Source organism: Neisseria gonorrhoeae, assembly GCF_003315235.1.
Taxonomy (GTDB): Bacteria; Pseudomonadota; Gammaproteobacteria; order Burkholderiales; family Neisseriaceae; genus Neisseria; species Neisseria gonorrhoeae.
Genome location: NZ_QNRU01000001.1, coordinates 111,603 through 167,968 on the forward strand (window position 1 = coordinate 111,603; position 56,366 = coordinate 167,968).

Below are 56,366 nucleotides of genomic sequence, written 5' to 3' on the forward strand. Positions count from 1 at the left end.
GGCACCCGGGCGGGATGTCGGACAGGCCGTATGCCCCAGTCAGCGGCGTTTTGCGGCAGGCTTCCGCCATTTCGGCAACGGCGGGCAGCCATATTTCTTCAAAACCGTATTTTTTCAGCTTGTCGGCAATGAGGGTTTCCTGTTCGGCGGCTGCTTGTCCGAATTTGAAATCTTCAAGAATTTCGTGCAGGCACAGCCCCGCCTGCGTGCCTTTCGGAAAGTCGTGTATCGATATGCCGTCTGAAGCCGTCGGCGTTTCAGACGGCATCGCCGGCACCGAGGTTTCGGCGGCATCCAAGGACGGGCAGGCATCTTCTTCGCCGCCGTCGGGCGTTTGGGTATGGCGGCTTAAGGCGGTAAAGCTGGTGTGGCGGACAAATCGGAATCCGCGTTCGGGAATGCTGTTTGCGGCAAATTCGGCGGCTTGATCGGCGTTGCCGCGATAGGCGGCAGGGGGCGGCGCATCTTCTGTGAAGGCGAAATCCGTGCCGGCCGGGGCATTGTCCGCCACGCGCCGCCAGTTGCGTTTGAGCATCGTTATGCCGTCTTTTTCACACGCATAGGTACGGCGGACGGTTTCGCGGCTGTCTTGCGGCAAGCCTTCGATCAGGTAGGCGAGGGGGTTGTCGGCGGTATCGGAAGAATAGGCGGCGTAGATGTTGAGCTGTTCCTCGGCACGCGTCAGCGCGACATAAAGCAGGCGCAGGCGTTCCGCCATTTCTTCGTCGGCGTATTGCTTCTGTTCGCTTTCCGACAGTTGCGCCTTTGCCAAAAGTTCGGCCCGGTTTGCGCCTTGGTGGAGGATTTGCCAGTCGGACGGTCCGGTATCTTGCGCGTCCCACGCAAACGGGCAGTACACCAGCGGATACTGCAAACCTTTCGAGGCGTGCATGGTAACGATTTTGACCAAATCTTCGTCGCTTTCCAAACGGATGGCGCGGTTGTCGCCGCCGTTGTTGCCGGCCAGGCTGATTTGATCGCGCAGCCATTTGTGCAGTGCGGCGGGGTTGCGGTTTTGCGCGTCTTCGGCGGCAAGCAGTTCGAGCAGTTGGAAATAATTGGTCAGGCTGCGCCCGTTGTTCCGGCTTAAGAGGCGCGTTTCGATGCCGTGTGTTTGGGAAAACTGCTGCATAGCGGCGAAAATGCCGTATTTTTGCCATATGTCGAGCGCGGTTCGGGCAGATTCCGCCCAATGCAAAATCTCGCTTTCGTTTTGGTTGAAGTCGTGCAATTGCTGCGCGTCATAACCGAATATGCCGCTTGTCAGGACAAAGCGCAGCGTTCCGGCGCGGCGCGGTTCGAGCCAGAAGCCGATGAGCGCGGACAGGGCGGCGGCTTCGGGCGAGGCGAACACGGATTCGCGCGAAAGCAGGACGCTTTGCACCTGCCGTTTTTTCAGTGCGGCGGAAATCATCACCGCCTCGTTGTGCGTGCGTACCAGAACGGCAATATCGCCCGACTGCAACGGGCGGCCTTTGAAATTCAGACGGCCTCCGGAGGCTTCGTTGAGCGCGTGGGCGATTTCGTCGGCGCAATAGTCGGCGGCACGGCGGCGCAAAACGTCTTTGTTGGCTTTTTCATTGTCGTTTTCGTGCAGCCAACGGAGCTGTACGGCAGGACGTTTGGGCGACAACCTGCTTTCGGCACGCGCCGCACCGACTTCCGAATAGCCGATGTTTTCCAAAACGAACGGGCGTTCTTTGAGGCGGAACAGCGCGCCGATGCTGCCGATAAGCGCGGCGTGGCTGCGGTAGTTGGTGGCGAGCGTGTAGCGGTGCCGCGCGTCTTCCGCCGCCTGAAGGTAGGCGTAAATGTCCGCACCGCGAAAGCTGTAAATCGCCTGTTTGGGGTCGCCGACGAGGAACAGCGGGCGGTTTCGGGCGATGAAAATCTTTTGGAAGATTTCGTATTGCAGCGGGTCGGTGTCTTGGAACTCGTCGATCAGCGCGATTTCCCAGTTTTCGGCAACGGCGCGGGCGGGGGTTTCGGCGTGCGGATTGTCGGTCAGCGCGGTGTGGACATCGAGCAGCAGGTCGTCGAAACCGCGTTCGCGGCGCGATTTTTTCATTTCGGCAAGGCTGCTGTTGAGATATTCGATTAAATCCAGTTGCAGCCGGATCATTGTTGTTTCTTCCGCTTCTTCGAGTGCGTTCAAATCGCGCCCGAAGTCTGCCAGTTTCTGCAATTCGGCAAATACTGCCGCATCGGGCGTTTTGCCTTTTTTCAGTCCGGCTTCAAGTTTGTCGGATGAGAGTTTCAAGAGCCGTTCGTGCGTGTCTTTGTCCAGACAGGGCAGTTGTCCGGCGGCGGATTTTTGTGCCAGTTCTTTAAAAAGGTTGCCGAAGCTGTTTTTGCGGTAACTGTTGCCGTTGAGGTCGGGATGGATGCGCCAAAAGCCGGCTTCCAGCTCGGGCAGCAGGCGGCAGACGGTTTGCCATGAGGTTTCGGCGTCGCGCTGCGCCTGTTTCAAATCCGCCTGCGGACGGCGGAAATTCAGGTACGGGCGGGACAGGTAGGCGCGGATTTGGGCAAGGACGGTTTGCGGCACAGCTTTGCGTTTAAACGCCAATGCGGCAAGCACCGGGTCGCCGCTGACGCGTTCCCGCCAAAAATCTTGAGCCGGGACAAGCAGGCGGTCGCCGTCTTCTTCGGTCAGTTCGACATCGAACGGTGCTTGGCACAGGAAGGCGTAGTCGCGCAGGATGCGCTGGCAGAAGCCGTGGATGGTGTAGATGGCGGCGTTGTCGAATTGCCCGATGGCGGCCTTGAGGCGGACAATCAGACGCGTCCGGCTTTCTTTTTGCAAAGCCTGTTCCAAGAGTGCGGGCAGGAAGGTGTCGCCTTCGTGGTGTTCGGCGCAGTAGGCGGCAATGCCGTCTGAAAGCGTGTCGTCTCCAAGTTCGGCAATTTCTTTGCTTTCCAAAACCTGCAACACATCGTCCAAACGCGCGCGCAGGCGTGTTTTCAGCTCGGCAGTGGCGGCTTTGGTGAAGGTAACGACCAATACGCGCTCGACGCTTTTTTGTTCCAATACGATCAGGCGCGTAAACAGGGCGGCAATGCCGTAGGTTTTGCCGGTGCCGGCAGAGGCCTCAATCAGGTTGGTGCCGGAAATGGGGGCGGTCAGCGGGTCGAATGCTCGGATGGGTGCGGACATAGCGTGTATGAAAACGGTTGGACGGTAAAACGGGAAAATGCCGTCTGAAAAAGGGTTTCAGACGGCATCGTCCGGCTTAGAGGTTTTGCAGGCGTTCGACGGACGGCGCGTAGTAGTATCCGCCCGAAACGGCGGCGGAGAGGTGTCGGAGCAGCAGGTCGGTTTTGCCGTCCGTGTCGCCGAACATACTCAATAATTGCGCTTCGATATTATGCAGCGTGCGGCAGTATGCGGTAAACATCAAACCGTGTTCGCCGCTGATTTTGCCGAAGGGCAGGCTGCGGCGGACGATTTTCAGGCCGACTCCGTTTTCTTTCAGGTTGACGCGGCCGAGGTGCGAATCGGGCAGGCGGACATCGCGGCTGAATTCGTCGTCGGTTTCCTTGCTGCGTCCGACCGAGGCCTCCTGTTCGGCGACGGGGACGGCATCCCATTTTTTCAAATCGTGCAGGTATTTTTGCAGCAGGACATAGCTGCCGCCTGCATCGGGCAGCCCTTCGGGGATGATGGCGACTTCGCGGATTGTTTCATCGCCTTGCGGGTTTTCCGTGCCGTCGACGAAACCGTCCAGCCCGCGATCCTGATACAGGCGCAAACCGTGTTCTTCGGACGCGACGCATATGCTGTCGCCGAACGCGCCCAAAACGGATTGGGCAAGCGCGTAGGCTGCGTTTTGGCGGAAGGATTGGATGTGGATGGACATATCGTGCTGCGTGGACGGCGCAAGCCCGTTGCCCATTTCGGGGAAGGGTTTGATTTCACTGCCTTCATCCGTGTGTCCGAATGTTGCCCAAGCTTTGCTGCCGAAGGCGATGGTCAGACCCAAAATATCGTCCGGAAAGCGGGCTTTCAAGGCGGATAACGCGTCGAGCGAAGCGCGGCAGGCGGCTTTAATATCGTTGAGGCGGTTGGCGGCGAAGTCGGCTTCGATAAAGATGCCGGCTTGGGCGTGGTCGGGAATGATGGCGGATTGGGGCGTGTTCATGAGATGTTCCTTTTTGGTGTCATCTGTTTCGGGTGGATTATAGCACCGAATCGGCAGGCGGATTTTTGCCGGAACGGCGTGCGTGAATCCGCCGTTTGCATACCTGATGCCGCTTTTCGGTTTCGTGCCGCCCGCCGCCTTTCCCGCCCCCTTTATTTCCGCTTCCGGCGGCTTCGGCATATCTTTCCCATTCCGATTTGGAATAACCATATAAAAAAAGTATTCTTTGTGTTTGCCGCAATTTCACTTAGAATGCCGCACTTGCACACTTTTTACAGGAGGGAATGATGTTGAAAAAATTCGTACTCGGCGGCATTGCCGCATTGGTTTTGGCGGCCTGCGGCGGTTCGGAAAGCGGCAGCGGAGCATCTTCCGCGCCTGCACAATCGGCAATTTCCGGTTCTTTAATCGAGCGCATCAACAATAAAGGCACGGTTACCGTCGGCACGGAAGGCACTTACGCACCGTTTACCTACCACGACAAAGACGGCAAACTGACCGGTTACGACGTGGAAGTAACCCGCGCCGTGGCGGAAAAACTGGGCGTAAAAGTCGAGTTTAAAGAAACGCAATGGGATTCGATGATGGCGGGTTTGAAAGCCGGACGTTTCGACGTGGTGGCAAACCAAGTCGGCCTGACCAGCCCCGAACGCCAGGCGACATTTGACAAATCCGAACCTTACAGCTGGAGCGGTGCGGTTTTGGTTGCGCATAACGACAGCAACATTAAATCCATAGCCGACATCAAAGGCGTGAAAACCGCGCAATCCCTGACCAGCAACTACGGCGAAAAAGCCAAAGCCGCAGGTGCGGAACTCGTGCCGGTGGACGGTTTGGCGCAATCGCTGACCCTGATTGAACAAAAACGCGCCGATGCGACGTTGAACGATGAATTGGCGGTTTTGGACTATCTGAAGAAAAACCCGAATGCGGGGGTGAAAATCGTGTGGTCCGCGCCTGCCGATGAAAAAGTCGGTTCCGGTCTGATTGTCAACAAGGGCAATGACGAGGCCGTGGCGAAATTCAGCACGGCAATCAACGAGCTGAAAGCCGACGGCACGTTGAAAAAACTGGGCGAACAATTCTTCGGAAAAGACATCAGTGTTCAATAATTTCCTTGCCTCTCTGCCGTTTATGACGGAAACACGCGCTGATATGCTCATCAGCGCGTTTTGGCCCATGGTTAAAGCCGGCTTTACAGTGTCTTTGCCTTTGGCGATCGCTTCTTTCGTTATCGGCATGATTATTGCCGTAGCCGTTGCTTTGGTAAGAATCATGCCTTCCGGCGGTATTTTCCAAAAATGCTTGTTGAAGCTGGTGGAATTTTATATTTCCGTCGTTCGCGGTACGCCGCTGTTGGTTCAGCTTGTGATTGTGTTTTACGGGCTGCCGTCCGTCGGCATCTATATCAATCCGATTCCCGCCGCCATCATCGGCTTTTCGCTCAATGTCGGCGCATACGCTTCCGAAACCATACGCGCGGCGATTTTGTCCGTGCCGAAAGGGCAGTGGGAAGCAGGTTTCTCCATCGGTATGACCTATATGCAGACGTTCCGCCGCATCGTCGCACCGCAGGCATTCCGCGTCGCCGTTCCGCCGTTGAGCAACGAGTTTATCGGCTTGTTCAAAAACACCTCGCTTGCCGCCGTGGTAACGGTAACGGAGCTTTTCCGTGTCGCACAGGAAACGGCAAACCGCACTTATGACTTTTTGCCTGTCTATATCGAAGCTGCATTGGTTTATTGGTGTTTCTGTAAAGTGCTGTTTTTGATTCAGGCGCGTTTGGAAAAACGTTTCGACCGTTATGTCGCCAAATAAGGAGTTGTCATGATTAAAATCCGCAATATCCATAAGACCTTTGGCGAAAACACCATTTTGCGCGGCATCGATTTGGATGTGGGCAAAGGGCAGGTGGTCGTCATCCTCGGGCCTTCCGGCTCGGGTAAAACAACATTTCTGCGCTGCCTAAACGCGTTGGAAATGCCCGAAGACGGACAAATCGAGTTCGACAACGCGCGGCCGTTATGCATTGATTTTTCCAAAAAAACAAGCAAACACGATATTTTGGCACTGCGCCGCAAGTCCGGAATGGTATTCCAACAATACAACCTCTTCCCGCATAAAACCGTGTTGGAAAACGTGATGGAAGGGCCGGTTGCCGTACAGGGCAAGCCTGCCGCCCAAGCGCGCGAAGAGGCTTTGAAACTGCTGGAAAAAGTCGGCTTGGGCGATAAAGTGGATTTGTATCCCTACCAGCTTTCCGGCGGTCAGCAGCAGCGTGTCGGTATCGCCCGCGCACTGGCGATTCAGCCTGAATTGATGCTGTTTGACGAACCCACTTCCGCGCTGGACCCCGAGTTGGTGCAAGACGTGTTGGACGCCATGAAGGAATTGGCGCGGGAAGGTTGGACGATGGTCGTCGTTACCCACGAAATCAAGTTCACGCTGGAAGTTGCCACGAACGTCGTCGTGATGGACGGCGGCGTTATCGTAGAGCAGGGCAGCCCGAAAGAGTTGTTCGACCACCTCAAACACGAACGGACGCGGAGATTTTTAAGCCAAATCCAATCTGCCAAGATTTGATTGGCTACTTGTGAAAAATGCCGTCTGAAAGTTTCAGACGGCATTTTTTCTATTTTTACAGAGGCCAGATTAAATGCGGATTGCTTTCGATGACGGCTTTGAATCGGTTTTGAATGCGCTCGATGGCTGCTTGCGTATCCGCTTCAAAACGCAACACCAAAATCGGCGTGGTATTGGAAGCACGCATCAGACCGAAGCCGTCGGGAAATTCAACGCGCAGGCCGTCGATGGTGATGATTTCGGTTGCGCCTTCAAATTCGGCTTTGGCGGCGAGTTCTTCGATAACTTGATGCCCGTTGCTGCCTTCGGGCAGGGAGATGTTGAGTTCGGGCGTGGAAATGCTTTGCGGCAGGTTGTCCAACACTTCGGACGGATTGTCGGAGGCGGACAGGATTTCCAAGAGGCGTGCGCCGGCATACAGGCCGTCGTCGAAGCCGAACCAGCGTTCTTTAAAGAAAACGTGTCCGCTCATTTCGCCGGCAACCAGTGCACCGGTTTTTTTCATAGCGGATTTGATGAAGCTGTGGCCGGTTTTTTCCATTATGGCTTCTCCGCCGTGTTCTTTAATCCACGGGGCAAGCAGGCGTGTGGATTTGACATCGAAAATGACTTTCGCGCCGGGATTGCGGTTCAAAACGTCTTGGGCGAACAGCATCAGTTGGCGGTCGGGATAAATAATGTTGCCGTCTTTGGTAACCACGCCCAAGCGGTCGGCATCGCCGTCAAACGCCAAGCCGATTTCGGCATCGCCGTTTTTCAGCGCGGCAATCAAATCTTGCAGGTTTTCCGGTTTGGAAGGATCAGGGTGGTGATTAGGGAAATTGCCGTCCACTTCGCAGAAAAGTTCGGTCACTTCGTTGCCCAAACCTTTGTAGAGTTTGCCGGCAAACGCGCCGCCCACGCCGTTGCCCGCGTCGATGGCGATGTTTATCGGGCGTTTGAGTTTGACGTGTCCGACGATGTGGTCGTGGTATGCGCCGGAGATGTCTTTTTCGGTTACGCTGCCTTGTTTGTCGGCGGCAACAAAACCGTCTTTCTCAACAATAGCTAAAAGTTCTTGAATGGCTTCGCCTGCGAGCGTGTCGCCGCCGAGCATCATTTTGAAACCGTTGTAATCGGGCGGATTGTGGCTGCCGGTAATCATCACTCCGCTGCCGCCGCATTCGTTGACGGCTGCGAAGTAGAGCATAGGAGTGGCAACCATGCCGACATTGAGTACGCCGATACCGCTGTCGGTCAGGCCGCGTTGGATGTGCTCCATCAGTTCGGGGCCGCTCAAGCGTCCGTCGCGTCCGAGCGCGATGCGGGCGATACCTTTTTCGGCGGCTTTGGCGGCGATGGCCCTGCCGATGAAATAAGCGGCATCGTCGGTCAGGGTTTTGCCGACGATGCCACGGATGTCGTAGGCTTTGAAGATGTCGCGGGTGATGCTTGCCATAAGGTTTCCTTTGTGTCCGTTTAGGAAAAACGGGCGTATTTTAACATAGCGGTATGCCGTCTGAAGGCTTGCGTCCGGTTTTCAGACGGCATAGCCCGGTTACATCAAATAACATGCCGTCTGAAATAAAAGCAGCCTTTTATGCAGGCTGCTTTCGGATTGCCGGTTTATACTGCTTCGGCTTTAATGATGATGACAGGTTCGGTCGGCACATCGTCGTGGTAGCCGTGGCGTTTGGTGGATACGCTTTCGATGGCATCGACAACGTCAAAACCGTCAACGACTTTACCGAATACGGCATAGCCCCAGTCTTGGACGACGGTTTTGCCGTACAGCTCTTTAGAACGGAAGTTTAGGAAAGCGTTGTCGGCAGTGTTGATGAAGAATTGCGCGCCGGCGGAATGGGGGTCGGAAGTGCGCGCCATGGCGATGGTGTATTTATCGTTGGGCAGGCCGTTGGACGCTTCGTTTTGAATCGGATCGCGGGTTTCTTTTTCGTTCATGTTTTCATCCATGCCGCCGCCTTGAATCATGAAGCCTTTGATGACGCGGTGGAAGATTACGCCGTCGTAGAAGCCGTCTTTGACGTATTGCTCGAAGTTTTTGGCGGTAACAGGGGCTTTGTCGAAATCGAGTTCGATTTTGATGTCGCCTTTGTTGGTGTGCAGGATAATCATGGGTTTTCCTTTCGTTAGAATCCGGTTTTGAATTATTCGACAAATTGTGTCTGAACGACAAACTTCAAGGTCGTCTGAAAAATATTCTTTCAGACGGTCTTGTTGTTTAGGTCGATGGTTTACATCAGTACAGCATAAGCCCACAGAGCAACCAATACTACGCATAGGATGTTCAGCAGTATGCCGACATTCATCATTTCTCGTTGTTTGATTAAGCCCGTGCCGAACACAATCGCGTTAGGCGGCGTGGCAACCGGCAGCATGAAGGCGCAAGATGCGGCGATGCCGATGACGAATACCAAGACTTGTTCGGGCAGCCCCATCTGCATAGCGATGCCGGAGAAAATCGGTACAAGCAGGGCGGCGGAGGCGGTGTTGCTGGTGAACTCGGTCAGAAAAATAATGAAGGCGGCGACGATGAGTATCACCAAAAATGCGGGCGCGCCGGAAAAGGTGGCGGCAACCTGCTGTCCCAAGGCTTCGGACGCGCCGGATGTTTTCAACAGCGTGCTCAGGCTGATGCCGCCGCCGAAGAGCATCAACACGCCCCAGTCGGTATTGCGGGCGACTTCCTTCCATTGCGCCACGCCGAAGACGACGACGGCGACGGCGGCACTCAGGGCGATAACGGTGTCGGGATTGGAAATGCCGAAGGCGGTTTTGATTTTGGAGCCGAATATCCACGCGGCGGCTGTGGCAAGGAAAATCAACAGCGCGATGACGCGGTGCAGCGTCCAAGGGATGGATTCGGCTTTGATTTCCACGCGTTCGTTCAAATTAGGTTTGAGGATGACGTACAGGGAGAGCAGCATCAAGGGCAGAATCAACAGCATCATCGGCAGGCCGAGCTTCATCCAGCCGACGAAGTCCAGATTTAGGGCTTTGGCGGCAATCAGGTTGGGCGGCGAGCCGACGAGCGTGCCCAAGCCGCCGATGCTGGCGCAATAGGCGATGCCGAGCAGGAGGAAGACGTAGGTTTTGTGTTCTTTTTCCCGGTCGAGGTGGCTCAGCATACCCATTGCTAGAGGCAGCATCATCGCGGCGGTGGCGGTGTTGCTGATCCACATGGACAGAAAGGCAGTAACGAGGAACAACATCAAAACCGCCACTTTCATATTGCCGCGCGACAGGCGCAACAGGCTGACGGCGATTTTACGGTCCAGCCGCTGCATATGCAGGGCGGTGGCAAGCGCGAAGCCGCCGAAAAAAATGTAGATAATCGGGTTGGAAAAATCAGCCATCGCCTTTTTGATGTCCATGTCGGGGAAACCGAGTACGACGGCGAGAATCGGCACCATCAGTGCGGTTACGGTAATGTGGACGGCTTCGGTAAACCAAAGTGCGGCAACGAAAATCAGCAGCGCGATACCTTTATTGGCATCGGGGCTGTAAGGCAGGATGTGGTAAATGCCGAAACAGACGACGGCGGAAATAATGGTGGTCAGCAAACCCTTAAAGTCGGTAATCGGCTTCTGCGCACTGAGCAGCTCGACGTTTTCGGGATGCTGGGTTTTGTCCTTTGCATGCAGGTTCATGAATGCTCCTTTAAGGCAACAAAATCGGTTTTTCTTTTGTGTCGTGCAATCCGAAACGGTCTGCGAAACCGTCGGTTCTGCAACCGCTTCGAGTATATTTGTAATTCGGTGTAGTGTAAATATATTGTAAACGATTTGTCGGTTTTGTTTATGAGATGGGATTGATATGTAAGGGGAAAAACAGGATGCATCAGGGGGATTCATCCTGTTTGGGAGAAATAAACCGATTTAGTCCGGGCGGCAGGCAGAACGCGCGGCAAAGAGGGCAAGGGCTGCGCCCGTCAGGTCGGCAAGGACATCGCCCAAACTGCCGGTTCGCGTTGCAGTAAACCATGCCTGGGCGCATTCGCTGCCGACGGCAAAACAGAAGGCGAACGCAATCAGGCTGCGGTAGGGGATGGGAAGTTTTCCGGTTTTGAATGCTTTGGCCAGAAGCAAGATTTGTGCGAAAAACAGGGCAAGGTGTGCTGCTTTGTCGAAATGTGGAAACGGCGGCGGCGCGGTGTCGGCAGCTTTGAAGAGCAGCGAATAGATGCCGCCGGCAAACCACAATGCGGAAAGCAGGCTGAAGCGGTTGCGCGGCAGCTTCATGCCGCCTCCTCGTCCAGCCACGTTTGGCAGATTTTGGACAGGCGCAGGAATTTGCCGCCGCGTGCGGCAAGTATGTCGCGCCATTGTGCCACTTCTTCGGCGGACGGTGCGTCGTCGATGCTGCATTCGTACAGCAGGAAATCGAGGGTTTCTTCGATGACGGGGATGGATTCGGTTTGGATAAGCTGCTTGAGTTCGGTCATGACTGTTCGGATACGGAAATCGGGAAAATGCCGTCTGAAAGGGCTTCAGACGGCATTGGATTATTTGCTGTGCAGGAAGCGCGTTGCCTCTTCCCATTTGCCGGAAATGATGTCGGGTACGGCCTGCAGGGATTTGGCGACGGCATCGTCGATTTGCCGGCGGTGTTCCGCGCTCGGTTTGTTCAAGACGTAGCCGACGACGAGGTTGCGGTCGCCGGGGTGGCCGATGCCGAGGCGCAGGCGGTAATAGTCTGCCGTGCCGAGTTTTGCCTGAATGTCTTTCAAGCCGTTGTGTCCGCCGTTGCCGCCGCCGAGTTTGAATTTGATCCGTCCGCAAGGGATGTCGAGTTCGTCGTGGACGACGAGGATTTCTTCGGGTTTGATTTTGTAGAACTGTGCAAGCGCGGCAACCGCCTGTCCGGAACGGTTCATGAACGTGGCCGGTTTGAGCAGCCAAACATCGCCGTCGGGCAGGGCGGCGCGGGCAACTTCGCCGAAGAATTTTTTTTCTTCTTTAAACGAAGCCTTCCATTTCCACGCCAGTTCGTCGAGGAACCAAAAGCCCGCATTGTGGCGGGTCTGTTCGTATTCTTTGCCCGGGTTGCCCAAGCCGACAACCATTTTGATTGTGTTTGACATGATATTTTCCGTGTTTCTGTCGAATGCCGTCTGAAGGCTTCAGACGGCATGGTTATTCTTCTTGATTTTGAACGCGTTTGCGGCGCGCTTCTTTGGGGTCGATCAACAGCGGGCGGTACACTTCGATGCGGTCGCCGTCGCGCAGCGGCGTGTCGTCTTTGACGGCTTTGCCGAAAATGCCCAAAGGCGCGGAATGCAGGTTTAAATTTTCAAATATGCCGTCCAAACCGCTTTGCAGTGCGGCGGTGCGGACGGTTGTTCCCTCGGCAAGCTGCATGGTTTTCAAAACCTGTCGGTCGGGCAGACCGTACACAATCTCAATTTCAAGCATAACGGCGGTCTGCCTCTTTGACGAACGCTTCGACCAGCGTGGCGGAAAGGTGGTTGAAGACGGGGGAAATTAAGGCGGACAAAACGGCATTGGAAAAATCGTATTCCAAATTGAATTCGATTTTGCACATATCGTCGCCCAAATCGATAAATTTCCACGTTCCACGTAAGGTTTTGAACGGGCCTTCGAGCAGTTCCATACGGATTTCCCTGCCGGGGATGTTGCGGTTGTGCGTGGCAAACGATTGGCGAACGCGCATATAATCCATAAACAGCCGCGCCTTCAGTTCGTTGCCGCTACGCCCGATGACCTCGGTCTTGCTGTACCACGGCAGAAAGTGCGGGTAATCCTCAACCTTGTCGACCAGCTCGAACATTTTGTCCGCGCCGTGCAGCACCAAGATGTTTTTTTCAACTTTTTTCACGGGCATCACCAATGCGGGCGTGTATTCGAAGGGCGGTATTATAGCGGTTTAATTTTAAACCGGTACAGCCTTGCCCCGTTCTGATTTCAATTTAAACCGCCATATCGCAGATTCGCAAAAACCGATACGGCTTTGGCGTTTCAGACGGCATTGAGCGGAAAATGCCGTCTGAAAACGGGATGGGAAAACGGCAGCTTGCGGGCTGCCGTTTGTTCGGGAAGTTAAGCCTTGTTTTCAGGCTGCTGCCCGGACTCTGTCGAGGCGGTGTCTGCCGGGGCAGGTGCTTCGGTTTTTTCCCGAGTCGGAGCGTGCGGCGCGTTATCTTCCGCCGCGTCCGCATTCTCGCGCAGGTTGTGGCTGTAATCCTTGGGCGGGCTGGGTTGTTTGCCCGCCATAATTTCCAGTACCTGATCGCGGTCTATGGTTTCCCATTCCATCAGGGCTTTGCACATCGTTTCCATCTTGTCGCGGTTTTCATCGAGGATTTTGTAGGCAACCTGATACTGCTCGTCCAAAATCCGGCGGATTTCCGCGTCGATGTCCTGCTGGGTTTTCTCGGAAATGTTTTGCGAACGGGTTACGCTGCGCCCCAAGAAGACTTCGCCTTCGTTTTCCGCATAAACCATCACGCCCATTTTGTCGCTCATGCCGTAGCGCGTTACCATTTCGCGTGCCATTTGGGTTGCGCGTTCAAAGTCGTTTGATGCACCGGTGGAGATGCGTCCGACGAAGATGTCTTCGGCAATCCGTCCGCCGAACAGGATGGAGAGCTGGCTCAACATCTGATCTTTATACATACTGATGCGGTCGCGCTCCGGAAGCTGCCAAGTCAGACCCAGCGCACGTCCGCGCGGCATAATGGTTACTTTGTGGACGGGGTCGGTAAAGGGCAGGCTTTCGGCAACAATCGCGTGTCCGGACTCATGATACGCCGTCGCACGTTTTTCGTCTTCGTGCATCACCATACTGCGGCGTTCCGGACCCATATAGATTTTGTCTTTGGCGTCTTCAAAATCGCTTTGATCGACTTTGACTTTGTTGCGGCGGCCGGCAAACAGGGCGGCTTCGTTGACCAGGTTCGCCAAATCCGCGCCGGAAAAACCGGGCGTGCCGCGCGCGAGGGACAATAAATCCACAGATTCGTCCAAAGGCACTTTTTTAGAATGGACGTTCAAAATCTGTTCGCGCCCCCGGATGTCCGGCAGGGGGACGACGACTTGGCGGTCGAAGCGGCCGGGGCGTTGCAGCGCAGGATCGAGTACGTCGGGGCGGTTGGTTGCCGCAATCACAATTACAGTCTGATTGCTCTCAAAACCGTCCATTTCAACCAATAATTGGTTTAATGTTTGCTCGCGCTCATCATTGCCGCCGCCCAAACCTGCGCCGCGTTGGCGGCCTACCGCGTCAATCTCGTCGATAAAGATAATGCATGGGGCGTTTTTCTTTGCCTGCTCGAACATATCGCGGACGCGGCTTGCACCGACACCGACGAACATTTCGACAAAATCGGAACCGGAAATGCTGAAGAACGGCACGCCGGCCTCGCCTGCAATGGCTTTCGCCAAGAGTGTTTTACCGGTTCCCGGGCTGCCCGCCAGCAGGATGCCGCGCGGAACACGGCCGCCGAGGCTTTGATAGCGGTTCGGTGCTTTGAGGTAATCGACGATTTCCTGCACTTCTTCTTTGGCTTCGTCGCAGCCGGCGACATCGGCAAAGGTAACTTTGTTGGCATCTTTGTCCAGCAGGCGGGCGCGGCTTTTGCCGAAGGAGAATGCGCCGCCTTTTCCGCCGCCGCCCGCCTGCATACGCATAAAGTAGAACCATGCGCCAATCAGCAGCAGGACGGGCAGCAGGCTGTAAAACAGGGCAGTCAGCGCGCTCGGTTTTTCTTCCGGCGTTACTTTTACGCGGACGTTTTTGTTCAAAAGGGTTTGAATCAGGTTGTCATCCAAGGGCGCGTTGGTGAAGAAGGTGCTTTTGTCGGTGCGCTCGCCTTTAATCAGGTAACCGCTGACGACGGATCCTTCGATGTTGACGCCGGATACTTCGCCGTTGTTGACCTGTCGGATGAACTGAGAATATTCGATTTGCCCGTTGTCTTCTTTTTTGCCGTCCAAAGCGTTGAACGCAGCCATCAGGCCGATACCCAAGGCGACCCAGACAAGGATTGATTTAAAGGTGTTCCCCACTTAGCAAGGCTCCATAATTGAGGTGTAAAACGGAAATGATTGTAAAGCACGCCGTCTGTATTGTCAGCGTTTATTTTTGCCCAATAAATAAATCTCACTGGAGCGATTGCGCGAGGCTTCGGGTTTGCGCGTCTGCACAGTGCCGAAAATTTCGCGCATGGCTGCCATGTATTCCTGATAGCCTGCACCCTGAAAGACTTTGACCAAAAAGCTGCCGCCGGTTTTCAGGTGTTGCGAGGCGAAGTCCAAAGCCAGTTCGCACAGATAAAAGCTGCGTGCCTGATCGCTTACGGCGTTTCCCGACATATTGGGCGCCATATCGCAGATTACAAGGTCGAGCGGGCGGTTGTCCAACAAGGTTTCGAATTGCGCCAAAACGTCGTTCTCGCGGAAGTCGCCCTGAATGAAGGACACGCCCCCTATGGCTTCCATAGGCAGGATGTCCAAGGCGAAAACCGTTCCGGAAGTACCCGTCAGCTTGGCGGCAACCTGCGACCAGCTTCCCGGCGCGCTGCCCAAGTCGGCAAGTACCGTGCCGGGTTTGATTATCTTGTCTTTTTCGTTGATTTCCAAAAGTTTGTATGCGGCACGGGCGCGGTAGCCGTCTTTTTGCGCCATATGGACGTAGTGGTCGTTGATGTGTTCGTGCAGCCACGCTTTTGAGGATTTGGAACGTACAGCCATAGTGGTTCGCGGGTCGGAATGTAAACGGTGTATTGTACGTTAATTTTGCCGTTGCCGTGCCAAATCGCGTACAATGCTGCATTATCCTTTTTATTCAAACAGTAGGAAAATGGCGGATACCAAATTGAACACCAAAGAAATTTTGGAACTGAAAGCGCGCGCGCACCATCTCCATCCTGTTGTGATGGTCGGTCAGCAGGGTCTGACGGATGCAGTCATCAAGGAAACCGATGCGGCACTGACGGCGCATGAGCTGATTAAAGTGCGCGTATTCGGCGACGACCGTGCCGAGCGTATCGAAATCTGCAATACCTTGTGTGAGGCGGTTGACGCGCAACCTGTTCGGCATATCGGGAAACTTTTGGTATTGTGGCGTAAGAATATCGAGGCCTGACAGCCTGAAGTGGTTGTTTTGCTATTGTTCTTTCAATGGGCGGCATGCTGTCCTTCGGCGCGGCATTTCGGCGTGCCGAAACCCTTTCCGGTGAAAACGGATTTTGATTACCGCTCGATGCCGTCTGCAAGTTGCGGCGGCTTCCGTATGATTTGAATTGTTGACAGGATGATTGGAGGGCTTATGCAATTTCCTTACCGCAATGTTCCGGCTTCGCGTATGCGCCGTATGCGCAGGGATGATTTTTCACGCCGCCTGATGCGCGAGCATATGCTGACCGCCGATGATTTGATTTATCCGGTGTTCGTATTGGAGGGGGCGGCGCGCGAGGAGGATGTGCCTTCTATGCCGGGCGTGAAGCGTCAGAGTTTGGACAGGCTGCTGTTTACGGCGGAAGAGGCGGTGAAGCTCGGTATTCCGATGTTGGCACTCTTTCCCGTGGTTACGGCAAACAAAACCGGGCGTGCGCAGGAGGCGTACAATCCCGAAGGACTCGTGCCGTCAACTGTCCGAGCCTTGCGCGAGAGGTTTCCCGAACTGGGCATTATGACGGATGTCGCGCTCGATCCTTATACGGTGCACGGTCAGGACGGACTGACGGACGAAAACGGTTACGTGATGAATGATGAAACCGTAGAAGTCTTGGTGAAACAGGCTTTATGTCATGCAGAGGCGGGCACGCAGGTCGTTGCTCCTTCCGATATGATGGACGGGCGTATCGGCGCCATCCGCGAGGCTTTGGAGGATGCCGGACATATCCATACGCGGATTATGGCATATTCCGCCAAATATGCTTCTGCATTCTACGGCCCTTTCCGTGATGCGGTAGGCAGTTCGGGCAATTTGGGAAAGGCAGATAAAAAGACCTATCAGATGGATCCTGCAAATACCGATGAGGCGCTGCATGAAGTGGCGCTCGATATTCAGGAAGGTGCGGATATGGTGATGGTGAAGCCCGGTTTGCCGTATTTGGACGTTGTCCGCCGCGTGAAGGACGAGTTCGGCGTACCGACTTATGCCTATCAGGTTTCGGGCGAATATGCGATGTTGCAGGCGGCGGTTGCCAACGGCTGGCTGGACGGCGGCAAAGTGGTTTTGGAAAGCCTGCTGGCATTCAAACGTGCGGGTGCGGACGGGATTTTGACCTATTACGCCATTGAGGCGGCAAAGATGCTGAAGCGTTGATATTTGATTCGCAATATTGAAATGCCGTCTGAAACTATGGTTTCAGACGGCATTTTTTACGGTTTACAAAGTTGTATCGAGTGCGGCGGAAATATCGTTCCAAATATCATCTACGTCTTCAATACCGATGGAGAAGCGCAGGAGTCCGACCCTGATGCCCATTTCCATTTTCACATTATGCGGCACGCCGCTGTGAGATTGGGAATAGCAATGGTTGACCAGACTTTCCACGCCGCCGAGGCTGGAGGTCATTTTGACCAGTTTCATGTTTTTAATCACGCTGTTTGCCGCTTCGCGCGTGTCGTTTTTGAGATAAACCGTAACCACGCCGCCGATGCCTTTGGGCATTTGCGCTTGGGCGAGTGCGTAATGTTCGTGAGACGGCAGGCCGGGATGGAACACTTTTTCAATGGCAGGATGGGCTTCCAAACGGCGCGCAATTTCGAGTGCGTTTTTGCAGTGTGCCTCCATACGCAGGGCAAGCGTTTTGATGCCGCGCAACACCAGCCAGCAGTCCGTCGGGCCTGCAATCGCGCCGGTATGCACCATCATATCGTGCAAAGGCTGAGCCAGCTCTTTGGTTTTGGCAACGACGATGCCCATCAATACGTCGGAATGGCCGCACAAATATTTGGTAGCGGAATGGAATGCAAAATCGCAACCCATATCCAAGGGCTGTTGCAGATACGGCGTGGCAAAGGTGTTGTCGATGCCGACCAGCGCGTCGGCTGCTTTGGCTTTCGCTGCAAGGGCTTTGATGTCTACCAAGCGTAAAAGCGGATTGGACGGCATTTCCAGCCAAACCAGTTTGACATTGTGCGCTTTGAGCAATTCGTCCAAATTATCGGGATTGCCCAAATCGGCAAAAACAACGTTCACCCCCCATTTTTGATAAACATCGACCAATAAGTCATATGCGCCGCCGTAAATATCGGCGACCGCGACGATGGTATCGCCCGGGCGCAGGAAGGTACGCCACACGGCATCAATCCCCGCCATACCGCTGGAAAACGCAAAACCTGCCGCACCGTGTTCCAAATCGGCAACGGTGTCTTCCAAAATCTGACGGGTCGGGTTGCTCAGGCGCGAATAACGGTAAGGCACATTTTCGCCGATTTCGTGCAGCGCAAACATACTGTTTTGATAAATCGGCGGCATCAGCGCGCGGTTGTGTTCGTCGCAATCGTAGCCGGAATGGATGGCACGGGTCGGGAATTTCATCTGTTTCTGCCTTGTAAGATATGGATAAGTCGGGATTTTATCACTATCCCGAAAATAGAAACAATCAATGCAGCCGCCAAAAGCAAGTGATATAATCTCGCATTTGCAGGCAGGACGGCCGACAGCGTTTTTTCAGACGGCATCTGCCTGCCATACAATACACACATCTCAATAATTATCTGAATATTAAGGACAAACAACGCATGAACGCCATTGCAGACGTGCAATCCAGCAGAGATTTGCGCAACCTGCCGATCAATCAGGTCGGCATTAAAGACCTGCGCTTCCCGATTACCCTGAAAACCGCCGAAGGAACACAATCCACGGTTGCTCGCCTGACGATGACGGTTTATCTGCCCGCCGAGCAGAAAGGGACGCATATGTCGCGCTTTGTCGCATTGATGGAGCAACATACCGAAGTCTTGGATTTCGCACAATTGCATAGGCTGACTGCCGAAATGGTCGCGCTTTTGGATTCCCGCGCCGGCAAAATCAGCGTTTCTTTTCCGTTTTTCCGCAAGAAAACCGCGCCGGTATCCGGTATCCGGTCCTTACTGGATTATGATGTCAGCCTCACGGGTGAAATGAAAGACGGGGCATACGGCCACAGTATGAAGGTCATGATTCCCGTAACCTCGCTTTGCCCGTGTTCCAAAGAAATTTCCCAATATGGCGCGCATAATCAGCGTTCGCACGTTACCGTCAGCCTGACTTCCGATGCCGAAGTCGGTATCGAGGAAGTTATCGATTATGTGGAAACGCAGGCGAGCTGCCAACTCTACGGCCTGCTCAAACGCCCCGATGAAAAATACGTTACCGAAAAGGCCTACGAAAACCCGAAATTCGTGGAAGATATGGTGCGCGATGTCGCTACTTCGCTGATTGCCGACAAACGCATCAAGAGTTTCGTCGTCGAGAGCGAGAATTTCGAGTCTATCCACAACCATTCGGCTTATGCCTATATCGCCTACCCGTAGGCGCGTTTGCGATGTCCAAATGCCGTCTGAAAGGCATTGGGGAGTTATTCCCGAATCTGCCGCCGCTTTGTTTTCCCAGCCGTAGAGAGATGGGTAAAATCCGGGTGAAGCTTGATGGCGAGGACGGCTTATAGGGTGCGGCAGTGCCGTATCGGTTTGAAATCAATTTGCAATCAAAGTAATAAAAGGATGCACGATGACAGTATTAAGCAAAGAGCAGGTTCTATCCGCATTTAAAAACCGCAAATCGTGCCGGCATTACGATGCGGCACGTAAAATCAGTGCCGAGGATTTTCAGTTTATTTTAGAACTCGGGCGTTTGTCGCCCAGTTCGGTCGGTTCGGAGCCTTGGCAGTTTGTTGTGGTTCAAAACCCCGAAATCCGACAGGCAATCAAGCTGTTTTCTTGGGGTATGGCGGATGCTTTGGATACCGCCAGTCATTTGGTGGTGTTTTTGGCGAAGAAAAATGCCCGCTTCGACAGCCCGTTTATGTTGGAAAGTCTCAAACGGCGCGGCGTTACCGAACCGGATGCCGTAGAAAAATCTTTGGCGAGGTATCAGGCGTTTCAAGCTGACGACATCAAGATTTTGGACGATTCGCGCGCCTTGTTTGACTGGTGCTGCCGCCAGACCTATATCGCGTTAGCCAACATGATGACGGGTGCGGCGATGGCGGGTATCGATTCCTGCCCGGTGGAAGGTTTCAACTATGCCGATATGGAACGCGTATTGTCCGGGCAGTTCGGTTTGTTCGATGCGGCAGAATGGGGCGTGTCCGTTGCCGCGATATTCGGCTACCGGGTTCAGGAAATCGTCACGAAAGCGCGCAGGCCCTTGGAAGAAACCGTTATTTGGGCATAAGGCAGTGCCGTCTGAAAACGCAAGGATTTTCAGACGGCATTTTTTAATGCTTATTTAAAACGATTCGCCGGGAGCGAGATAACGCCATTTGCCGGGCGGCAGCCTGCCGAGTTTGACCTTGCCCATGCGGATGCGTTTCAGCCCGACGATGCGCAGTCCGACCAGTTCGCACATACGGCGGATTTGCCGCTTTTTACCCTGTTTCAACACGAAGCGCAGTTGGTCTTCATTTTGCCATTCTACTTTGGCGGGACGCAGTTTATCACCGTCCAAACTCAATCCGTGATTCAGTAAGGCAAGTCCTTTTTCGTCCAATTTGCCGCGCACGCGCACCAAATATTCTTTTTCACTGCCGCTGTTTTCGCCGATAAGCTGCTTGGCGATACGGCCGTCTTGCGTCAACACCAGCAATCCGACTGAATCGATATCGAGCCTGCCGGCGGGGGCAAGACCGATTTTGTGTTTCGGATCGAAACTGATGCGGCTGGTGTCGCCTTCCCAGCAATTTTCAGGGGTAATCAGTTCGGCGGCGGATTTATAGCCTTTTTCCGCTTGTGCGCTGACATAGCCGACGGGTTTGTTCAGCAGGATGGTAATGCGTGCCGCCTGCTGTTCGTGGGCTTTCTTGTTCAGTTCGATACGGTCTGCCGGTGAAACTTTCTGACCGAGTACGGCGGTTTTGCCGTTGACCGTTACCCAGCCCTGTTCGATATGGCCGTCGGCTTCGCGGCGCGAACAAAGCCCCAGTTGTGCCATACGTTTGGAGAGGCGTATGGTATCTTCTGTATGGTCGGAGGAAATTTTGGAATTCATGGGTACTTTCGGGTGAAGGCCGGCTTAGACTAATTGCTCGCCCCAGTGCAGTTTTTGGCGCAGGGTTTTGAAATATTGGTAGTCGGTCGGGTGTAGGATGCGTAAGGGATTGTGGTAGCGGCGGATGATGATGCGGTCGAGGTTTTGCACGTCGATGAAGGATTGTCCGTCGAAATGAACGCGCGCGTCGCCGCCTTGGGTAACGAGGATTTCGATTTCGGACGTGTCTGGAATGGCGATGGGGCGGTTAGTCATAGATTGCGGGCAGATGGGGACGAGCGTGAAGGCGTGTAATCCTGCCTGCATGATTGGGCCGCCGGCGGCAAGCGAATAGGCGGTCGATCCGGTGGGGGTGGAGACAATCAGCCCGTCCGAACGTTGTGTATAGACGAATTCCTGATTGACGAAGACTTCAAATTCAATCATCTGTCCGGCACCGCCGCGGGAGAGGACGGCATCGTTGAGGGCGAGGGCGCGTTCGGCGGTTTTGCCTTCGCGGATCAGTGCGGCTTCAATCAGGATGCGCTCTTCGGCAAGGTATTTTCCTTCTAAAACGGGCAATAGCTTGTCCGTCATATATTCGCGGGGAATTTGGGTAAGAAAGCCCAAATGACCTTGGTTGATGCCGATAATCGGAACGGCGCGGGGGGTAATTTCGCGGGCGGCAGAGAGAAAGGTGCCGTCTCCGCCTAAGACGGCGACCAGGTCGCAGTATTGCCCCAGTTCGGTCTTGTTGACGATATGGCAGCCGTCGGTGTCTTGGGTATAGATGCAGCATTCCCTTACGCCGACTTCGTCGAGATAGACGGTAAAGCCGTGCTGCTTCAAAAAGGTAATCAGCGTGTGTGCGGTATCTTGGATGTCGGGCGTGTTGGGGCGGGTTACGATACCGATGTTGTGAAAAGGGCTGTTCATGTCGGATGCCGTCTGAAGGTTAGTCTATCCAAATGTCGCGTTCGAGCCTGTCGAGGCGTTCGTTGAGGCGTTCCACGCCGTCGCGCAGTCTGCTTATTTCGTCGAGGCAGTCGGCAAGGGCTTCGTTGCCGGTGTTTGCGGACTCGGGTTCGCGGGAAAATCCGCCGATTTGTTCGGCGATGTTCCTGCCGATTTGTTTGATGCCGTGTCCGATGTCGGTGGCACGGCTGCCGATGCCTGCCTGCGTGCCGAAAATCCGTGCCAATTCGTCCGATGCGCGGGAACGCAGGCTGCCGAGCAGGGACAGTACCGCGATGCCGAGGATGAGGTCGCCTTCGAGCCTGATGTCGCCAGCCCCGGGTTCGCCGCCTTGGAGGATTTTCCGTATCGCGCTGTTGCGGAAGGTAATTTCGGTGTCTGCAAAGCCGTTTCCCGCCGAGAGCAAACCGTCTTCTGTGATGCGTCCCGCCAGTTTCAGCCCGGCAATGTTCAGGGTCAGTGTTTTGCCTGCAAAGGAGGTAAGTTCCGAGCGGCTGTCCGGGCTTTGCAGAATCAGGCGGTTGATGATGGGGAGGAGGGCGGACATATTTTTTGATTGGGGCGGAGAATGCCTGTTGTTGCTGTTGCCGCTTATTTTACAGGCTTAAGCCGTTATCGCAAACGGTACGGATGATTTTGCCCACGCTGTCGTCGGGTAAGAAATCCGGCGCGGGCAGGCCGAGTTTGGCGGCTTCTTCCGTATAAAATTCGCGGCGTGTCGGGTGGCGCGGTTCGATAATGTTTTTCAGCCGCCTGCCGCCGGGGTTGGATGCCGTCTGAAACAGGTTTTCGACGGCGATGTCGCGGTGGACGATATTGACAGGCCGGTTGCCGCCTTGGATGTTTTGCTTTTGCACGAGGCGGCTGACGGGATGGCGTTCGGCGCAATAAAGCCCGCCCAGCCGCAGGATGTCGATGTTCGGAACGCCGTTGTCGAGCAGGTGTTGTTCGGCGGCAAGGATTTGTCGGGCGGACTCGGTTTGCGGATCGGGTGCGGCGGTTTCGTCGCATTCTCGCGCTTTATCGCCGTAAACGCTTGTGCTGCTTGTGAAAATCAGGTGTTGCACGTTGCACGCCCGGGCAAGCTCTGCCCATTGTTTGACGGTGTCGGCGTAATGCGCCAAAAAGGAGGGCGGCAGCAGGAAGAACCAGACGGGTTTGTCGGCGTGATGCCGCCACAATGCCGTCTGAAAGGTATCGGTACGGTTGAGGTCGAAGGTGTCGAGGTGTATGGGCAGGTTGATGTCGTCCGAAGTCAGGCTGCGTTTTATGGCGGCGACGCGGCTGCCGTGTCGGTAAAACTTTTGTGCCAGCGGCAGGCCGAGGTAACCTAGGCCTGTGATGGAGATATGGGGCGGGGGGACTGCGCGCATTCGCTGATACCGTCGGGTAAGTGCCGTCTGAAGGCTGATTCGGACGTTATGGGTTTACGGGTTGCCGTTGCCGATTTTGCGGTCGTATTCCGCGCGGTGTTCGGGCAAAAGATAGGGGCGAAGGAGGCTTAAGGTACGACGGATGCCGCGTGCTTTGGAGTCTTCGGTCAGCTTGGTACGGCCGCGCAGGGAGCTGTCGAAGTCGAACCAGTATTTCGTAACCATCCACATATTGACGGCGAGGTCGTTCATAGCGGTTTGGTCGGCGTTGATGACGTTCAGCCCGTTGAGCTGGGTCAGCAGTTTGACTAGAAGCGGCGAGACTTTGGCTTGGGTAAAGGTATTGTGTTCGCCCAACAATTCGGCACTGCGCGCAAGCAGGGTGTTTACGTCGCTAAAGAGGAAGCGGTATTCCCACATGACATCGTAAATGCCTGCCATATAGTTGATAGAGTCTTCCACATCAGAGGGCAACACGGCTTCATTCAGGTATGCCAACAGGGCTTCGCTGTAACGTTTGAAGAGTTGGACGATGATTTCGTCTTTGTTGCGGAAGTGGTAATAAAGATTGCCCGGACTGATGCCCAAATGCGCCGCGATATGGTTGGTGCTGATGTTGCGCTCGCCTTCCTCGTTGAAAAGCGCAAGGCTGGCGTCGATGATGCGGGTGTAAGTATTGGTTTTTGCAATGCGGGTCACGGGCATACTCCTTGGATTTGCAGGCTGAACGAAGTGGGCAGCCAATTGGGTTCGGCGTGTAATTCTACCTGAAATCGAGTAAATACTGTATTGCAGACGTGTTGCGCCAGTTTCCAGATGTCGTCTGAAGAGGCATTGTTTTTGTTCGCCAAAACCAGAGCCTGCCGGTCATGTACCGCCGCACCGCCGATTTGGAAGCCTTTCAGACGGCATTGGTCGATCAGCCAGCCGGCGGCGAGTTTGACCGAACCGTCGGGCTGCGGATAGAGCGGCATATCGGGATGCCGCTGCAACAGGGTGGCGGCTTTTTCCGCGCTGACGACGGGGTTTTTAAAGAAACTGCCGACATTGCCCAAAACTTTCGGGTCGGGTAATTTGCTGTTGCGGATGGCGGATACCGCATCGGAAACGTCTTTCGCCGTTGCCTCCCTACCTGCACTCAATTCGGCAACCTTCGCCGCCAAATCGCCGTAGCCCAAGTTCGGCACAAAATGCGTTTTTAATGCAAATACGACCGAAACAATCACATAACGCCCTTTGCCTTCCTGCTTGAACAGGCTTTCGCGGTAGGCGAAGCGGCAGTCGGCATTGGAAAGGGTTACAAAGGTTTCCGTATCCAAATCGAAGCAGCGCACGCTGTGAATCACATCTTTCGCCTCCACGCCGTATGCGCCGATGTTCTGCACGGGCGACGCGCCGACCGTACCCGGAATCAGGCTCAGGTTTTCCAAACCGCTCAAACCCAGCGCGACGGTGTGCAACACGAAATCGTGCCAAATTTCGCCCGCCTGCGCTTCAATCAGAACCATGCCGTCTGAGCGCGCAATCTCGCGTATGCCCTTGTTTTCCATATGGACGACCAAGCCGTCGTAATCCTGCATCAAAAGGATGTTGCTGCCGCCGCCCAGCCATAAAACAGTATCGCGGTCGAACTCGGGCAGTCGGACGATGTCGCGCAATTCGTCGGCGTGTTTAAGCGCGATAAAGGCCCGGGCTTGGGCGTGCAGGCCGAAAGTGTTGTAGGGGGTGAGGTCGGTTCGGTATCGGATGGGTTGCATGGTTTGAGCTTTAACTGTATTTGAATTGAAGTGTGCTGCGTTTTCAGACGGCCTTGTGTGATTTGACCAACTCCATACTGTATTTTTCCAAGCACCACACCAAGGCGACGGCTGCGATGGTGAGCGAGGCAATCAATGCCGTCCAGAAGCCGTAAATGCCCATATCGAAACGGTAGGCGAGCAGATAGCCCGGCAGTAGGCCGCAGCCCCAGAAGGCGGCGGCGTGGATGAACATCGGCACCTTGGTGACTTTGTAACCGCGCAGGGCATAGGACGCGATACATTGGGTGAAGTCTGCCGGTTGGAACAGGCCGGCGAACAGCAGGACGGTGGAGGCAATGCTTAAAACTGCCGGATCATCGTTGTACATGCTTGCCAGCGGCGAACGGAATAATACCAAGGAAAGCACGGTAATCACGGCGAGCACCCAGCCCGACACCAGCGATACTCCTGAAATATAACGCGCCCGCGAAAATTCGCGCCGCCCAAGCGAAAAGCCGATGCGCACCGTCCCTGCCGAGCCGACGCTTTGCGGAATCATATAGAGAATCCCCGACAAACTGATGCCGACCTGCTGCGCCGCCACATAATCCTCGCCGAAAGGCGCAATCAAAAACACGATAAACGAAAACGCGCTGGCTTCCAAAAAATAAGACAGCCCGATGGGCGCGCCGATTTTCCAAATCTGTTTGAACACCGCCCAATCCGGTTTGCCGAATTTCGCTGTCAGTCCGAACGGGCGGAAGAATTTTTCCTTGGCGATATAAATCCACAATGCCAGCGCGCTGAACCAAAACACCGCCATTGTCGCCACGCCGCAACCTGCGCCACCCAAAGCGGGCATACCGAATTTGCCGTAAACGAAAATATAGTTCAGCGGCACGTTCAACACAAACGCCGCAAAGCTGACCAACATAATCAGGCGCGGGCGGTTCAGGCTGGAAGCGTAGGCGTGCAGTGCGCGGTGTACCATTGCCGCCGGCATCGCCAAGCTGGTGAACAGCATATACTGCGCCATTGTGCCTTCCACATAATCGCTCAAAGTCAGCCAGTTGCGGAACGGCGTAATCGCCGCCCACATCAAAATCATGCCGAAAATCCCCAAAATCAGCCCGAACCAAATCCCCTGCCGCCCCGTTTCGCCTGCTTCACCGGTTTTACCCGCGCCGTAAAGCTGGGCAATCATCGGGTTCAGCGCCGCCATAATGCCCATAAAGGTAATATAAACCGTGGCAAACGCGCTGCTGCCCAAAGCCACCGCCGCCAAATCTTCCTTGCCCGCACCGCCCGCCATCACGGTATCGACGAAACCGATGCCCACCTGCGCGACCTGCGCCAACAGCATGGGCAGGGCAAGGGCGGTCAGCAGGCGGATTTCTTTCAGGAAGACGGAAAAGGAAAAGCGGTCGAGGTCGAGCAGCATAAGTGTTCAGTCAATAAAAATGCCGTCTGAAACAAAAAAACGGCAGCGGGAAGTGATGAGAAATAATGGTGCACATTATATAGTAAAAAATACCGTGCCGTCAGACGGCGGATACGGGGTATAAAAGTATATTCAGATTGTGTGTATTTTATGGTAAAGTTTGGTTTTAACGACTTGACGGCATTGAGCCGTCGGACAGGGGCTGTTCGGATTCTGAATCGGAAGGAAGCATCGCCGTTTTGACAGCGGCGTGATGCGTTGCGGCAAAGATGCCGTCTGATTGCGGATCGGGCAGTCTTTTGTGTTTACAGGATAAAACAGAAGGCAGATTCTCATGCAGACATGGCAGCTTCCGGAACATATCGCCGACGTACTGCCCACGAACGCGCGGCAGCTTGAAAGCGCGCGCGAGCAGTTGTTGGCACTGTTCCGCGTACACGGTTATGAACTGGTACAGCCTCCGCTGATGGAGTACGCACATTCCCTGCTGACGCATATCGATGCGGGGCTTTCACTGAAAACCATTTTGGTAACGGACAGGCTCAGCGGCAGGCAGTTGGGCATACGCGCCGACATCACGCCGCAGGTGGCGCGTATCGATGCCCATCTTTTGTCCGCCAACCAAGGGATTAACCGGTTGTGTTATGCCGGTCCGGTGTTGCACGCGCAGCCCGACGGTCTGCCGAATATGCGCGAACCCTTGCAGGCAGGGGCGGAAATGTACGGTTTTGCCGACATCCGTGGCGACATCGAGCTGATAGACCTTATGCTGAAAAGCATGAAAATTGCCGATATGGGCAAAGTGCTGCTTTCGCTGGGGCATATCGGCATATTCCGCGCCTTGTCCGATGCGGCGCATTTGGATGCGGGGCAGTCCGCAACGCTGCTTGCCTTGATGCAGGATAAAGATACCGGGTCGGTCGAAGCGCAGGTCAAGGCTTGGAAGCTGGACGGTATGTGGGCAAAAGCATTCTCGTTGCTGCCGCGCCTGTACGGCGGGCGTGAAGTGTTGTCCGACGCGCGCGGACGGTTGCCGGATTTGTCGGCGGTCGGCGGCGCGTTGGACGAATTGCAGGCGGTGTGCGACGCATTCCCCGATAATGAAATCCATATCGACTTGTCCGAGCTGCGCGTCGACAATTACCACACGGGCTTGCTGTATGCCGCCTATGCCGCCGATTTCCACGACGCGGTCGCGCGCGGCGGGCGTTATGACGGATTGGGCGGATATTTCGGCAGGGCGCGCCCGGCAACGGGATTCAGTTTCGACTTACGCAGCTTTATCGGGCGTTTGCCCGCCGTCGAACGGCAGCCCGCCGTGTTGGTCGATGCGGAAGATGCAGAAGCGGCGCGCGAAGCGGTCGAAGCCTTGCGTGAACAAGGGCAGTGTGTCGTGATTGACTACGGTATCGGACACAATGTTTCGGAAGAGCTTGCAGGCCGTCTGAAAAAGACGGACGGCGTTTGGCAGATCGTGAAACGCTAAATACCCGTTCATAGCGGATGAAAGGCAAACCGGGGCGGGGCGCAAAGCCGCACCGGTTTGGGGATTTTCCGCAATAATTTTTAATATCGATAGGTTATATGGCTATGGCTAAAAATGTTGTAGTAATCGGCGCACAGTGGGGCGACGAGGGTAAAGGTAAAATCGTTGACTGGCTGGCGGAAGAAGCCGGCGGCGTCGTGCGCTTCCAAGGCGGCCACAATGCGGGCCATACCTTGGTCGTCGGCGGCAAAAAAACCATTTTGCGCCTGATTCCGAGCGGTATCCTGCACGAAGGATTGGATTGCTTCATCGGTTCGGGCGTTGTCGTTTCCCCCGAAGCCCTGTTGGGCGAAATTGACGAGTTGAACGCGGCAGGCGTGAAAAACGTCGAAGGCCGTCTGAAAATCGCGCCGACCTGCCCGCTGATCCTGCCTTACCACATCGCGCTCGACCAAGCCCGCGAAGCATCGCGCGGCAAAGGCAAAATCGGCACGACCGGCCGCGGCATCGGCCCTGCCTACGAAGACAAAGTGGCACGCCGCGCCATTCGCGCCGCCGATTTGCTGCATCCTGAAAAACTGCGTGAAAAACTGGATGCCGTCCTTGCCTATTACAACGTCCAACTCCAATACCTGCACAACGCCGGACCGGTTAAAGCGGAAGACGTGATGGCGGTTATCGAAAAAGTCGCGCCGCGCATTGCGCCGATGATTGCCGACGTGTCCCGCGTGTTGAACGAAAAAAACAAAAACGGCGAAAAACTGCTGTTTGAAGGCGCGCAAGGTGCGTTGTTGGACATCGACTACGGCACTTACCCCTTCGTTACCTCGTCCAACTGTCTCGCCGGCGCGGCTTCGGCAGGCGCGGGCGTAGGTCCTCAAATGCTGGATTATGTTTTGGGCATCGTCAAAGCCTATACCACGCGCGTCGGTTCGGGCCCGTTCCCGACCGAATTGTTCGACGAAGTAGGCGCAGGTTTGGCGGAGCGCGGACACGAATTCGGTTCGGTAACCGGCCGCGCGCGCCGCTGCGGCTGGTTTGATGCCGCCGCCCTGAAACGCTCCATCCAAATCAACGGCATTTCCGGTATGTGCATTACCAAACTCGATGTAATGGACGGCGTTGAAACCATCAATATCTGCGTCGGCTACGAATTGCCAGGCGGCGGCAAAACCGACATCCTGCCTTGCGGTTCGGATGCGGTGGAAACCTGCAAACCGATTTACGAAACCATGCCCGGCTGGCGCGAATCGACTGTCGGCGTGAAAAGCTACGACGCATTGCCTGCCAATGCCAAAGCATATTTGAAACGGATTGAAGAAGTCTGCGGCGCGCCGGTCGCCATCGTCTCCACCGGCCCCGACCGCGAAGAAACGATTGTGCTGCATCATCCGTTCGCATAAGGTTTTGCAGTAAAAATGCCGTCTGAAGCCCTAATTGGTTTCAGACGGCATTTTTACCGCTGTTTTATCTGATATTTTCTGTCCGGACACGGTTTGTCGGGGATATATCAATGCGGCGTATCCGGTGCGGAAATGGATACGGTTGGTGCCGGTATGGAAACCTGATGTTTTCAGTCGGCATATACGAAAAAACCGTACTGCTTGTGCGTACGGTTTTTTGTCGTTTCAAATCGGTTTAAAGCGATTTGAGGCGGGCGATTCGGTTGTCCAGCGAAGGGTGGGTGCTGAGCAGGGAGTCGCGCGTATCTCCGGCGATGCCCATTGCGTTCATTTCTTCGGGCAAATCGACCGGGTTGCCTTTAAGCCTTTGCAGGGCGGAAATCATTTTCGGTGCGCCGACCAGTTTTGCCGCGCCCGCGTCGGCGCGGTATTCGCGTTGGCGGCTGAACCACATGACAATCAGGCTGGCAAGGAAGCCGAACAGGATTTGGAATACCATGCTGACTAGGAAATAAGTTCCCTGGGACTGGCTGCCGTCGTTGTTTCGGGCAATCAGGTTGGCAATAATGCGCGACAGGAACACGACAAAGGTATTGACCACGCCTTGAATCAGCGTCAGCGTAACCATGTCGCCGTTGCCGACGTGCGCCATTTCGTGCGCCAACACGGCTTCCACTTCGTCGCGCGTCATATGGTCGAGCAAACCGGTGCTGACGGCGATCAGGGAGCTGTTTCTCGATGCGCCCGTGGCAAAGGCATTGGGTTCGGGGGAGTGGTAGATGGCGACTTCTGGCGTTTTCAGGTTCCATTGCCGCGCTTGGGCTTCGACAGTGTTCAGAAGCCAGGCTTCTTCTTCGGTGCGCGGCGTGTCGATGACTTCCGCACCGACCGATTGTTTGGCGATAAATTTGGACATCAGCAGCGAAATAATCGAACCAGTGAAGCCGACGACGGCGGAATACGCCAACAGGCTGCCCGCGCCGCCCCGGCTGTTGATGCCCAGAACCGCCAAAACAATGTTGATTACGACCAAAACAGCGATATTGGTAGCCAAAAACAGAAAAATGCGTTTCACGGATGTTCCTTTTTGGTAGGGTGTGATGTTTTGAAACTTTGGGGATTGTCCCAAAAAGTTGCCGCCTTGTGAATATCAGGCTCGGCAAAGGTATGCAAAACATTTGCTTGCAAATGGCAGTTTGTGCAGTTGGTTTTTGAACTATTGCGCCAAGCCGTGTAGAATCGTAAACCATCTGTTTGATTCCAATAAACACATTTAAAAGGATCACTTCATGAAAGCATTACTTTTAGGCGCACCGGGCGCGGGCAAAGGCACTCAGGCGCAATTCATCACCGCCGCGTTCGGCATTCCGCAAATCTCTACCGGCGACATGCTCCGTGCCGCGATTAAGGCAGGCACGCCCTTGGGTTTGGAAGCGAAAAAAATCATCGATGAAGGCGGTTTGGTGCGCGACGACATCATTATCGGCATGGTCAAAGAACGCATCGCGCAAGACGACTGCAAAAACGGTTTCCTGTTCGACGGTTTCCCGCGTACATTGGCGCAAGCCGAAGCGATGGTGGAAGCAGGCGTGGGTTTGGACGCGGTCGTTGAAATCGACGTATCCGACAGCGTGATTGTCGACCGCATGAGCGGCCGCCGCGTGCATTTGGCTTCCGGCCGTACTTACCACGTTACCTACAATCCGCCTAAAACCGAAGGCAAAGACGACGTAACCGGCGAAGATTTGATTCAGCGCGACGACGACAAAGAAGAAACCGTGAAAAAACGTCTTGCCGTTTACCACGAGCAAACCGAAGTTTTGGTTGATTTTTACAGCAAGCTGGAAGGCGAACACGCGCCGAAATACATCAAAGTCGACGGTACCCAAGCAGTAGAAGCTGTGAAAGCCGAAGTATTGGGCGCATTGGGCAAATAAATCGAAAAGGTCGTACCCACGGGCAGGCTTCGCACTCTGAAAACAGAAAATCAGGTTTTCAGACGACCTGTTTTTGATAAACAGCGTGTTGCAACCGAAAAATAATCATTCGGCGTCATTCCCGCGCAGGCGGGAATCCATTTCTGAATTTGGGCAATCGCTGTTTAAATCTGATGAACTGAGTTTTATCAATGGATTCCCGCCTGCGCGGGAATGACGGCTGATGTACCGGTTCAAATTTATCCGAAACAGTTTGTCGGGGGCTTGAGTCCGCGTGGGTCGGACATCAATGCCCGGCCTACGGTTTGAATTTACGTTGTTATAGCGGATTAACAAAAATCAGGACAAGGCGGCGGACCGCAGACAGTACGGATAGTACGGAACCGGTTCGCCTGGTGCTTGGGCGCCTTAGGGAATCGTTCCCTTTGAGCCGGGGCGGGGCAACGACGTACCGGTTTAAAGTTAATCCGCTATACTGCGAAAAAGACGATAAAGGTCGTCTGAAAACCCGAAACGAAAACACCATGAATCCTTTAATCACCGACTTCCAAACTCCGCAACAACGTACCCCCGTCATCGTTGCCCTTGATTTTGCCAACGAAAAAGACACGCTCGGATTCGTCCGCAACCTTGATCCGGCGTTGTGCCAAATCAAAATCGGCAAAGAGCTGTTTACCGCTACGGGGCGCAGTTTGGCGGAAAGCCTGATTCATCAGGGTTTCAAACTCTTTCTTGATTTGAAATACCACGATATTCCCCACACCGTCGCGCAGGCGTGTAAAGTCGCCGCCGATATGGGCGTGTGGATGGTCGATATGCACGCGTCGGGCGGCAGACGTATGATGGAAGCCGCCGCCGAAGCCGTTGCCGGATACGGCACGAAACCGCTCTTAATCGGCGTAACCGTGTTGACCAGCATGGAGCAAAGCGATTTGGCGGAAATCGGTTTGAACACCGCCCCTGAAGAACAAGTCATCCGTTTGGCAAAACTGGCACAAAGTTCGGGCTTGGACGGCGTGGTCTGTTCCGCCCAAGAAGCCGCGCCGCTGCGCCGCGAATTGGGACGGGATTTTGTCTTGGTTACACCGGGTATCCGCTTGGACGTTGCCGGCAACAACGACGACCAACGCCGCATTATGACACCCGCCGAAGCCTTGGCGGCGGGTTCGACTTATCTGGTGATGGGCCGCCCCGTTACCCGAGCCGCCGATCCGGTCGCCGTATTGCGCGAAGTGAACCGCGTGGCAAACCTTGAAGCAAACTGATTTTCAGGCGGTCTTACAGGTTAAGGTTGTCTGAACAAAACACAACGGAGGCAATATGCCCGCCAAGTTCCAACAAGAAACCCTCAAATCCCGTTTCGCACAAGCCAAAGTTCTTGTTGTCGGCGACGTGATGCTCGACCGCTATTGGTTTGGCGACGTGTCCCGAATTTCGCCCGAAGCACCCGTGCCGGTGGCAAAAATCGGACGAATCGACCAACGGGCGGGCGGCGCGGCGAACGTTGCGCGCAACATCGCTTCGTTGGGCGGCAGGGCAGGGCTGTTGTCCGTAACCGGCGACGACGAAGCCGCCGCCGCGCTCGACGCGCTGATGGTGCAGGACGGCGTCGCCTCCTATCTGATGCGCGACAAACAAATCGCCACCACCGTCAAACTGCGCGTCGTCGCCCGCAACCAGCAGCTTATCCGCCTTGATTTTGAAGAACATCCCAACCGCGAAGTGTTGGAACAAATCAAGCGGAAATACCGCGAAATCTTGCCCGAATACGACGTAATCATTTTTTCGGACTACGGCAAAGGCGGTCTGTCGCATATCTCCGATATGATCGATTGGGCGAAACATGTCGGCAAAACCGTCTTAATCGACCCCAAAGGCGACGATTACGAAAAATATGTCGGCGCAACTCTGATTACGCCCAACTGCGCCGAATTGAAAGAAGTGGTCGGCAGTTGGAAAAACGAAGGCGATCTGACCGAAAAAGCGCAAAACCTGCGCCGCCACCTCGACTTGACCGCCGTTTTGCTGACCCGGAGCGAAGAGGGCATGACCTTGTTCAGCGAAGGCGAACCCATTTACCAGCCCACCCGCGCCCAAGAAGTTTACGACGTGTCCGGCGCAGGCGACACCGTCATTGCCGGAATGGGCTTGGGGCTGGCGGCAGGCTGCACCATGCCCGAAGCCATGTACCTTGCCAATACTGCGGCCGGGGTTGTCGTGGCGAAACTCGGTACGGCGGTTTGCTCGTTTGCAGAGTTGGTTGAAGCACTGGACGGGCAATAAATCTTTTCAGACGGCATGACCATCCAATGCCGTCTGAAACCCTCAAAACAAAGGAAACCGAATATGACCATCATCGTAACAGGCGCGGCCGGCTTTATCGGCAGCAACATCGTCAAAGCCCTCAACCAACGCGGCATTACCGACATCGTCGCCGTCGATAATCTGACAAAAGGCGAAAAATTCAAAAACCTTGCCGAGTGCGAAATCGCCCACTACCTCGACAAACACGAATTTATCCGCCAAGTGAGGGAACACATTTTACCTTATCAAAACATCGAAGCCGTTTTCCATCAAGGCGCGTGTTCCGATACGATGAACCACGACGGTTTGTATATGATGGAAAACAACTACCAGTACACGCTGGATTTGTTGGACTGGTGTCAGGACGAACGCATCCCCTTCCTTTATGCCTCCAGTGCGGCGGTTTACGGCAAAGGCGAAATCTTCCGCGAAGAGCGCGAACTCGAAAAACCGCTTAATGTGTACGGCTACTCCAAATTCCTGTTTGACCAAGTATTGCGCCGCCGCATGAAAGAAGGTCTCACCGCCCAAGTCGTCGGCTTCCGCTACTTCAACGTTTACGGACAACACGAACAACACAAAGGCCGCATGGCATCCGTCGCCTTCCACCATTTCCACCAATACCGCGAACACGGTTACGTCAACCTGTTCGGCAGCAACGACGGCTACGGCAACGGCGAACAAACCCGCGACTTCGTCAGCGTCGAAGACGTCGCCAAAATCAACCTCTACTTCTTCGACCATCCCGAACTTTCCGGCATCTACAACCTCGGCACCGGCCGCAGCCAACAGTTCAACGAACTCGCCGCCGCCGCCGTCAACGCCTGCCGCGCCGCCGAAGGCAAATCTGAATTGAGCTTGAAAGAGTTGGTAGAAGAAGAACTTATCCGCTATATCCCCTTTCCCGACGCGCTCAAAGGCAAATACCAGGGCTTCACCCAAGCCGACATCACCAAATTGCGCGAAGCCGGATATAAGGAAGAATTTTTCGATGTCAAAGCAGGTGTCAACCGCTACGTCAAATGGATGCTGGAAAATTTGGCTTAATTTGAATGCCCGTAAAAAAATCGTCTGAAAATATCAGGCGATTTTGATTTGTTTAACTTTATATATGGATTTCGATGATGACCGAAATGCAACAACGCGCCCAACTGCACCGCCAAATTTGGAAAATCGCCGACGAAGTACGCGGCGCGGTGGATGGCTGGGACTTTAAACAATACGTTCTCGGCACACTTTTCTACCGCTTTATCAGCGAAAACTTCACCGACTATATGCAGGCCGGCGACAGCAGCATTGATTACGCCGCTATGCCGGACAGCATCATCACGCCCGAAATCAAAGACGATGCCGTCAAAGTCAAAGGCTATTTCATCTACCCCGGCCAGCTTTTTTGCAATATTGCCGCCGAAGCCCATCAAAACGAAGAGCTCAACACCAAGCTGAAAGAAATCTTTACCGCGATTGAAAGCTCCGCCTCCGGCTACCCGTCCGAACAAGGCATCAAAGGCTTGTTTGACGACTTCGACACCACCAGCAGCCGGCTCGGCAGCACCGTTGCCGACAAAAACAAACGCCTTGCCGCCGTCCTTAAAGGCGTGGCGGAACTCGATTTCGGCAATTTTGAAGACCACCGCATCGACCTTTTCGGTGATGCCTACGAATACCTGATTTCCAACTACGCCGCCAACGCAGGCAAATCCGGCGGCGAATTTTTCACCCCGCAAAGCGTCTCCAAGCTGATTGCGCGGCTGGCGGTGCACGGGCAGGAGAAAGTCAACAAAATCTACGACCCCGCCTGCGGCTCGGGCAGCCTGCTCTTGCAGGCGAAAAAACAGTTTGACGAACACATCATCGAAGAAGGCTTCTTCGGGCAGGAAATCAACCACACCACCTACAACCTCGCCCGCATGAATATGTTTCTGCACAACGTCAATTACAACAAATTCCACATCGAATTGGGCGACACGCTGACCAACCCCAAACTCAAAGACAGCAAACCCTTTGATGCCGTCGTCTCCAATCCGCCCTATTCCATCGACTGGATAGGCAGCGACGACCCCACCTTGATCAACGACGACCGCTTTGCCCCCGCAGGCGTACTCGCACCGAAATCCAAAGCCGATTTTGCCTTCATCCTGCACGCACTGAACTACCTTTCCGGCAGAGGCCGCGCCGCTATCGTCTCATTCCCCGGCATTTTCTATTGCGGCGGCGCAGAGCAGAAAATCCGCCAATATCTGGTGGAGGGCAACTATGTGGAAACCGTGATTGCCCTTGCGCCCAATCTCTTTTACGGCACCTGCATCGCCGTCAATATCCTGGTTTTGTCCAAACACAAAGACAATACCGACATCCAATTCATCGATGCAGGCGGCTTCTTTAAAAAAGAAACCAACAACAACGTCTTAACCGAAGAACACATTGCCGAAATCGTCAAACTCTTCGCCGACAAAGCCGATGTGCCGCATATCGCCCAAAACGCCGCCCAGCAAACCGTCAAAGACAACGGCTACAACCTCGCCGTCAGCAGCTATGTCGAAGCCGAAGACACCCGCGAGGTCATCGACATCAGACAGCTCAACGCCGAAATCAGCGAAACCGTCGCCAAAATCGAACGGCTGCGGCGTGAAATTGACGAAGTGATTGCAGAGATTGAAACCTAGGCAGTTGTTGCATATTTTGCAACAACTGAATGGGAAAGAGGCCGTCTGAAAATACGGGCGGCAACCTGTAAGCAATCCTTACAAGTTCAAATCAAGAAATTTTCGGGGAAAATACATGACAACAGAAAATAACGCTTTTGAAAACGCCAAACACATCGACGAAACAGGCAATGAATATTGGTCGGCGCGCACCTTGCAGCAAATCTTGGAATATTCCGAATGGCGCAATTTCCAACGGGCCATTGATAAAGCCATAACCGCTTGCGAAACATCAGGAAATGACAAAAATCATCATTTTGTTGAAACCAACAAAATGATAGCCCTTGGGAAAGGCGGGCAGCGCGAAGTGGCGGATTACCGCCTTTCCCGCTATGCCTGCTACCTGATTGTGCAAAACGGCGATCCGTCCAAAAGCGTCATTGCCGCAGGGCAAACCTACTTTGCCGTGCAAGCCCGCCGCCAAGAGCTGCAAGACGAGGCAGCATTCAGGAGTTTGGGCGAAGACAAACAACGCCTGCTGCTTCGCAGGCAGCTGCGCGAACACAATACCGACCTTGCCGCCGCAGCCAAGGATGCAGGCGTAGAAAAACCCGTTGAGTACGCCGTCTTCCAAAACCACGGCTATCGGGGGCTATACGGAGGACTGGACAAGCAGGGCATACACAGCCGCAAAGGCTTGAAGAAAAGCCAGAGAATCCTAGACCACATGAACGCCAGCGAACCGGCTGCCAATCTGTTTCGCGCCACGCAAACCGAAGAAAAACTACGCCGCAAAAACATCCAAGGCAAAACACAGGCAAACCGGGTGCATTTCGAAGTCGGACAAAAAGTGCGCCAAACCATTGAAGAACTGGGCGGCATCATGCCTGAAAACCAGCCCGTACCCGAGAAAAGCATCAAACAGCTTGAGAACGAAGAACAGAAAAGGCTTGCCGCAACCGAACAGCATCAAAACGGCAAAAAATAACCGCATTCAGGCTACCTGAAAAAGCAGCCTGCACACGATTTCAGGCAGCCTGAAAGCAGGACGGGCTTCAGCCCGCAGAAACAACGGCAAACGGACATAGCGGGCTGAAACCCGCCCCGCAACCGCCCCATATCCCGCCGCAGCGGGAAGGAAACGGAAAACAACCATGGATATGCAAAGCAAAGCGAAAAAATTGATTGAGATGATTCAGACGGCACCGGTGGAGTGGAAGCCATTGGGGGAGGTTTTAGTTCGTACAAAAGGAACTAAGATAACTGCTGGACAAATGAAAGAAATGCATAAAGATAATGCGCCGTTAAAGATTTTTGCAGGAGGAAAAACTTTTGCATTAGTTGACTTTGATGATGTTCCTGATAAGGATATCCATAGAGAGCCTTCTATTATCGTTAAATCAAGAGGTATTATTGAATTCGAATATTACGATAAACCATTTTCGCATAAAAATGAAATGTGGTCTTATCATTCAGTTAATAAACATATTTATATAAAATATGTTTATTATTTCTTAAAAACACAAGAAAACTATTTTCGTAATATCGGATCAAAAATGCAAATGCCACAAATAGCAACACCAGATACAGATAACTATAAAATCCCCATCCCATCATTGGAAACCCAACAAAAAATTGTAAAAATACTTGACAAATTCACCGAGCTGGAAGCTACGCTGGAAGCTACGCTGGAAGCGGAATTAGCCCTGCGCAAACGCCAATACCGGTATTACCGCGACTTACTTTTAGATTTTGACAATCAAATCGGGGGGGGATAGCTGACGGCTATCAATGCCGTCTGAAAAATGTGGTTTGGAAGACGTTGGGGGAGGTTGCCGAATATTCAAAAAACCGTATTTGTTCGGATAAACTGAACGAACATAATTACGTTGGCGTGGATAATCTCTTACAAAATAGAGAAGGTAAAAAGTTATCCGGTTATGTTCCAAGCGAAGGAAAAATGACAGAATATATTGTCAATGACATTTTGATTGGAAATATCCGTCCGTATTTGAAAAAAATCTGGCAGGCAGACTGCACGGGCGGAACAAACGGTGATGTTTTGGTTATCCGGGTAACAGATGAAAAGGTTAATCCAAAATATCTGTATCAGGTATTGGCCGATGATAAATTTTTTGCTTTTAATATGAAGCACGCCAAAGGTGCAAAAATGCCGCGTGGCAGCAAAGCAGCGATTATGCAATATAAAATCCCCATCCCCCCGCTCCCCGAACAGGAAAAAATCGTCGCCATCCTAGGCAAATTCGATACCCTGACCCACTCCGTCAGCGAAGGCCTGCCGCACGAAATCGCCCTGCGCCGCAAACAATACGAATATTACCGCGAACAGCTGCTTGCCTTCCCCAAGGCTGCCTGAAAAAGCAGCCTGCACTTTTTCAGGCAGCCCAATCCGAACATCAAACCGTTTATAGTGAATTAACAAAAATCAGGACAAGGCGGCGAGCCGCAGACAGTACAAATAGTACGGAACCGATTCACTTGGTGCTTGGGTGCCTTAGGGAATCGTTCTCTTTGAGCTAAGGCGAGCCAACGCAGTACCGGTTTAAATTTAATTCACTATAAAACCCGACACCGCAAAGGACGACCCATGAACCTCGAAACCAAACCCATCGCCGAAACGCCGAATTTCATCGTGCTCGACCAATATGAAAAAATCGAACAGTCGGGCAGCTACCAATCGGAAAACCGGTTGGAAGCGGAGTTAATCGCCGATTTGCAAAATCAGGGGTACGAATACCGCAAGGATTTGAACAGCCAAAGCAGGCTGCTGGAAAACCTGCGCGCCCAGTTGCAGCGGCTGAACGATGTGGCGTTTTCAGACGGCGAATGGGCGCGGTTTTTGACGGAATATCTGGACAGGCCGGCTGAAAACATTACCGATAAAACCCGCAAAATCCACGACGACCATATTTACGATTTCGCTTTTGATGACGGCCGTCTGAAAAACATTTATCTGCTGGACAAGAAAAACCTTGCCCGCAACCATGTGCAGCTTATCAACCAGTTTGAGCAGACGGGCACGCATGCAAACCGTTATGACGTTACCGTGTTGGTAAACGGCCTGCCGCTGGTGCAGATTGAATTGAAAAAGCGCGGTGTGGCGGTGCGCGAGGCATTCAATCAGGTGCACCGTTACAGCAAAGAGAGCTTCAACAGCGAAAATTCGCTGTTCAAATTCCTGCAAATCTTCGTGATTTCCAACGGCACGGACACGCGCTATTTCGCCAACACCACCAAGCGCGACAAAAACAGCTTCGATTTCACGATGAATTGGGCGCGGTCGGACAATCATCCGATTAAGGATTTGAAAGACTTTACCGCCACGTTCCTGCAAAAAAGCGTATTGCTGAGCGTTTTGCTGCATTACAGCGTGTTCGATGCGAATGATACGCTGCTGATTATGCGGCCGTACCAGATTGCCGCCGCCGAACGCATTTTGTGGAAAATCAACAGCTCGGCGCAGGCGAAGAATTGGAGCGGGCCGGAAAGCGGCGGCTATGTTTGGCATACCACGGGCAGCGGCAAAACGCTGACCGGCTTTAAGGCGGCGCGTCTGGCGACGGAATCGGCGTTTATCGACAAGGTTTTCTTCGTGGTGGACAGGAAGGATTTGGACTATCAGACGATGAAGGAATACCAACGTTTTTCGCCCGACAGCGTAAACGGCTCGGAAAGTACGGCGGGCTTGAAACGCAATTTGGAAAAAGACGGCAACAAAATCATCGTTACCACCATCCAAAAGCTGAACAACCTGATGAAAAGTGAAGATAATCTGCCGGTTTATCACCGGCAGGTTGTATTTATTTTCGACGAATGCCACCGCTCGCAATTCGGCGAAGCGCAAAAAAACCTGAAAAAGAAATTTAAAAAATTCTGCCAGTTCGGCTTTACCGGCACGCCGATTTTTCCCGAAAACGCTTTGGGCGCGGAAACCACGGCGGGCGTGTTCGGGCGGGAGCTGCATTCTTATGTGATTACCGATGCCATCCGCGATGAAAAAGTATTGAAATTCAAAGTGGATTACAACGATGTGCGCCCGCAGTTCAAAGCCGTGGAAGCGGAACAGGACGAGAAGGAACTGAGTGCCGCCGAAAACCGCCAAGCCCTGCTGCACCCCGAACGCATCCGCGAAATCACGCAATATATCCTGAGCCGGTTCAGGCAGAAAACGCACCGCTTGAATGCGGGCGGCAAAGGCTTCAACGCCATGTTTGCCGTCAGCAGCGTGGATGCGGCGAAGTGCTATTACGAAGCGTTCAAAACACAACAGGCAGGCAGCCTGCACCCGTTGAAAACAGCCACCATTTTTTCCTTTGCCGCCAACGAAGAGCAAAACGCCGTCGGTGAAATTGTTGACGAGACCTTTGAACCGGAAGCGATGGACAGCAGCGCGAAAGAATTTTTGCAGGCTGCCATCAACGATTACAACGCCTGTTTCAAAACCAATTTCGGCACGGACAGCAAAGCCTTTCAGAACTACTACCGCGATTTGGCAAAACGGGTGAAAAACCGGGAAGTGGACTTGCTGATTGTGGTCGGCATGTTTTTGACGGGTTTTGACGCACCGACGCTGAATACGCTGTTCGTCGATAAAAACCTGCGCTATCACGGCCTGATGCAGGCGTTTTCTCGCACCAACCGCATTTACGATGCTACCAAAACCTTCGGCAACATTGTCTGCTTCCGCGACTTGGAGCAGGCAACCATTGATGCGATCACGCTCTTCGGCGACAAAAACACCAAAAATATAGTGCTGGAAAAAAGCTACGAAGAATACATGAACGGCTATACCGACAGCCAGACCGGCGAAGCACGGCGCGGTTATCTGGATGTAGCAAAAGAATTGCACGAGCGTTTCCCCGATCCCGACAAAATCGAAACGGAAAAAGACAAAAAAGATTTTGCCAAACTCTTCGGCGAATACCTGCGGGCGGAAAACGTATTGCAGAACTACGATGAATTTGCCGCGCTGCGCGAATTGCAGAATGTGGACGCGGCGGACGAAGATGCGATGAAGGCGTTTCAGGAAAAATACTACCTGAGCGACGAAGACGTGCAGGAAATGCGGAAAGTGCCGATGCCGTCTGAAAGGGCGGTGCAGGACTACCGTTCCGCCTATAACGACATCCGAGACTGGCTGCGCCGCCAAAAAGCAGGCGAACAGAAAGAACAGTCAAAAATCGACTGGGACGATGTGGTTTTTGAGGTGGATTTGCTCAAATCGCAGGAAATCAATCTGGATTACATCCTGCAACTGGTTTTCGAGCATCACAAAAAAATCAAAGGCAAAGCGGAGCTGGTGGAAGAAATCCGCCGCATCATCCGCGCCAGCATCGGCCACCGCGCCAAAGAGGGCCTGATTGTGGATTTCATCAACGATACGGATTTGGACAAAGTGCCCGACGTTCCCGCCATACTGGAAACCTTCTACACCTACGCGCAAGAGGTGATGCGGCACGAAGCGGCAGGATTGATTGCCGCCGAAGGCCTGAACGAAACCGCCGCCAAACGCTATTTGACCGGCTCGCTCAAACGCGGCTATGCCAGCGAAAACGGCACGGAACTGACCGAAACCCTGCCGAAAATGAGTCCGCTCAACCCGCAATATCTGACGAAGAAACAAAGCGTCTTCCAAAAAATCGCGGCGTTTGTGGAGAAGTTTGCCGGAATAGGGGCCGATATTTGACAAAATGCCGTCTGAACCTTTCAGACGGCATTTTTGATTTTATGCGGAGGCGGTTTTTATTTTGACCTTGCTTTTCTTAAACTTCAATACGGCTTCTTCTTTCGCCGCATCCCAGTCTATCCGCACAAAGCCGCCGTCGGCGAGTTTGCCGAACAGGAGTTCGTCGGCGAGCGGTTTGCGGATTTTTTCCTGAATCAGGCGGTGCATCGGGCGCGCGCCCATTTGCGGGTCGAAACCTTTTTCTGCCAAGTATTTACGCAATGCCGGTGTGAATTCGGCTTCGACTTTTTTGTCGAGGAGCCGGTGTTCGAGCTGGAGCAGGAATTTGTCCACGACTTTGACGATGATGGGTTCGGACAAAGGTGCAAACGGGATGATCGCGTCCAAGCGGTTGCGGAACTCGGGCGTGAAGAGTTTGTTGATTGCCTGCATTTCGTCGCCGCGCTCGCGTTTGGCGGTAAAGCCTAGGCTGGGTCGGCTGAGGCTTTCTGCGCCTGCGTTGGTGGTCATGATCAGGATGACGTTGCGGAAATCGGCGCTCTTACCGTTGTTATCGGTCAGTTTGCCTGCGTCCATGACTTGCAGGAGGACGTTGAAAATATCTGGATGGGCTTTTTCGATTTCGTCCAAGAGCAACACGCAATGAGGCTGCTTGTTGACGGCTTCGGTCAAAAGGCCGCCTTGTTCAAAGCCGACGTAGCCCGGTGGCGCGCCGATGAGTCGCGATACGGCGTGGCGTTCCATGTATTCGGACATATCAAAGCGTTGCAGCGGTACGCCCATTGAGTAGGCAAGCTGTTTGGCGACTTCGGTTTTGCCGACGCCGGTAGGGCCGGAGAAGAGGAAGCTGCCTATCGGTTTGTCGGGCAGCCCCAAGCCCGAACGCGACATTTTGACGGCGGAAACCAGCGCGTCGATGGCGTCTTCCTGCCCGTAAACCATATTGTTCAAATCGCGGCCGAGGAATTGCAACACTTGTTTGTCGTCGTGCGACACGGTCTTTTCGGGAATCCGCGCGACTTTGGCGATGACGGTTTCGATTTGCGCTTTGCCGATGACTTTTTTCTGTTTGGATTTGGGCAGAATCCGTTGCGCCGCGCCTGCTTCGTCCATTACGTCGATGGCTTTGTCGGGCAGGAAGCGCTCGTTGATGTAGCGGGCGGAGAGTTCGGCGGCGGCTTCGAGTGCGCCTTGCGTGTAGCGGACTTGGTGGAAGGCTTCGAACATCGGTTTCAAGCCGCGCAGGATTTGAACGGTTTCGGCAACGGTGGGTTCGACCACGTCGATTTTCTGGAAGCGGCGGCTTAGGGCGTGGTCTTTGTCAAAAATAGTACGGTATTCGTCGTAAGTGGTTGCGCCGATACAGCGCAATGAACCTTTCGCCAATGCGGGTTTGAGCAGGTTGGACGCGTCCATCGTGCCGCCGCCGGTGCTGCCCGCGCCGATGATGGTGTGGATTTCGTCGATGAATAAAATGGCGTGCGGGATTTTTTCGAGCTGTTTCAAGACGGATTTGACCCGCGCTTCAAAGTCGCCGCGGTATTTTGTGCCCGCCAAAAGCGAACCCATATCCAGCGCGTACACTTCGGCCTCTTTGAGCGCGTCGGGAATGTCGTCGTTGACGATTTGATGTGCCAAACCGTCCGCCAGCGCGGTTTTGCCCACGCCTGCTTCGCCGACCAAAAGCGGATTGTTTTTGCGGCGGCGGCACAGGATTTGCACCAGCCGTTCCATTTCGTGTTTGCGACCAATCAAAGGATCGATACGGCCGGCTTTGACTTCGGCGTTGAGGTTGACGGTGTACGCCGATAAAGGGTTTTTGCCCGGTTTGGTGCGGTTCTCATTATCGTCGTCCATGCCGTCTGAAAAATAGTTGCCATCGTCTTCATCTTCATCGGGAGAGCCGTGGGCAATACAGCGCAAAACTTCAAAACGCGTAACCGATTGCAGCTTGAGGAAATAGACGGCGTGGCTGTCGGTTTCGCTCATCAGCGCGACCAAAACGTCCAAAGGCTCGGCCAAGCCTTTGCCTGCCGATTGGGTATGCACCATCGCCCGCTGGATGACGCGTTGGAAGCCGAGCGTGGGCCGGGTTTCGACCGTGTCTAAAAGGTGGTCGGGAATCAGGGGGGTGTTTTCGGCAACGCTGGCGGCGAGTTGTTCGGACACCGCTTTTAAATCCGCACCGCAGAGTTTTAAGACGTTCGGCACGGCGGCATCTTCTTCGATGAGTACCAAAAGCAGATGCTCGAGGCTGATAAATTCATAATGAGCCTTACGCGCCTCGCGGTAAAGCTGCTGCAAAATCTGTTCCAATTCAGGGGCAAGCATATTAAATCTCCTCGACAATACATTGCAGCGGATGTCCTTCGGCTTTTGCCCGCTGCATGACTTGTTGCTGTTTGGTTTGGGCGATATCGCGCGTGTAAGTGCCGCACAGGCCTTTGCCTTCGTGATGAACCGAGAGCATTACCGCTACCGCCTGTTCCTGCCCGAGCATAAAGATTTCGGTCAGGATTTCAACGACAAATTCCATCGTGGTGTAATCGTCGTTCAATAAAAATACGCCGTAACGTTTCGGCGGCAGGGTGTTCAGGCGGTGCAAAAGCGTGTCGGATTGGTGTTGCGCGGTCATAGCGTGTCCCATTTGAAAGCCGCGTTCAGACGGCATTTTTGTTGTATTTTCGGTACTTTCGCCTATTTTCCCACTTTTTTGAAAACATAGCTTGACGTTTTGTCTTAACAAATGTAAAAAGACGGTTAAGCAAAAGTCGGCACTCGACCAAGTATATAAAGCTGGGTAGAAACGCTGAACGTTTAAGTTTGCTGTATGCCTTATTTTGCTGATTTTGTTAATTTTTAAGTATAGGAAGTTTCTAATGGCAACCGGTATCGTAAAATGGTTTAACGACGCTAAAGGTTTTGGTTTCATCACTCCTGACGAAGGCGGCGAAGATTTGTTCGCACACTTCTCAGCGATCAATATGGAAGGTTTCAAAACCCTGAAAGAAGGCCAACGCGTCTCTTTCGACGTAACCACCGGCCCTAAAGGCAAACAGGCCGCCAACATTCAGGCAGCTTAATTCCTGATGTACGGTCAAATGTATATTTGAAAACGGCGGGACAGGCAATGTCCCGCCGTTTTTGTCTGCCGTTTTGCCGATGGCGGAAAAGTCCCCAATCCCCGCCCGCCTTATCCTGAACTTGTGTGTACCCTGTTGTGGGCAAGTGGCTTAGTATTTTGACGGATAAGGGAAAATCAGTGCTGATGAAAAAAATGTGCAATGTCGCCGGTAAAAGGCGGTGCGGCATAAAACGGCAAACGGGCAGGCACGGGGCAAAACGCGCCGCCTTCGTCTTCAGACGGCATCGGCAGGGCGTTCAGCTTCCGGCAACCGTCATCCCCGCAATCAGAATCGAACCGATTTTGTTGGACGAACGCCGCAAAGCGTCATCCGCCACGCCGACGATGTCGCGGTACATATCCTGCAAGCGTCCGGCAACGGTAATCTCGTGGACGGGGTAGGCAATCACGCCGTTTTCCACCCAAAAACCCGCCGCGCCGCGCGAATAGTCGCCGGTGATGGTGTTCGCACCCTGTCCCATCAATTCGGTTACCAGCAATCCCGTGCCCATTTCTTTCAGCAGGTCGGATTGCGTTTCGTGCGTATGGTTCAAATACAGGTTGTGCGCGCCGCCGGCGTTGCCCGTGGTCTGCATTCCGAGTTTGCGCGCGCTGTAACTGCCGAGGAAATAGCCTTCGACAATGCCGTTTTGAATCACGAAGCGCGGCGCGGTGGCAACACCTTCCGCATCAAAATAGCTGCTGCGGAAAGAGCGGGGGATGTGCGGTTCTTCGCGCAGGTTGAGGAAATCGGGCAGGACTTTTTTGCCGATGCTGTCGATCAGGAAACTGCTTTGGCGGTAGAGCGCGCCGCCGGAGAGTGTGCCGACGAGGTGTCCGATCAGCCCGCCCGAAACGGTGGTATCGAAGAGGACGGGGTAGCTGCCTGTCGGGATGCTGCGGCTGCCGAGTCGGCGCAAAGTGCGGCGGGCGGCGGTTTGACCGATGGTTTCGGGGCTGTCCATATCCGGATGGCGGCAGGCGGAATCGTACCAGTAGTCGCGCTGCATTCCGTTTTCGTCGGCGGCAACGACGCTGCAGGAAATGCTGTGGTGCGTGCTTTGCCGGTGTGCGGCAAAACCGTGGGTGTTGCCGTAAACGTATTGGTAGTGTCCGGTTTGCACCGCCGCGCCTTCGGAGTTTTCGATGCGGCTGTCCGTGTCCAACGCTGCCTGTTCGCATTGTTTTGCCAAGCCGACGGCGGCTTCCGTATCCAAATCCCATTCGTGGTAAAGGTCGGGGTCGCCGATGTGTTGCGCCATCAACTCGGGGTCGGCAAGTCCGGCGCAACCGTCTTCGGCGGTGTGGCGGGCGATGTCGGCGGCGGCGCGGACGGTGTCGCGCAGGGCTTGTTCGGAGAAGTCGGCGGTGCCGGCGCGGCCTTTGCGTTTGCCGACGTAAACGGTAATGTCCAGCGATTTGTCCTGCTGGAACTCGATTTGTTCGATTTCGCCCAAGCGCACGCTGACGCTTTGTCCGAGCGATTCGCTGAAGTCGGCTTCGGCGGCGGTCGCGCCCGCTGCTTTTGCCAAGTCGAGCGTGCGGCGGCAGAGGTCGAGGAGTTCGGAAGCGGTGTGGTTGAACAGCATAACAATCTTTCTTGGTGGAGCGTTGCGGCATTTTAACCGTTTCGGGCGGCAGGGGCAAAAGCGTGCCGCTTGCAGGGCGTGCGGTGCAAAAAGCCGTCTGAACGCGGCGGCATTCTGTTAAAATACGCTATTGGAAAAAATTCGAGAATCAAGATGTTTGAACAAGAAGACGAGTGGATCAGCAAAACCCAAATGAAAAAGCAGATGAACGGTTTGCAGGATTTGGGTATGGAACTGACCAGGCTCTCAAACGACACGCTGAAAAAAATCGGTTTGGATGAAGATTTGTACGAGGCCGTCGTTACCTATAAAAAAATTACGTCCAACGGCGCGCTCAAACGTCAGGCGCAATTTATCGGACGTCTGATGCGCGATACCGATCCCGCGCCCATCGAGGCGTTCCTTGCCAAGCTGCGCGGCGACGATGCGGCGCACAACGCCTTTTTGCAACGCGTGGAACAGGCGCGTGTACGGTTGTTGGCAGACGAGGGCGCGCTGACGCAGTTTATGTCCGATTTTCCAAACGCCGACGCGGGCAGGCTGAGGACGCTCGTCCGCAACACCAAAAAAGAACAGGAACAGGACAAACCGCCGAAAAACTTCCGCGCCCTGTTTCAAGAATTGAAAACCGTGATGGAAAACGGGGGCGCGGAAATTTAGGCATATTTTCAGACGGCATCCGCCGTTATTTAGATTGGAAGATAAAATGTTGTTCCGTAAAACGACCGCCGCCGTTTTGGCGGCAACCTTGATACTGAACGGCTGTACGATGATGTTGCGGGGGATGAACAACCCGGTCAGCCAAACAATTACCCGCAAACACGTTGACAAAGACCAAATCCGCGCCTTCGGTGTGGTTGCCGAAGACAATGCCCAATTGGAAAAGGGCAGCCTGGTGATGATGGGCGGGAAATACTGGTTCGCCGTCAATCCCGAAGATTCGGCGAAGCTGACGGGCCTTTTGAAGGCCGGGTTGGACAAGCCCTTCCAAATAGTTGAGGATACCCCGAGCTATGCCCGCCACCAAGCCCTGCCGGTCAAATTCGAAGCGCCCGGCAGCCAGAATTTCAGTACCGGAGGTCTTTGCCTGCGCTATGATACCGACAGACCTGACGACATCGCCAAGCTGAAACAGCTTGAGTTTAAAGCGGTCAAACTCGACAATCGGACCATTTACACGCGCTGCGTATCCGCCAAAGGCAAATACTACGCCACACCGCAAAAACTGAACGCCGATTATCATTTTGAGCAAAGTGTGCCCGCCGATATTTATTATACGGTTACTGAAAAACATACCGACAAATCCAAGCTGTTTGGAAATATCTTAGTATACGCCCCCCTTGTTGATATTGGATGCGGCGGCCGCGGTGCTGGTCTTGCCTATGGCTCTGATTGCAGCCGCGAATTCCTCAGACAAATGAACGGCAATGCCGTCTGAAAAGCCTTCAGACGGCATTTCAAGCACACCCGCACTGTAAAACCCCGCGCTATGTCAGTCAAAATCCAAACCCGCCCCGTCAATACCGACGTTTTCAATCATTTGCTCGCCGCCGGCGCCGATCCTTTAATCGCCCGGCTTTGTGCCTCGCGCGGTGTGCAAAGTCCTGCCGAGTTGGACGACAAACTCGCTTCCCTCCTGCCTTATCAATCGCTGACGAATTGCGAAGCCGCCGCCGGCCGTTTGGCGGATGCGGTTGAACGCAAGGAAAAAATCCTGATTGTCGCCGACTATGATGCCGACGGCGCGACCGCGTGCGCCGTCGGTTTGGACGGTTTGGCGGCGATGGGCGCGAAAGTGGATTTCCTCGTGCCCAACCGCTTTGAGCACGGCTATGGCTTAACGCCCGAACTCGCCGAAATCGCCGCCGCGCAAGGCGTGGATTTGCTGATTACGGTGGATAACGGCATTGCCAGTATTGCAGGCGTGGCGCGCGCGCAGGCTCTGGGTTTGGATGTCATCGTTACCGACCACCATTTGCCAGCCGATACCGTACCCGACTGCATCATCGTCAATCCGAACCAAAAAGGCTGCGGTTTTCCAAGCAAAAGCTTGGCGGGCGTGGGCGTGATTTTTTATGTGTTGACGGCGTTGCGTGCCGAACTGCGCCGCCGCAATTATTTTTCAGACGGCATCAAAGAGCCGAATCTGGGCGGCCTTTTGGATTTGGTCGCACTCGGTACCGTCGCCGATGTCGTCCCCCTCGACCACAACAACCGCATCCTCGTGTCGCAAGGTTTGAAACGGATGCGTTCGGGCAAAATGCGCCCCGGCATCCGCGCCTTGTTTGAAGTGGCGCGGCGCGATTGGCGCAAGGCTCAGCCGTTTGATATGGGCTTTGCGTTGGGCCCGCGCATCAACGCCGCCGGACGGCTGGACGATATGTCGGTCGGCATCGCCTGCCTGTTGGCGCGAGATGATTCCGAAGCGCAGGAACTGGCGGCTCGGTTAAACAACCTCAATATCGAACGCCGCGAAATCGAGCAGTCTATGCTGCGAGACGCGTTGAACGCCTTTCCCGAAACCCTGCCTTCAGGTCAGACGACTTTGGTGGCGTATCGCGACGACTTCCATCAAGGCGTGGTCGGCATTGTTGCCAGCCGCCTCAAAGACCGTTTTTACCGTCCGACCATCGTGTTTGCGCCGGCGGACAACGGCGAAGTGCGCGGTTCGGGACGCTCCATTCCCAATCTGCACTTGCGCGATGCTTTGGACTTGGTGTCCAAACGCCATCCCGATTTGATTTTGAAATTCGGCGGACACGCGATGGCGGCGGGTTTAAGCATACTTGAACACAATATTCCCGCGTTTCAGACGGCCTTTGAAGAAGCCGTGCGTGAGATGGTGTGCGAAGACGATTTGTCGCAAACCTATATTACTGACGGCAGCCTGCCCGCCTGCGACATCACGTTGGAACAGGCGCAAAACCTCGCCTGCCACGTTTGGGGGCAGGGCTTTGCGCCGCCGAGCTTTACCGACGAGTTCCACGTCGTTCGCCAGCAGCCTTTGGGCGCGGAAGGCAAACACAAAAAAGCGTGGTTGCAAAAAGACGGCTGCGAATTTGAAGCGATGTTCTGGCGTTGCAGCGAAGACATTCCCGAATACATCCGCACGGTGTACCGCCCCGTTGCCAACGAATGGCGCGACAACCTCGAATTGCAGCTTTATATCGACTACTGGGAAGCGGCGTAGAGGCGGCGGAACGCCGTTTGAATGTGATTTCTGTTCCTTCATTTGCTTGTTTGTACGACGGGAATGTTCCCAATCGGAAAAGAAAGTAAAGGGCGTTAATTTTTGTTAATCATCCCTTCTTAGGGACGCAATATATAAGGTGCATCAAATTTCAGACTCCGCCACAAAAGCAGGGTCTGATTTTTTAAGGGGCAATCTGTTATAATGACGCGTTGCCGCCGCGAGGGCGGCGTGATTCGGACGGCGTAGTTTCTACGCCTTTTGCTTATGGTTTTCGGCATCTTGCGGAATCGTACCGCCTGATGCAGTCTGAACACGGTTGCCCGTGGAGATGCCGCTCTTCGGGTCAGAATATTTATGCTGAAAAAATGGTTGAATAAGATGCTGCCTTCCGGTCGGAGCAGTAAAAAAGCGGAAAGTAAAACGGTCATTCCTGCCGAAAGACACAACATCCGTGCCGAAATGTTGAGCTTTGCCGCCGAAAACGTCATACGCCGCCTGAAAGGGGCGGGGTTTCAGGCTTATGTGGTCGGCGGTGCGGTCAGAGACCTGCTGCTCGGCATCGAACCCAAAGATTTCGATGTCGCAACTGATGCCACGCCCGAACAGGTGCACAAACTCTTCCGCCGCAGCCGCATCATCGGCAGGCGTTTTCAGATTGTCCATGTGATGAACGGTGCGGAGATTATCGAAGTAACGACGTTTCGCGGCGGTGCGAAGGTTCATCAGAACGCGCACGGCAGAATCATGAAGGACAACACCTACGGCAGCATCGAAGAAGATGCGATGCGGCGCGATTTTACCTGCAATGCCTTGTATTACGATCCTGAAAAAGAAGAGATTTTGGATTTCCACAACGGGATTGCCGATGTTGCCGCCCGCAGGCTGGTTATGATTGGTAATGCCGCCGAACGCTATCAGGAAGACCCTGTCAGGATTTTGCGCGCCATCCGCCTGTCGGGCAAATTGGGCTTTGAGCTGTCGGAAGAAACCGCCGCACCGATTGCCGAATCGATATGCCGTCTGAAGCACGAACCTGTGGCAAGGCTGTTCGACGAAATCATGAAACTGCTGTTTTCAGGGCACGCGCGCGAGTGTCTGAAACGTTTGAACGGATTTGACATACCGGACATCCATCCGCTGCTCAATGCTTTGCGCGTTTCAGACGGCATCGCCGGAAAAATGACGGCGCTTGCCCTGAAAAATACCGATGAGCGGCTGCGTGCCGACAAATCGGTTTCGGTCGGTTTCGTACTGGCGGCCCTGATGTGGCCAGAGTTGGACCGCCATTGGAAAAGCAATCTGCAACAGGGTTTGAAACCTACGCCCGCCCTGTCCGATGCAATCAATACGATGCGCGAAACCGTCGAACGCGGTTGGGGCGTGCCGCAACGCTTTTCCGCCACGATGCGTGAAATTTGGATGTTCCAGCCGCAGTTTGAAAACCGCAAAGGCGCACGTCCGCACAAACTGTTTGCACAGGCGCGTTTCCGTGCCGCCTATGATTTCCTGCTCTTGCGCGCCGAAACCGGCAATGCGGACCGCGCACTTGCCGAGTGGTGGACGGCGTTTCAGACGGCATCGGCGGAACAGCGGACGGAAATGACCAAAAACGAGGCCGCCGCCCGGCACGAAAAAAACGAAGGACAGGAGAAAAAACGCCGCCGTCGCAGGCGCAAACCCAAGCCGAAGGTTGTGGGAACGGATTGGGAATAACGGTCAACAGACAAGGAACAATGAAGTTTCAACACATAGGATGAAGCATAAAGTGCCGATTCATGTATTATTCTGATTTGTAAGGGGCTTCATCCCTGCAAATAAAGTCTGACCCTGCCGCCCGGAAAAAGGATGTCCGGGTGGGCAGGGTTCAAGCAACAAGGAAAAATTGATGAAAAAATGTATTTTGGGCATTTTGACCGCGTGTGCCGCCATGCCTGCATTTGCCGACAGAATCAGCGATTTGGAAGCACGTCTGGCGCAGTTGGAACACCGTGTCGCCGTATTGGAAAGCGGCGGCAATACCGTCAAAATCGACCTTTTCGGTTCAAATTCCACCATGTATGTATGCAGCGTTACGCCTTTTCAGAAGACGTTTGAGGCAAGCGATCGGAATGAAGGCGTGGCGCGGCAGAAAGTGCGTCAGGCGTGCAACCGCGAAACTTCGGCAATGTTTTGCGGAGATGAGGCAATCCGATGCAGAAAATTCGATTGATGTATCGGTTGGACGGATAAAGAAACGGATACGGAGCTTGGCTTCCGTCTCTGTTTTTCTCTGCCCGATTTTCCATGCATCGGGTTTCAGACGGCATTGGAGTGTCAGTCGTGTTCTGCCGATTCGTAGGCTTCGACGATTTTTTGCACCAGAGGATGCCGGACAACGTCTTCGCCGGTGAAGGTATGGAAATACAGTCCTGCCACGCCGTGCAGTTTCTCACGTGCGTCTTTCAATCCCGATTTGATGTTTTTGGGCAGGTCGATTTGGCTGGTGTCGCCGGTAATGACGGCTTTCGCGCCGAAGCCGATGCGGGTCAGGAACATTTTCATTTGTTCGGGCGTGGTGTTTTGCGCTTCGTCGAGGATGATGTATGCGCCGTTGAGCGTCCTGCCGCGCATATAGGCGAGCGGGGTGATTTCAATCAGGCCTTTTTCAATCAGCTTGGTTACACGGTCAAAGCCCATCAGGTCATAGAGGGCATCATAAAGCGGACGGAGGTAGGGATCGACTTTTTGGGTCAGGTCTCCGGGCAGGAAGCCCAGTTTCTCACCGGCTTCGACGGCAGGCCGCACTAAAATGATGCGTTCGACTTGGTGTTTTTCCATCGCATCGACGGCGGCGGCGACGGCGAGATAGGTTTTGCCCGTACCTGCCGGCCCGAGACCGAATACGATGTCGTGGTCGAGCAGGGCGCGGATATAGCCGTTCTGCCGTGGCGTTCTGCCGCCTATGCTGCCGCGCTTGGTTCGGAAATAATAGGCGTGTTCGTGATTTTTTTCCTGATGCCCGGCATCTTCGGTTTGGGTTTCGACGGCGGCAAGGCGGATGATGCTGTCGTTTAGGTCGCGCGTCTGCGCCGTTTCCAAGAGTTTGAGCAGTGCGCGTTTGCCGGCGTGTGCAAATGCACCGTTGAAAGTGAAATGTTCAAAACGGCGGCTGATATGGATGTCGAGTGCTTTGGCGAGCGAATCGAGGTTGCTGTCGAAAGAACCGCACAGGCGTTGCAGCGTCGGGTTGTCGGTTTCTTCCAAGTGCAGGTGGACGGTATGGGTCATATTTGAATCCGAAGGTTGTTTTGCGTCATTTTAATCTATTTTTCGGGCGTTTTCGCGCCGTGTTCCGCGCCGCCTGACGGAATACGGCAATCAGTCTGCCGATAACGGCATCTTCGCCGAATGTTGCGAGGCAGTCGGTTCTGAGCTGTTCGGCGGAAAAATCGGCATGGTGTTCATATATTTTGAGAAGGGCTAGGACATCGGCATCGTCAACGGAAACGAGGTATCCGTTGCCGTCTGAAACGATGGATTCCGCGCCGCCGCAATGTATGGCGATGACGGGCAACCCTTGCGAGAGGGCTTCGATATAGACCACGCCGAAGGTTTCGGTGCGGCTGGCGAGGATGAAGGCGTCGCTGTTCCTCATCAAATCCAAGATTGCTTCGGGTTGCAGTGCGCCTAAAAATGTAACGGCATGGGCGATGCCCAAGTCTGCCGCCTGCTGTTTCAGCCGCTGTTCTTCCTGTCCGCTGCCGCCGATGTTCAGGCGCAGTTGCGGGCATTGTGCCAACGCCCGGGCAAAAGCAGTGAGCAGGACATCGTGTCCTTTGAGGCGGCGAAGGTGCGAGACGGTGCAGAACACGAAATGCGGTTTGTTATTTTTTTCTTTTTATTCAAATGTTTGCTTGAATATTCCACCCGGTATGTTGGGGAGGTACTGCCATTCGCAGCCGTATTTGTGTTGCAGGACGTGTGCGAAATGGCGGCTGACGGCGAGACGTGCGGAGGCGGGCGCCGCTGCTTTTTCCATCGGCTGCCATTGGTGGTGACGGATCAGACCGCGCGTGATGGTGCTGCTGTGTTCGGTTAAAACGTAGGGAATGCCGTATTTTTCGGAAATTTTTTGGGCAAGTATGCCTGCATAGTTCATGCAGTGGGCGTGAATCAGGTCGGGCAGTCCGTTTTCGCGGATGTAGTGTTTGAAGGCTTTCAAACCGGCGCGCACCCAGCGGATGCGGTCGATGTCGATAAACGGAAAGCGGGGAAGAAATACATGCTGCGCCATGCGTAGATGTCCAAACCGCTTTGCCGGTATCGGGCAAAACCGTAAGGACCGGTCAGGATGCTTGCTGTTTCTTTCCGCAGATAACGGAACATGGGGGCGAGGATGGCGGTTTTGATGCCTTTGCGTTGGAGGGCCTGTGCTTGATTTTGGAAAAATATTCCGTCCACATCCTGTTCGGATCGTGGATACCATAAGGGGATGACGAGGACGTGCAACGGTTCGGACATAATATGATTCAGTATCGGAAAGACGGTTATTATAAGGCAGACCGATCGAATATTTAAATTGTTGTCTTATGCTAACGCAATTTAGCGTACCTATATGTTAGATTGGCGGTTTTTCAAGTAAGGATACGGATATGCTGCGTTCTATTTTGGCGGCTTCCCTGCTGGCGGTATCTTTTCCGGCGGCGGCTGAGGCATTGAATTACAATATTGTCGAATTTTCCGAATCGGCGGGTATCGAGGTGGCTCAGGATACAATGTCCGCGCGTTTCCAGGTGGCGGCGGAAGGACGGGACAAAAATGCCGTCAATGCCGAGTTTGTTAAAAAATTCAACAATTTCACCAGAAAATCGAAAAATGGTAGCTTTAAAACCGAATTGGTATCGCGCAGTGCGATGCCGCGCTATCAATATACCAACGGCAGACGCATTCAAACAGGCTGGGAGGAGCGTGCGGAATTTAAGGCGGAGGGCAGGGATTTTGATGCTTTAAACCGTTTTATTGCTGATGTTCAGACGGATGCTTCGCTTGAAGATACCGATTTCAGCGTGTCGCGCGAACGCCGAAACGAGGTCATCGATCAGGTCAGCAAGGATGCCGTTTTGCGTTTCAAGGCGCGTGCCGAAAAACTGGCGGGCGTTCTGGGTGCGTCCGGTTATAAAATCGTCAAATTGAATTTTGGGCAAATCGGCAGCCATATTGCGGGCGATGGGGCTGTTCGGGCAAAAATGCTGCGCGCGATGCCGATGGCGGCAAGCGTCAATATGAAGGGTACGGATTCAGCCGCACCGGGTGTGGAGGAAATCAGCATCAGCATCAATGGGACGGTTCAGTTCTAACCACGGATAAATAGGTAGATGCCGTCTGAAACCCGACGATAAGGGTTCAGACGGCATTTTGTATTTCAGGCTTTGGGCAGGGTTACGCCGGTTTGTCCCATGTATTTGCCGTTGCGGTCTTTGTATGAAGTTTCACACACTTCGTCGCTCTCGAAGAAGAGGACTTGCGCCACGCCTTCGCCTGCGTAGATTTTGGCGGGCAGGGGGGTGGTGTTGGAAAACTCGAGGGTAACGTAGCCTTCCCATTCCGGCTCGAACGGGGTAACGTTGACGATGATGCCGCAGCGGGCGTAGGTGGATTTGCCCAAACAGACGGTCAGGACGTTGCGCGGAATGCGGAAATATTCGACCGTGCGCGCCAGTGCGAAGGAATTGGGCGGGATGATGCAGCAGTCGTCTTCGACGGTAACGAAATTTTTCGGGTCGAAGTTTTTGGGATCGACGATGGTGCTGTTGATGTTGGTAAAAATTTTAAATTCATTGGCGCAGCGGATATCGTAGCCGTAGCTGGACGTACCGTAGGAGATGATGCGCTGTCCGTCGGCTTCTTTGATTTGGTTCGGCTCGAAGGGATCAATCATGCCGAATTCTTCGCTCATTCGGCGTATCCATTTGTCGGACTTGATGCTCATGGGGTTTCCTTGTTTTTTGCGGTGTTCGGATAAAGCATTGGGGGATGCTGTTTGAAAAACGGGGGGTTATTTGTTTTTGGGCAGTTTCACTTCTTTAATCATGCCGTGTTCGCATTTCATAATAAAAGAGGGTTTCGCCGTTTTGCGAGGCGGCGAACCTGCCGTGTGCCAAGCCTTGTTTGAACGTGCCCGACAATGCCATATTGCGGAATTTGGTACTGTCGGAATTGAACGGCTCGAGAAATACTTCGCGGCCGGCGGCAACGGTATAAACGCCTTGCCCGTCGAATTTGCCGTTTTTGAATGAACCGGTATAACCGCGCCCATCCCGGCAACGCCATATGCCTTTGCCTGAAGGAAGCCCGTCTTTTCCGATCCCGCCTTCGTAGGTGCAGCCGGTTTCCTGATAGGGGCTTAGGACGGCGGTCTGGGCGGGGAGGGCGAACATCATGGCGGGCAGTAGGAATGCGAGATGTTTAAGCATAAGGGTTATTCCATTGGATTTTGGCTGACGGTATAAAAGCCGTCTGAAAAATCAATCTTGCCAGCCGCCCAAATAGGAAACCAGCTCTTCCAACATGGTGCTGACGGATTCCGCCATCAGGATTTGCGAGG

General features: G+C 54.0%; 55 protein-coding genes and 1 pseudogene (2 of these 56 cut by a window edge). 25 read left to right on the forward strand and 31 right to left on the reverse strand.

Going from position 1 to position 56,366, the window contains the following annotated elements; genetic code table 11:
* Together recB and DFR77_RS00670 are read right to left on the reverse strand one after the other, a co-directional pair.
* On the reverse strand, positions 1-3,157 hold the 5' portion of the coding sequence (gene recB / locus DFR77_RS00665; protein ID WP_003692769.1) for an exodeoxyribonuclease V subunit beta. 446 nt of this gene lie to the left of the window's left edge; 3,157 of the gene's 3,603 nt are visible here — the first part of the coding sequence; the start codon lies at positions 3,155-3,157; the stop codon falls past the left edge of the window.
* Between the two features lie 76 nt (positions 3,158-3,233).
* Positions 3,234-4,142, reverse strand: a complete 909-nt coding sequence (locus DFR77_RS00670) for a Dyp-type peroxidase (protein WP_010357322.1) — start codon at positions 4,140-4,142, stop codon at positions 3,234-3,236.
* A gap of 284 nt (positions 4,143-4,426) precedes the next feature.
* Here DFR77_RS00670 and DFR77_RS00680 point away from each other — a divergent pair, with 284 nt between their 5' ends.
* The 3 genes from DFR77_RS00680 to DFR77_RS00690 are packed head-to-tail and all read left to right on the forward strand — an operon-like array spanning position 4,427 to position 6,725.
* On the forward strand, positions 4,427-5,254 hold the full coding sequence (locus DFR77_RS00680) for an amino acid ABC transporter substrate-binding protein (protein ID WP_113852017.1): 828 nt from the start codon (positions 4,427-4,429) through the stop codon (positions 5,252-5,254).
* Positions 5,244-5,960 carry an amino acid ABC transporter permease gene (locus DFR77_RS00685; RefSeq protein ID WP_003687787.1) on the forward strand — a complete coding sequence of 239 codons (717 nt, stop codon included), beginning with the start codon at positions 5,244-5,246 and terminating at the stop codon, positions 5,958-5,960. The genes DFR77_RS00680 and DFR77_RS00685 overlap by 11 nt, the downstream gene beginning before the upstream one ends.
* 9 nt (positions 5,961-5,969) lie before the next feature.
* Complete coding sequence (locus DFR77_RS00690) at positions 5,970-6,725, forward strand: amino acid ABC transporter ATP-binding protein (RefSeq protein WP_003692771.1); 756 nt, start codon at positions 5,970-5,972, stop codon at positions 6,723-6,725.
* 55 nt (positions 6,726-6,780) lie between these two features.
* Here the strand turns inward: DFR77_RS00690 and DFR77_RS00695 are convergent, their stop codons facing one another.
* From DFR77_RS00695 to DFR77_RS00745, 10 genes are all read right to left on the reverse strand, one after another.
* Entirely contained in the window at positions 6,781-8,163 is a 1,383-nt protein-coding gene (locus DFR77_RS00695; protein ID WP_003699590.1) for a phosphomannomutase/phosphoglucomutase, read from the reverse strand.
* Positions 8,164-8,330: 167 nt separating this feature from the next.
* Positions 8,331-8,840 (reverse strand): peptidylprolyl isomerase, encoded by a 510-nt coding sequence (locus DFR77_RS00700; RefSeq protein WP_003687796.1) that lies wholly within the window; start codon positions 8,838-8,840, stop codon positions 8,331-8,333.
* Between the two features lie 119 nt (positions 8,841-8,959).
* A complete protein-coding gene (locus DFR77_RS00705) occupies positions 8,960-10,375 on the reverse strand; it encodes an SLC13 family permease (RefSeq protein ID WP_010359883.1) in 1,416 nt (471 codons plus the stop codon).
* A gap of 228 nt (positions 10,376-10,603) precedes the next feature.
* Entirely contained in the window at positions 10,604-10,966 is a 363-nt protein-coding gene (locus tag DFR77_RS00715) for a VanZ family protein (RefSeq protein ID WP_003690830.1), read from the reverse strand.
* The gene (locus DFR77_RS00720) at positions 10,963-11,169 is read right to left on the reverse strand and encodes a hypothetical protein (protein ID WP_002213975.1); all 207 of its coding nucleotides are present in this window, start codon (positions 11,167-11,169) and stop codon (positions 10,963-10,965) included. Before DFR77_RS00720 ends, DFR77_RS00715 begins: the two co-directional genes overlap by 4 nt.
* 60 nt (positions 11,170-11,229) lie before the next feature.
* Complete coding sequence (pth, locus tag DFR77_RS00725) at positions 11,230-11,808, reverse strand: aminoacyl-tRNA hydrolase (protein WP_003687802.1); 579 nt, start codon at positions 11,806-11,808, stop codon at positions 11,230-11,232.
* Between the two features lie 52 nt (positions 11,809-11,860).
* On the reverse strand, positions 11,861-12,139 hold the full coding sequence (locus DFR77_RS00730; RefSeq protein WP_003687804.1) for an RnfH family protein: 279 nt from the start codon (positions 12,137-12,139) through the stop codon (positions 11,861-11,863).
* The gene (locus DFR77_RS00735) at positions 12,132-12,563 is read right to left on the reverse strand and encodes a type II toxin-antitoxin system RatA family toxin (RefSeq protein ID WP_025455777.1); all 432 of its coding nucleotides are present in this window, start codon (positions 12,561-12,563) and stop codon (positions 12,132-12,134) included. Before DFR77_RS00735 ends, DFR77_RS00730 begins: the two co-directional genes overlap by 8 nt.
* Positions 12,564-12,784: 221 nt before the next feature.
* The gene (gene ftsH / locus DFR77_RS00740) at positions 12,785-14,752 is read right to left on the reverse strand and encodes an ATP-dependent zinc metalloprotease FtsH (protein WP_003687806.1); all 1,968 of its coding nucleotides are present in this window, start codon (positions 14,750-14,752) and stop codon (positions 12,785-12,787) included.
* 63 nt (positions 14,753-14,815) lie between these two features.
* The gene (locus DFR77_RS00745; RefSeq protein WP_003687807.1) at positions 14,816-15,436 is read right to left on the reverse strand and encodes an RlmE family RNA methyltransferase; all 621 of its coding nucleotides are present in this window, start codon (positions 15,434-15,436) and stop codon (positions 14,816-14,818) included.
* 109 nt (positions 15,437-15,545) lie between these two features.
* Between DFR77_RS00745 and yhbY the strand changes: the two genes are divergently transcribed.
* Both yhbY and hemB read left to right on the forward strand, forming a co-directional pair.
* Positions 15,546-15,830, forward strand: coding sequence for a ribosome assembly RNA-binding protein YhbY (yhbY, locus tag DFR77_RS00750; RefSeq protein ID WP_003690833.1), 285 nt, complete (start codon positions 15,546-15,548; stop codon positions 15,828-15,830).
* A 183-nt stretch (positions 15,831-16,013) separates the two neighbouring features.
* Positions 16,014-17,015, forward strand: a complete 1,002-nt coding sequence (gene hemB / locus DFR77_RS00755; protein ID WP_003687809.1) for a porphobilinogen synthase — start codon at positions 16,014-16,016, stop codon at positions 17,013-17,015.
* A 63-nt stretch (positions 17,016-17,078) separates the two neighbouring features.
* Here hemB and DFR77_RS00760 read toward each other — a convergent pair whose 3' ends face one another.
* On the reverse strand, positions 17,079-18,236 hold the full coding sequence (locus tag DFR77_RS00760) for a trans-sulfuration enzyme family protein (protein WP_003687810.1): 1,158 nt from the start codon (positions 18,234-18,236) through the stop codon (positions 17,079-17,081).
* A 203-nt stretch (positions 18,237-18,439) separates the two neighbouring features.
* Here DFR77_RS00760 and folE2 point away from each other — a divergent pair, with 203 nt between their 5' ends.
* Positions 18,440-19,213, forward strand: a complete 774-nt coding sequence (folE2, locus tag DFR77_RS00770; protein ID WP_003687811.1) for a GTP cyclohydrolase FolE2 — start codon at positions 18,440-18,442, stop codon at positions 19,211-19,213.
* Positions 19,214-19,409: 196 nt separating this feature from the next.
* The gene (locus DFR77_RS00775) at positions 19,410-20,075 is read left to right on the forward strand and encodes an NAD(P)H-dependent oxidoreductase (RefSeq protein ID WP_003692780.1); all 666 of its coding nucleotides are present in this window, start codon (positions 19,410-19,412) and stop codon (positions 20,073-20,075) included.
* A gap of 54 nt (positions 20,076-20,129) precedes the next feature.
* Here DFR77_RS00775 and DFR77_RS00780 read toward each other — a convergent pair whose 3' ends face one another.
* From DFR77_RS00780 to DFR77_RS00810, 7 genes are read right to left on the reverse strand one after another with little or no spacing between them, the layout of a single operon-like run.
* The gene (locus tag DFR77_RS00780; RefSeq protein ID WP_003692782.1) at positions 20,130-20,888 is read right to left on the reverse strand and encodes a pseudouridine synthase; all 759 of its coding nucleotides are present in this window, start codon (positions 20,886-20,888) and stop codon (positions 20,130-20,132) included.
* A gap of 24 nt (positions 20,889-20,912) precedes the next feature.
* A complete protein-coding gene (locus DFR77_RS00785) occupies positions 20,913-21,803 on the reverse strand; it encodes an NAD(+) kinase (protein WP_003687818.1) in 891 nt (296 codons plus the stop codon).
* Between the two features lie 19 nt (positions 21,804-21,822).
* Entirely contained in the window at positions 21,823-22,389 is a 567-nt protein-coding gene (locus DFR77_RS00790) for a ubiquinone biosynthesis accessory factor UbiJ (protein ID WP_003690844.1), read from the reverse strand.
* Between the two features lie 49 nt (positions 22,390-22,438).
* Positions 22,439-23,215, reverse strand: coding sequence for an SDR family oxidoreductase (locus DFR77_RS00795; RefSeq protein WP_047924259.1), 777 nt, complete (start codon positions 23,213-23,215; stop codon positions 22,439-22,441).
* A 54-nt stretch (positions 23,216-23,269) separates the two neighbouring features.
* The gene (locus tag DFR77_RS00800; protein ID WP_047924258.1) at positions 23,270-23,920 is read right to left on the reverse strand and encodes a TetR/AcrR family transcriptional regulator; all 651 of its coding nucleotides are present in this window, start codon (positions 23,918-23,920) and stop codon (positions 23,270-23,272) included.
* Entirely contained in the window at positions 23,911-24,972 is a 1,062-nt protein-coding gene (gene murB / locus DFR77_RS00805; RefSeq protein ID WP_057321578.1) for a UDP-N-acetylmuramate dehydrogenase, read from the reverse strand. Before murB ends, DFR77_RS00800 begins: the two co-directional genes overlap by 10 nt.
* 43 nt (positions 24,973-25,015) lie before the next feature.
* Positions 25,016-26,395 carry a sodium-coupled multidrug efflux MATE transporter NorM gene (locus tag DFR77_RS00810; protein WP_003687823.1) on the reverse strand — a complete coding sequence of 460 codons (1,380 nt, stop codon included), beginning with the start codon at positions 26,393-26,395 and terminating at the stop codon, positions 25,016-25,018.
* A gap of 334 nt (positions 26,396-26,729) precedes the next feature.
* Here DFR77_RS00810 and DFR77_RS00825 point away from each other — a divergent pair, with 334 nt between their 5' ends.
* On the forward strand, positions 26,730-27,881 hold the full coding sequence (locus DFR77_RS00825) for an ATP phosphoribosyltransferase regulatory subunit (RefSeq protein ID WP_003690853.1): 1,152 nt from the start codon (positions 26,730-26,732) through the stop codon (positions 27,879-27,881).
* A gap of 104 nt (positions 27,882-27,985) precedes the next feature.
* Positions 27,986-29,284 (forward strand): adenylosuccinate synthase, encoded by a 1,299-nt coding sequence (locus DFR77_RS00830; RefSeq protein ID WP_010359891.1) that lies wholly within the window; start codon positions 27,986-27,988, stop codon positions 29,282-29,284.
* 235 nt (positions 29,285-29,519) lie between these two features.
* Here the strand turns inward: DFR77_RS00830 and htpX are convergent, their stop codons facing one another.
* Positions 29,520-30,359: a protease HtpX gene (gene htpX / locus DFR77_RS00835; RefSeq protein WP_010357358.1), complete on the reverse strand. Its 840-nt coding sequence runs from the start codon at positions 30,357-30,359 to the stop codon at positions 29,520-29,522.
* Positions 30,360-30,573: 214 nt separating this feature from the next.
* Here htpX and adk point away from each other — a divergent pair, with 214 nt between their 5' ends.
* The 9 genes from adk to DFR77_RS00890 all read left to right on the forward strand — a co-directional run bounded on the left by adk (position 30,574) and on the right by DFR77_RS00890 (position 41,877).
* A complete protein-coding gene (gene adk / locus DFR77_RS00845; RefSeq protein WP_003687832.1) occupies positions 30,574-31,221 on the forward strand; it encodes an adenylate kinase in 648 nt (215 codons plus the stop codon).
* Positions 31,222-31,745: 524 nt separating this feature from the next.
* Positions 31,746-32,486 carry an orotidine-5'-phosphate decarboxylase gene (pyrF, locus tag DFR77_RS00850; protein WP_003687835.1) on the forward strand — a complete coding sequence of 247 codons (741 nt, stop codon included), beginning with the start codon at positions 31,746-31,748 and terminating at the stop codon, positions 32,484-32,486.
* 55 nt (positions 32,487-32,541) lie between these two features.
* Positions 32,542-33,504, forward strand: coding sequence for an ADP-heptose synthase (hldA, locus tag DFR77_RS00855; protein WP_003692794.1), 963 nt, complete (start codon positions 32,542-32,544; stop codon positions 33,502-33,504).
* Between the two features lie 63 nt (positions 33,505-33,567).
* On the forward strand, positions 33,568-34,572 hold the full coding sequence (gene rfaD / locus DFR77_RS00860; protein WP_003687838.1) for an ADP-glyceromanno-heptose 6-epimerase: 1,005 nt from the start codon (positions 33,568-33,570) through the stop codon (positions 34,570-34,572).
* 74 nt (positions 34,573-34,646) lie between these two features.
* A complete protein-coding gene (locus DFR77_RS00865) occupies positions 34,647-36,191 on the forward strand; it encodes a type I restriction-modification system subunit M (protein ID WP_003692796.1) in 1,545 nt (514 codons plus the stop codon).
* Between the two features lie 115 nt (positions 36,192-36,306).
* Positions 36,307-37,158 (forward strand): DNA damage-inducible protein D, encoded by an 852-nt coding sequence (gene dinD, locus DFR77_RS00870; RefSeq protein WP_003687842.1) that lies wholly within the window; start codon positions 36,307-36,309, stop codon positions 37,156-37,158.
* A 166-nt stretch (positions 37,159-37,324) separates the two neighbouring features.
* Positions 37,325-37,948 carry a restriction endonuclease subunit S gene (locus DFR77_RS00875; protein WP_010357374.1) on the forward strand — a complete coding sequence of 208 codons (624 nt, stop codon included), beginning with the start codon at positions 37,325-37,327 and terminating at the stop codon, positions 37,946-37,948.
* Positions 37,949-37,977: 29 nt separating this feature from the next.
* A complete protein-coding gene (locus tag DFR77_RS00880) occupies positions 37,978-38,547 on the forward strand; it encodes a restriction endonuclease subunit S (RefSeq protein ID WP_225577397.1) in 570 nt (189 codons plus the stop codon).
* 231 nt (positions 38,548-38,778) lie between these two features.
* The gene (locus DFR77_RS00890) at positions 38,779-41,877 is read left to right on the forward strand and encodes a type I restriction endonuclease subunit R (RefSeq protein ID WP_003692800.1); all 3,099 of its coding nucleotides are present in this window, start codon (positions 38,779-38,781) and stop codon (positions 41,875-41,877) included.
* A 39-nt stretch (positions 41,878-41,916) separates the two neighbouring features.
* On the opposite strand, the gene clpA is transcribed toward DFR77_RS00890, so the two are convergent.
* Both clpA and clpS read right to left on the reverse strand, forming a co-directional pair.
* Positions 41,917-44,208 (reverse strand): ATP-dependent Clp protease ATP-binding subunit ClpA, encoded by a 2,292-nt coding sequence (gene clpA, locus DFR77_RS00895; RefSeq protein ID WP_003694941.1) that lies wholly within the window; start codon positions 44,206-44,208, stop codon positions 41,917-41,919.
* Between the two features lies 1 nt (position 44,209).
* Complete coding sequence (gene clpS, locus DFR77_RS00900; protein WP_010951037.1) at positions 44,210-44,512, reverse strand: ATP-dependent Clp protease adapter ClpS; 303 nt, start codon at positions 44,510-44,512, stop codon at positions 44,210-44,212.
* A gap of 244 nt (positions 44,513-44,756) precedes the next feature.
* Between clpS and DFR77_RS00905 the strand changes: the two genes are divergently transcribed.
* The gene (locus DFR77_RS00905; RefSeq protein WP_002217533.1) at positions 44,757-44,960 is read left to right on the forward strand and encodes a cold-shock protein; all 204 of its coding nucleotides are present in this window, start codon (positions 44,757-44,759) and stop codon (positions 44,958-44,960) included.
* 298 nt (positions 44,961-45,258) lie between these two features.
* Here the strand turns inward: DFR77_RS00905 and pmbA are convergent, their stop codons facing one another.
* Positions 45,259-46,590 carry a metalloprotease PmbA gene (gene pmbA, locus DFR77_RS00910; RefSeq protein WP_003687847.1) on the reverse strand — a complete coding sequence of 444 codons (1,332 nt, stop codon included), beginning with the start codon at positions 46,588-46,590 and terminating at the stop codon, positions 45,259-45,261.
* Between the two features lie 153 nt (positions 46,591-46,743).
* On the opposite strand from pmbA, the gene yjgA reads away from it, so the two are divergent.
* The 5 genes from yjgA (at position 46,744) to DFR77_RS00940 (ending at position 51,992) form a co-directional block, all read left to right on the forward strand.
* Positions 46,744-47,250, forward strand: coding sequence for a ribosome biogenesis factor YjgA (gene yjgA, locus DFR77_RS00915; RefSeq protein WP_025455780.1), 507 nt, complete (start codon positions 46,744-46,746; stop codon positions 47,248-47,250).
* Positions 47,251-47,296: 46 nt separating this feature from the next.
* Positions 47,297-48,028, forward strand: coding sequence for a hypothetical protein (locus DFR77_RS00920; protein ID WP_003696856.1), 732 nt, complete (start codon positions 47,297-47,299; stop codon positions 48,026-48,028).
* 51 nt (positions 48,029-48,079) lie between these two features.
* A complete protein-coding gene (recJ, locus tag DFR77_RS00925) occupies positions 48,080-49,780 on the forward strand; it encodes a single-stranded-DNA-specific exonuclease RecJ (protein ID WP_003687851.1) in 1,701 nt (566 codons plus the stop codon).
* Between the two features lie 357 nt (positions 49,781-50,137).
* Positions 50,138-51,496: a polynucleotide adenylyltransferase PcnB gene (locus DFR77_RS00935; RefSeq protein ID WP_003692805.1), complete on the forward strand. Its 1,359-nt coding sequence runs from the start codon at positions 50,138-50,140 to the stop codon at positions 51,494-51,496.
* Positions 51,497-51,668: 172 nt separating this feature from the next.
* The gene (locus tag DFR77_RS00940) at positions 51,669-51,992 is read left to right on the forward strand and encodes a hypothetical protein (RefSeq protein ID WP_003687855.1); all 324 of its coding nucleotides are present in this window, start codon (positions 51,669-51,671) and stop codon (positions 51,990-51,992) included.
* Positions 51,993-52,096: 104 nt separating this feature from the next.
* On the opposite strand, the gene DFR77_RS00945 is transcribed toward DFR77_RS00940, so the two are convergent.
* From DFR77_RS00945 to DFR77_RS14620, 4 genes are read right to left on the reverse strand one after another with little or no spacing between them, the layout of a single operon-like run.
* On the reverse strand, positions 52,097-53,050 hold the full coding sequence (locus tag DFR77_RS00945) for a PhoH family protein (protein WP_003690870.1): 954 nt from the start codon (positions 53,048-53,050) through the stop codon (positions 52,097-52,099).
* 25 nt (positions 53,051-53,075) lie between these two features.
* On the reverse strand, positions 53,076-53,633 hold the full coding sequence (locus DFR77_RS14610; RefSeq protein ID WP_010357421.1) for a glycosyltransferase: 558 nt from the start codon (positions 53,631-53,633) through the stop codon (positions 53,076-53,078).
* Between the two features lie 27 nt (positions 53,634-53,660).
* Positions 53,661-54,056 carry a glycosyltransferase gene (locus tag DFR77_RS14615; protein WP_020996794.1) on the reverse strand — a complete coding sequence of 132 codons (396 nt, stop codon included), beginning with the start codon at positions 54,054-54,056 and terminating at the stop codon, positions 53,661-53,663.
* Positions 53,981-54,283: a hypothetical protein gene (locus DFR77_RS14620; protein ID WP_003694948.1), complete on the reverse strand. Its 303-nt coding sequence runs from the start codon at positions 54,281-54,283 to the stop codon at positions 53,981-53,983. Before DFR77_RS14620 ends, DFR77_RS14615 begins: the two co-directional genes overlap by 76 nt.
* Positions 54,284-54,414: 131 nt before the next feature.
* Between DFR77_RS14620 and DFR77_RS00965 the strand changes: the two genes are divergently transcribed.
* Positions 54,415-55,119, forward strand: coding sequence for an SIMPL domain-containing protein (locus DFR77_RS00965; protein ID WP_003692807.1), 705 nt, complete (start codon positions 54,415-54,417; stop codon positions 55,117-55,119).
* 65 nt (positions 55,120-55,184) lie between these two features.
* Here the strand turns inward: DFR77_RS00965 and dcd are convergent, their stop codons facing one another.
* The 3 genes and pseudogenes from dcd to DFR77_RS00980 form a co-directional block, all read right to left on the reverse strand.
* Positions 55,185-55,751: a dCTP deaminase gene (gene dcd, locus DFR77_RS00970; RefSeq protein ID WP_003687863.1), complete on the reverse strand. Its 567-nt coding sequence runs from the start codon at positions 55,749-55,751 to the stop codon at positions 55,185-55,187.
* A 66-nt stretch (positions 55,752-55,817) separates the two neighbouring features.
* Positions 55,818-56,235 (reverse strand): annotated as a pseudogene (locus DFR77_RS00975) (hypothetical protein).
* 51 nt (positions 56,236-56,286) lie between these two features.
* Positions 56,287-56,366, reverse strand: partial view of a recombination-associated protein RdgC gene (locus tag DFR77_RS00980; protein WP_003687870.1) — the 3' portion only. It continues 820 nt past the right edge of the window; only the last 80 of its 900 coding nucleotides appear in the window; its start codon lies off the right edge, out of view; its stop codon occupies positions 56,287-56,289.

Excerpts from the sequence above, each read along its gene's own strand:
- DFR77_RS00670 (WP_010357322.1), bottom strand. The coding sequence starts at position 4,142 with ATGAACACGCCCCAATCCGCCATCATTCCCGACCACGCCCAAGCCGGC.
- DFR77_RS00680 (WP_113852017.1), top strand. The coding sequence starts at position 4,427 with ATGATGTTGAAAAAATTCGTACTCGGCGGCATTGCCGCATTGGTTTTG.
- DFR77_RS00690 (WP_003692771.1), top strand. The coding sequence starts at position 5,970 with ATGATTAAAATCCGCAATATCCATAAGACCTTTGGCGAAAACACCATT.
- DFR77_RS00695 (WP_003699590.1), bottom strand. The coding sequence starts at position 8,163 with ATGGCAAGCATCACCCGCGACATCTTCAAAGCCTACGACATCCGTGGC.
- DFR77_RS00700 (WP_003687796.1), bottom strand. The coding sequence starts at position 8,840 with ATGATTATCCTGCACACCAACAAAGGCGACATCAAAATCGAACTCGAT.
- DFR77_RS00705 (WP_010359883.1), bottom strand. The coding sequence starts at position 10,375 with ATGAACCTGCATGCAAAGGACAAAACCCAGCATCCCGAAAACGTCGAG.
- DFR77_RS00715 (WP_003690830.1), bottom strand. The coding sequence starts at position 10,966 with ATGAAGCTGCCGCGCAACCGCTTCAGCCTGCTTTCCGCATTGTGGTTT.
- DFR77_RS00720 (WP_002213975.1), bottom strand. The coding sequence starts at position 11,169 with ATGACCGAACTCAAGCAGCTTATCCAAACCGAATCCATCCCCGTCATC.
- pth (WP_003687802.1), bottom strand. The coding sequence starts at position 11,808 with ATGTCAAACACAATCAAAATGGTTGTCGGCTTGGGCAACCCGGGCAAA.
- DFR77_RS00730 (WP_003687804.1), bottom strand. The coding sequence starts at position 12,139 with ATGCTTGAAATTGAGATTGTGTACGGTCTGCCCGACCGACAGGTTTTG.
- DFR77_RS00745 (WP_003687807.1), bottom strand. The coding sequence starts at position 15,436 with ATGGCTGTACGTTCCAAATCCTCAAAAGCGTGGCTGCACGAACACATC.
- yhbY (WP_003690833.1), top strand. The coding sequence starts at position 15,546 with ATGGCGGATACCAAATTGAACACCAAAGAAATTTTGGAACTGAAAGCG.
- hemB (WP_003687809.1), top strand. The coding sequence starts at position 16,014 with ATGCAATTTCCTTACCGCAATGTTCCGGCTTCGCGTATGCGCCGTATG.
- DFR77_RS00760 (WP_003687810.1), bottom strand. The coding sequence starts at position 18,236 with ATGAAATTCCCGACCCGTGCCATCCATTCCGGCTACGATTGCGACGAA.
- folE2 (WP_003687811.1), top strand. The coding sequence starts at position 18,440 with ATGAACGCCATTGCAGACGTGCAATCCAGCAGAGATTTGCGCAACCTG.
- DFR77_RS00775 (WP_003692780.1), top strand. The coding sequence starts at position 19,410 with ATGACAGTATTAAGCAAAGAGCAGGTTCTATCCGCATTTAAAAACCGC.
- DFR77_RS00780 (WP_003692782.1), bottom strand. The coding sequence starts at position 20,888 with ATGAATTCCAAAATTTCCTCCGACCATACAGAAGATACCATACGCCTC.
- DFR77_RS00785 (WP_003687818.1), bottom strand. The coding sequence starts at position 21,803 with ATGAACAGCCCTTTTCACAACATCGGTATCGTAACCCGCCCCAACACG.
- DFR77_RS00790 (WP_003690844.1), bottom strand. The coding sequence starts at position 22,389 with ATGTCCGCCCTCCTCCCCATCATCAACCGCCTGATTCTGCAAAGCCCG.
- DFR77_RS00795 (WP_047924259.1), bottom strand. The coding sequence starts at position 23,215 with ATGCGCGCAGTCCCCCCGCCCCATATCTCCATCACAGGCCTAGGTTAC.
- DFR77_RS00800 (WP_047924258.1), bottom strand. The coding sequence starts at position 23,920 with ATGCCCGTGACCCGCATTGCAAAAACCAATACTTACACCCGCATCATC.
- murB (WP_057321578.1), bottom strand. The coding sequence starts at position 24,972 with ATGCAACCCATCCGATACCGAACCGACCTCACCCCCTACAACACTTTC.
- DFR77_RS00810 (WP_003687823.1), bottom strand. The coding sequence starts at position 26,395 with ATGCTGCTCGACCTCGACCGCTTTTCCTTTTCCGTCTTCCTGAAAGAA.
- DFR77_RS00825 (WP_003690853.1), top strand. The coding sequence starts at position 26,730 with ATGCAGACATGGCAGCTTCCGGAACATATCGCCGACGTACTGCCCACG.
- DFR77_RS00830 (WP_010359891.1), top strand. The coding sequence starts at position 27,986 with ATGGCTAAAAATGTTGTAGTAATCGGCGCACAGTGGGGCGACGAGGGT.
- adk (WP_003687832.1), top strand. The coding sequence starts at position 30,574 with ATGAAAGCATTACTTTTAGGCGCACCGGGCGCGGGCAAAGGCACTCAG.
- pyrF (WP_003687835.1), top strand. The coding sequence starts at position 31,746 with ATGAATCCTTTAATCACCGACTTCCAAACTCCGCAACAACGTACCCCC.
- hldA (WP_003692794.1), top strand. The coding sequence starts at position 32,542 with ATGCCCGCCAAGTTCCAACAAGAAACCCTCAAATCCCGTTTCGCACAA.
- rfaD (WP_003687838.1), top strand. The coding sequence starts at position 33,568 with ATGACCATCATCGTAACAGGCGCGGCCGGCTTTATCGGCAGCAACATC.
- DFR77_RS00865 (WP_003692796.1), top strand. The coding sequence starts at position 34,647 with ATGATGACCGAAATGCAACAACGCGCCCAACTGCACCGCCAAATTTGG.
- dinD (WP_003687842.1), top strand. The coding sequence starts at position 36,307 with ATGACAACAGAAAATAACGCTTTTGAAAACGCCAAACACATCGACGAA.
- DFR77_RS00875 (WP_010357374.1), top strand. The coding sequence starts at position 37,325 with ATGGATATGCAAAGCAAAGCGAAAAAATTGATTGAGATGATTCAGACG.
- DFR77_RS00890 (WP_003692800.1), top strand. The coding sequence starts at position 38,779 with ATGAACCTCGAAACCAAACCCATCGCCGAAACGCCGAATTTCATCGTG.
- clpA (WP_003694941.1), bottom strand. The coding sequence starts at position 44,208 with ATGCTTGCCCCTGAATTGGAACAGATTTTGCAGCAGCTTTACCGCGAG.
- clpS (WP_010951037.1), bottom strand. The coding sequence starts at position 44,512 with ATGACCGCGCAACACCAATCCGACACGCTTTTGCACCGCCTGAACACC.
- DFR77_RS00905 (WP_002217533.1), top strand. The coding sequence starts at position 44,757 with ATGGCAACCGGTATCGTAAAATGGTTTAACGACGCTAAAGGTTTTGGT.
- pmbA (WP_003687847.1), bottom strand. The coding sequence starts at position 46,590 with ATGCTGTTCAACCACACCGCTTCCGAACTCCTCGACCTCTGCCGCCGC.
- yjgA (WP_025455780.1), top strand. The coding sequence starts at position 46,744 with ATGTTTGAACAAGAAGACGAGTGGATCAGCAAAACCCAAATGAAAAAG.
- DFR77_RS00920 (WP_003696856.1), top strand. The coding sequence starts at position 47,297 with ATGTTGTTCCGTAAAACGACCGCCGCCGTTTTGGCGGCAACCTTGATA.
- recJ (WP_003687851.1), top strand. The coding sequence starts at position 48,080 with ATGTCAGTCAAAATCCAAACCCGCCCCGTCAATACCGACGTTTTCAAT.
- DFR77_RS00935 (WP_003692805.1), top strand. The coding sequence starts at position 50,138 with ATGCTGAAAAAATGGTTGAATAAGATGCTGCCTTCCGGTCGGAGCAGT.
- DFR77_RS00940 (WP_003687855.1), top strand. The coding sequence starts at position 51,669 with ATGAAAAAATGTATTTTGGGCATTTTGACCGCGTGTGCCGCCATGCCT.
- DFR77_RS00945 (WP_003690870.1), bottom strand. The coding sequence starts at position 53,050 with ATGACCCATACCGTCCACCTGCACTTGGAAGAAACCGACAACCCGACG.
- DFR77_RS14615 (WP_020996794.1), bottom strand. The coding sequence starts at position 54,056 with ATGGCGCAGCATGTATTTCTTCCCCGCTTTCCGTTTATCGACATCGAC.
- DFR77_RS14620 (WP_003694948.1), bottom strand. The coding sequence starts at position 54,283 with ATGTCCGAACCGTTGCACGTCCTCGTCATCCCCTTATGGTATCCACGA.
- DFR77_RS00965 (WP_003692807.1), top strand. The coding sequence starts at position 54,415 with ATGCTGCGTTCTATTTTGGCGGCTTCCCTGCTGGCGGTATCTTTTCCG.
- dcd (WP_003687863.1), bottom strand. The coding sequence starts at position 55,751 with ATGAGCATCAAGTCCGACAAATGGATACGCCGAATGAGCGAAGAATTC.